This window comes from Vibrio sinus (genome assembly GCF_023634645.1).
GTDB classification, from domain to species: domain Bacteria; phylum Pseudomonadota; class Gammaproteobacteria; order Enterobacterales; family Vibrionaceae; genus Vibrio; species Vibrio sinus.
Genome location: NZ_JAMKMR010000001.1, coordinates 1 through 57,671 on the forward strand (window position 1 = coordinate 1; position 57,671 = coordinate 57,671).

The 57,671-nt window shown below is 42.0% G+C and carries 53 protein-coding genes (1 of these 53 running past the window's edge); 28 read left to right on the forward strand and 25 right to left on the reverse strand.

Annotated features, from left to right (window positions below; all coding sequences use genetic code 11):
- Positions 1-127: 127 nt before the first annotated feature.
- Complete coding sequence (gene lepB, locus M9194_RS00005) at positions 128-1,030, reverse strand: signal peptidase I (protein ID WP_250610764.1); 903 nt, start codon at positions 1,028-1,030, stop codon at positions 128-130.
- 244 nt (positions 1,031-1,274) lie between these two features.
- On the opposite strand from lepB, the gene M9194_RS00010 reads away from it, so the two are divergent.
- Entirely contained in the window at positions 1,275-1,481 is a 207-nt protein-coding gene (locus M9194_RS00010) for a hypothetical protein (RefSeq protein ID WP_250610085.1), read from the forward strand.
- On the opposite strand, the gene M9194_RS00015 is transcribed toward M9194_RS00010, so the two are convergent.
- Positions 1,473-2,591 carry a tyrosine-type recombinase/integrase gene (locus M9194_RS00015; RefSeq protein WP_250610087.1) on the reverse strand — a complete coding sequence of 373 codons (1,119 nt, stop codon included), beginning with the start codon at positions 2,589-2,591 and terminating at the stop codon, positions 1,473-1,475. The two genes, M9194_RS00010 and M9194_RS00015, sit on opposite strands and share 9 nt — an antisense overlap.
- An 852-nt stretch (positions 2,592-3,443) precedes the next feature.
- Between M9194_RS00015 and M9194_RS00020 the strand changes: the two genes are divergently transcribed.
- Entirely contained in the window at positions 3,444-4,244 is an 801-nt protein-coding gene (locus tag M9194_RS00020) for an acetolactate decarboxylase (protein WP_250610090.1), read from the forward strand.
- A 58-nt stretch (positions 4,245-4,302) separates the two neighbouring features.
- Here M9194_RS00020 and M9194_RS00025 read toward each other — a convergent pair whose 3' ends face one another.
- Positions 4,303-5,580 carry an MFS transporter gene (locus tag M9194_RS00025; RefSeq protein WP_250610092.1) on the reverse strand — a complete coding sequence of 426 codons (1,278 nt, stop codon included), beginning with the start codon at positions 5,578-5,580 and terminating at the stop codon, positions 4,303-4,305.
- A gap of 156 nt (positions 5,581-5,736) precedes the next feature.
- Complete coding sequence (locus M9194_RS00030; protein WP_250610094.1) at positions 5,737-6,438, reverse strand: UTRA domain-containing protein; 702 nt, start codon at positions 6,436-6,438, stop codon at positions 5,737-5,739.
- A gap of 226 nt (positions 6,439-6,664) precedes the next feature.
- Between M9194_RS00030 and M9194_RS00035 the strand changes: the two genes are divergently transcribed.
- On the forward strand, positions 6,665-6,877 hold the full coding sequence (locus M9194_RS00035) for a hypothetical protein (RefSeq protein WP_250610095.1): 213 nt from the start codon (positions 6,665-6,667) through the stop codon (positions 6,875-6,877).
- A 113-nt stretch (positions 6,878-6,990) separates the two neighbouring features.
- On the opposite strand, the gene M9194_RS00040 is transcribed toward M9194_RS00035, so the two are convergent.
- Positions 6,991-8,229, reverse strand: a complete 1,239-nt coding sequence (locus tag M9194_RS00040) for an SGNH/GDSL hydrolase family protein (protein WP_250610096.1) — start codon at positions 8,227-8,229, stop codon at positions 6,991-6,993.
- Between the two features lie 331 nt (positions 8,230-8,560).
- Here M9194_RS00040 and M9194_RS00045 point away from each other — a divergent pair, with 331 nt between their 5' ends.
- The 3 genes from M9194_RS00045 (at position 8,561) to M9194_RS00055 (ending at position 12,517) form a co-directional block, all read left to right on the forward strand.
- Complete coding sequence (locus M9194_RS00045; RefSeq protein ID WP_250610097.1) at positions 8,561-9,373, forward strand: SMP-30/gluconolactonase/LRE family protein; 813 nt, start codon at positions 8,561-8,563, stop codon at positions 9,371-9,373.
- A 314-nt stretch (positions 9,374-9,687) separates the two neighbouring features.
- Positions 9,688-11,562 (forward strand): 2-oxoacid:acceptor oxidoreductase subunit alpha, encoded by a 1,875-nt coding sequence (locus M9194_RS00050; protein ID WP_250610098.1) that lies wholly within the window; start codon positions 9,688-9,690, stop codon positions 11,560-11,562.
- Positions 11,537-12,517, forward strand: coding sequence for a 2-oxoacid:ferredoxin oxidoreductase subunit beta (locus M9194_RS00055; protein WP_250610099.1), 981 nt, complete (start codon positions 11,537-11,539; stop codon positions 12,515-12,517). Before M9194_RS00050 ends, M9194_RS00055 begins: the two co-directional genes overlap by 26 nt.
- A 66-nt stretch (positions 12,518-12,583) precedes the next feature.
- Here the strand turns inward: M9194_RS00055 and M9194_RS00060 are convergent, their stop codons facing one another.
- A complete protein-coding gene (locus M9194_RS00060; RefSeq protein ID WP_250610101.1) occupies positions 12,584-13,102 on the reverse strand; it encodes a cytochrome b in 519 nt (172 codons plus the stop codon).
- A gap of 315 nt (positions 13,103-13,417) precedes the next feature.
- Between M9194_RS00060 and M9194_RS00065 the strand changes: the two genes are divergently transcribed.
- From M9194_RS00065 to M9194_RS00090, 6 genes are all read left to right on the forward strand, one after another.
- Positions 13,418-14,227 (forward strand): substrate-binding periplasmic protein, encoded by an 810-nt coding sequence (locus M9194_RS00065; RefSeq protein WP_250610103.1) that lies wholly within the window; start codon positions 13,418-13,420, stop codon positions 14,225-14,227.
- A 107-nt stretch (positions 14,228-14,334) separates the two neighbouring features.
- Entirely contained in the window at positions 14,335-15,573 is a 1,239-nt protein-coding gene (locus M9194_RS00070) for a paraquat-inducible protein A (protein ID WP_250610105.1), read from the forward strand.
- Between the two features lie 4 nt (positions 15,574-15,577).
- Positions 15,578-17,239 carry an intermembrane transport protein PqiB gene (gene pqiB / locus M9194_RS00075; RefSeq protein ID WP_250610106.1) on the forward strand — a complete coding sequence of 554 codons (1,662 nt, stop codon included), beginning with the start codon at positions 15,578-15,580 and terminating at the stop codon, positions 17,237-17,239.
- A gap of 9 nt (positions 17,240-17,248) precedes the next feature.
- Entirely contained in the window at positions 17,249-17,833 is a 585-nt protein-coding gene (locus M9194_RS00080; RefSeq protein ID WP_250610107.1) for a PqiC family protein, read from the forward strand.
- A 152-nt stretch (positions 17,834-17,985) separates the two neighbouring features.
- Positions 17,986-19,254: an MFS transporter gene (locus M9194_RS00085; RefSeq protein ID WP_250610108.1), complete on the forward strand. Its 1,269-nt coding sequence runs from the start codon at positions 17,986-17,988 to the stop codon at positions 19,252-19,254.
- A gap of 144 nt (positions 19,255-19,398) precedes the next feature.
- Entirely contained in the window at positions 19,399-20,703 is a 1,305-nt protein-coding gene (locus tag M9194_RS00090; protein ID WP_250610109.1) for a methyl-accepting chemotaxis protein, read from the forward strand.
- A 119-nt stretch (positions 20,704-20,822) separates the two neighbouring features.
- Here the strand turns inward: M9194_RS00090 and M9194_RS00095 are convergent, their stop codons facing one another.
- From M9194_RS00095 to M9194_RS00135, 9 genes are all read right to left on the reverse strand, one after another.
- Positions 20,823-20,963: a YoaH family protein gene (locus M9194_RS00095; protein ID WP_250610110.1), complete on the reverse strand. Its 141-nt coding sequence runs from the start codon at positions 20,961-20,963 to the stop codon at positions 20,823-20,825.
- Positions 20,964-21,080: 117 nt separating this feature from the next.
- The gene (locus M9194_RS00100) at positions 21,081-22,280 is read right to left on the reverse strand and encodes a conjugal transfer protein TraF (protein ID WP_250610111.1); all 1,200 of its coding nucleotides are present in this window, start codon (positions 22,278-22,280) and stop codon (positions 21,081-21,083) included.
- 58 nt (positions 22,281-22,338) lie between these two features.
- Positions 22,339-23,220: a DUF2861 family protein gene (locus tag M9194_RS00105; protein WP_250610113.1), complete on the reverse strand. Its 882-nt coding sequence runs from the start codon at positions 23,218-23,220 to the stop codon at positions 22,339-22,341.
- Entirely contained in the window at positions 23,220-23,879 is a 660-nt protein-coding gene (gene vxrB / locus M9194_RS00110) for a response regulator transcription factor VxrB (RefSeq protein WP_250610115.1), read from the reverse strand. Before vxrB ends, M9194_RS00105 begins: the two co-directional genes overlap by 1 nt.
- Positions 23,854-25,305: a sensor histidine kinase VxrA gene (gene vxrA, locus M9194_RS00115; RefSeq protein ID WP_431769381.1), complete on the reverse strand. Its 1,452-nt coding sequence runs from the start codon at positions 25,303-25,305 to the stop codon at positions 23,854-23,856. The genes vxrB and vxrA overlap by 26 nt, the downstream gene beginning before the upstream one ends.
- Positions 25,306-25,549: 244 nt before the next feature.
- Positions 25,550-26,923, reverse strand: a complete 1,374-nt coding sequence (gene pntB, locus M9194_RS00120; protein ID WP_250610117.1) for a Re/Si-specific NAD(P)(+) transhydrogenase subunit beta — start codon at positions 26,921-26,923, stop codon at positions 25,550-25,552.
- Positions 26,924-26,938: 15 nt separating this feature from the next.
- Positions 26,939-28,486, reverse strand: a complete 1,548-nt coding sequence (locus M9194_RS00125; RefSeq protein ID WP_250610118.1) for a Re/Si-specific NAD(P)(+) transhydrogenase subunit alpha — start codon at positions 28,484-28,486, stop codon at positions 26,939-26,941.
- Positions 28,487-28,750: 264 nt separating this feature from the next.
- Positions 28,751-29,032 (reverse strand): HlyU family transcriptional regulator, encoded by a 282-nt coding sequence (locus tag M9194_RS00130; RefSeq protein ID WP_250610119.1) that lies wholly within the window; start codon positions 29,030-29,032, stop codon positions 28,751-28,753.
- Between the two features lie 10 nt (positions 29,033-29,042).
- Entirely contained in the window at positions 29,043-29,411 is a 369-nt protein-coding gene (locus M9194_RS00135; protein WP_250610120.1) for a late competence development ComFB family protein, read from the reverse strand.
- Positions 29,412-29,632: 221 nt separating this feature from the next.
- On the opposite strand from M9194_RS00135, the gene M9194_RS00140 reads away from it, so the two are divergent.
- Entirely contained in the window at positions 29,633-30,862 is a 1,230-nt protein-coding gene (locus M9194_RS00140; protein ID WP_250610121.1) for a GGDEF domain-containing protein, read from the forward strand.
- A 20-nt stretch (positions 30,863-30,882) separates the two neighbouring features.
- Here the strand turns inward: M9194_RS00140 and M9194_RS00145 are convergent, their stop codons facing one another.
- On the reverse strand, positions 30,883-31,878 hold the full coding sequence (locus M9194_RS00145; RefSeq protein WP_250610122.1) for a GGDEF domain-containing response regulator: 996 nt from the start codon (positions 31,876-31,878) through the stop codon (positions 30,883-30,885).
- A 178-nt stretch (positions 31,879-32,056) separates the two neighbouring features.
- Between M9194_RS00145 and M9194_RS00150 the strand changes: the two genes are divergently transcribed.
- Positions 32,057-32,497: a DUF3069 domain-containing protein gene (locus tag M9194_RS00150; RefSeq protein ID WP_250610123.1), complete on the forward strand. Its 441-nt coding sequence runs from the start codon at positions 32,057-32,059 to the stop codon at positions 32,495-32,497.
- A 47-nt stretch (positions 32,498-32,544) separates the two neighbouring features.
- Here the strand turns inward: M9194_RS00150 and modC are convergent, their stop codons facing one another.
- From modC to M9194_RS00170, 4 genes are read right to left on the reverse strand one after another with little or no spacing between them, the layout of a single operon-like run.
- The gene (gene modC / locus M9194_RS00155) at positions 32,545-33,654 is read right to left on the reverse strand and encodes a molybdenum ABC transporter ATP-binding protein ModC (RefSeq protein WP_250610125.1); all 1,110 of its coding nucleotides are present in this window, start codon (positions 33,652-33,654) and stop codon (positions 32,545-32,547) included.
- Positions 33,654-34,346, reverse strand: a complete 693-nt coding sequence (modB, locus tag M9194_RS00160) for a molybdate ABC transporter permease subunit (protein WP_250610127.1) — start codon at positions 34,344-34,346, stop codon at positions 33,654-33,656. The genes modC and modB overlap by 1 nt, the downstream gene beginning before the upstream one ends.
- Positions 34,347-34,348: 2 nt before the next feature.
- Complete coding sequence (gene modA / locus M9194_RS00165; RefSeq protein ID WP_250610129.1) at positions 34,349-35,098, reverse strand: molybdate ABC transporter substrate-binding protein; 750 nt, start codon at positions 35,096-35,098, stop codon at positions 34,349-34,351.
- Positions 35,099-35,115: 17 nt separating this feature from the next.
- On the reverse strand, positions 35,116-36,585 hold the full coding sequence (locus tag M9194_RS00170) for a cobyric acid synthase (protein ID WP_431769385.1): 1,470 nt from the start codon (positions 36,583-36,585) through the stop codon (positions 35,116-35,118).
- 126 nt (positions 36,586-36,711) lie between these two features.
- Here M9194_RS00170 and M9194_RS00175 point away from each other — a divergent pair, with 126 nt between their 5' ends.
- Positions 36,712-37,242 carry a hypothetical protein gene (locus tag M9194_RS00175; protein ID WP_250610131.1) on the forward strand — a complete coding sequence of 177 codons (531 nt, stop codon included), beginning with the start codon at positions 36,712-36,714 and terminating at the stop codon, positions 37,240-37,242.
- A gap of 41 nt (positions 37,243-37,283) precedes the next feature.
- Here the strand turns inward: M9194_RS00175 and cra are convergent, their stop codons facing one another.
- Positions 37,284-38,282, reverse strand: coding sequence for a catabolite repressor/activator (cra, locus tag M9194_RS00180; RefSeq protein WP_250610133.1), 999 nt, complete (start codon positions 38,280-38,282; stop codon positions 37,284-37,286).
- A 275-nt stretch (positions 38,283-38,557) separates the two neighbouring features.
- Here cra and fruB point away from each other — a divergent pair, with 275 nt between their 5' ends.
- The 3 genes from fruB to fruA are packed head-to-tail and all read left to right on the forward strand — an operon-like array spanning position 38,558 to position 42,428.
- Positions 38,558-39,709 carry a fused PTS fructose transporter subunit IIA/HPr protein gene (gene fruB / locus M9194_RS00185; RefSeq protein ID WP_250610135.1) on the forward strand — a complete coding sequence of 384 codons (1,152 nt, stop codon included), beginning with the start codon at positions 38,558-38,560 and terminating at the stop codon, positions 39,707-39,709.
- Between the two features lie 3 nt (positions 39,710-39,712).
- Positions 39,713-40,666, forward strand: a complete 954-nt coding sequence (gene pfkB / locus M9194_RS00190) for a 1-phosphofructokinase (protein WP_250610137.1) — start codon at positions 39,713-39,715, stop codon at positions 40,664-40,666.
- Positions 40,667-40,685: 19 nt separating this feature from the next.
- Positions 40,686-42,428, forward strand: a complete 1,743-nt coding sequence (fruA, locus tag M9194_RS00195) for a PTS fructose transporter subunit IIBC (protein WP_250610139.1) — start codon at positions 40,686-40,688, stop codon at positions 42,426-42,428.
- A gap of 14 nt (positions 42,429-42,442) precedes the next feature.
- On the opposite strand, the gene M9194_RS00200 is transcribed toward fruA, so the two are convergent.
- A complete protein-coding gene (locus M9194_RS00200) occupies positions 42,443-43,351 on the reverse strand; it encodes a LysR family transcriptional regulator (protein ID WP_250610141.1) in 909 nt (302 codons plus the stop codon).
- Positions 43,352-43,467: 116 nt separating this feature from the next.
- Between M9194_RS00200 and M9194_RS00205 the strand changes: the two genes are divergently transcribed.
- Positions 43,468-44,646: a multidrug effflux MFS transporter gene (locus M9194_RS00205; protein WP_250610143.1), complete on the forward strand. Its 1,179-nt coding sequence runs from the start codon at positions 43,468-43,470 to the stop codon at positions 44,644-44,646.
- A 201-nt stretch (positions 44,647-44,847) separates the two neighbouring features.
- Entirely contained in the window at positions 44,848-46,065 is a 1,218-nt protein-coding gene (gene glgC / locus M9194_RS00210; protein ID WP_250610145.1) for a glucose-1-phosphate adenylyltransferase, read from the forward strand.
- Positions 46,066-46,093: 28 nt separating this feature from the next.
- Here glgC and M9194_RS00215 read toward each other — a convergent pair whose 3' ends face one another.
- Entirely contained in the window at positions 46,094-46,975 is an 882-nt protein-coding gene (locus tag M9194_RS00215; RefSeq protein WP_250610146.1) for an AraC family transcriptional regulator, read from the reverse strand.
- 358 nt (positions 46,976-47,333) lie between these two features.
- Between M9194_RS00215 and M9194_RS00220 the strand changes: the two genes are divergently transcribed.
- The 3 genes from M9194_RS00220 (at position 47,334) to M9194_RS00230 (ending at position 49,801) form a co-directional block, all read left to right on the forward strand.
- Complete coding sequence (locus M9194_RS00220) at positions 47,334-48,482, forward strand: iron-containing alcohol dehydrogenase (protein ID WP_250610147.1); 1,149 nt, start codon at positions 47,334-47,336, stop codon at positions 48,480-48,482.
- A 195-nt stretch (positions 48,483-48,677) separates the two neighbouring features.
- Positions 48,678-49,304, forward strand: a complete 627-nt coding sequence (locus tag M9194_RS00225; protein ID WP_250610148.1) for a lysoplasmalogenase family protein — start codon at positions 48,678-48,680, stop codon at positions 49,302-49,304.
- Between the two features lie 41 nt (positions 49,305-49,345).
- Positions 49,346-49,801, forward strand: a complete 456-nt coding sequence (locus tag M9194_RS00230; RefSeq protein WP_250610149.1) for a methylglyoxal synthase — start codon at positions 49,346-49,348, stop codon at positions 49,799-49,801.
- Between the two features lie 60 nt (positions 49,802-49,861).
- On the opposite strand, the gene helD is transcribed toward M9194_RS00230, so the two are convergent.
- A complete protein-coding gene (helD, locus tag M9194_RS00235) occupies positions 49,862-51,922 on the reverse strand; it encodes a DNA helicase IV (protein ID WP_250610150.1) in 2,061 nt (686 codons plus the stop codon).
- Between the two features lie 235 nt (positions 51,923-52,157).
- Between helD and yccS the strand changes: the two genes are divergently transcribed.
- The 5 genes from yccS to M9194_RS00260 all read left to right on the forward strand — a co-directional run bounded on the left by yccS (position 52,158) and on the right by M9194_RS00260 (position 57,578).
- The gene (gene yccS, locus M9194_RS00240) at positions 52,158-54,311 is read left to right on the forward strand and encodes a YccS family putative transporter (protein ID WP_250610151.1); all 2,154 of its coding nucleotides are present in this window, start codon (positions 52,158-52,160) and stop codon (positions 54,309-54,311) included.
- Between the two features lie 198 nt (positions 54,312-54,509).
- Entirely contained in the window at positions 54,510-54,686 is a 177-nt protein-coding gene (locus tag M9194_RS00245) for a hypothetical protein (RefSeq protein ID WP_250610154.1), read from the forward strand.
- Positions 54,687-54,747: 61 nt separating this feature from the next.
- Positions 54,748-55,071 carry a hypothetical protein gene (locus M9194_RS00250; protein WP_250610156.1) on the forward strand — a complete coding sequence of 108 codons (324 nt, stop codon included), beginning with the start codon at positions 54,748-54,750 and terminating at the stop codon, positions 55,069-55,071.
- Between the two features lie 193 nt (positions 55,072-55,264).
- Positions 55,265-56,809, forward strand: a complete 1,545-nt coding sequence (gene glpD / locus M9194_RS00255; protein WP_250610158.1) for a glycerol-3-phosphate dehydrogenase — start codon at positions 55,265-55,267, stop codon at positions 56,807-56,809.
- Positions 56,810-56,918: 109 nt separating this feature from the next.
- Positions 56,919-57,578, forward strand: a complete 660-nt coding sequence (locus M9194_RS00260) for a PilZ domain-containing protein (RefSeq protein ID WP_250610160.1) — start codon at positions 56,919-56,921, stop codon at positions 57,576-57,578.
- A 27-nt stretch (positions 57,579-57,605) separates the two neighbouring features.
- Here M9194_RS00260 and luxQ read toward each other — a convergent pair whose 3' ends face one another.
- Positions 57,606-57,671, reverse strand: partial view of a quorum-sensing autoinducer 2 sensor kinase/phosphatase LuxQ gene (gene luxQ / locus M9194_RS00265; RefSeq protein WP_250610162.1) — the 3' portion only. It continues 2,514 nt past the right edge of the window; the window shows 66 of its 2,580 coding nt (coding positions 2,515-2,580); its start codon lies beyond the right edge, outside the window — the gene reads right to left on this strand; its stop codon occupies positions 57,606-57,608.

Here is a 57,671-nt window from a genome sequence, read left to right on the forward strand (position 1 = left end):
CTAACAGGGCACCTGTATAAAACTGGTAACTGTTAGATCAAGTCTGAACTTCTACATCTAATAAAAAATGAGCAGCCTATGATTGACTGCTCATTCTATCCCTTTACTAAGGCACTAAAAGTTTTACTTAAATCTCACCAAGGCGATTAAACCTGATACCTGTTGGTATCCAATGCGGTAGCCAAGAATCAGCCTTGTGTTTAAATGTGAAACTCATCCAAATAAATGTGGCCTTACCAACTAAGTTTCTTTCCGGTACAAACCCCCAATAACGACTGTCATCACTATTGTCCCTGTTGTCTCCCATCGCAAAGTAATCACCTTTTGGCACAACCCATTCACCAATCTGAGCACCATCTTGCTGGAAATAGCTGAGGTATTGCTCTGGAATTAGCGGGTCTCTTAAGATCATATGATTCACTTTTCCTAGGTGCTCTTTGTACTCATATAAAGGCGTATTCAGCTCGGTAAACTTCGTTGGTCCGACATACTGCTTAGGCACTTGATAGGCTTTCGGGCAAACGTCTTTACCGTGGCAAGCGGGTTTTATGTATAAGGTTTTATTTCGATAAATAATCGTATCGCCAGGCAGGCCGACTATCCTCTTAATTAGGTCAATCTTAGGATTTTGTGGGTCTACGAAAACCGCGATGTCACCACGTTTAGGCTCTCCAGTATGAACCAAAGTTTCATGGAAAATTGGGTCTCGTAATCCATAGGCATACTTTTCTACAATAATAAAGTCCCCGGGAAGAAGTGTTGGCTCCATCGAGCCACTAGGTATCTGAAAAGGTTCAATAATAAATGAGCGTAGTATGAAAACCACGAGTAAAACTGGAAATAGAGACCGTGATTGTGTTATCCATCCAGATGGTTCTTTTTCTGTTCTAACAGCTTCCGTATCCGTCTCCAAAGCCTCCCCTTGCGCTATGTTTTTGCGCTTACGCTCCCATACAAATTTATCTAAGCAAAAAATTATACCTGTAAACGCTGTTGCGATAGTTAGTATAAGTGAGAACAAATCAGCCATATTGGCAAATGAAAACATAGTGGCTACCTAACTAATTGTGTGTTGTATAAGGGTTTAAATAGAGTACACCGAAGAGTTTTGACAGTGTGACCTTGATCAAGTTCAGTATTATTTCTATATTTTTTTAATCTCCAGCAATCAAACACTTCATCGATTATCTGGAATTAAATCACATATTTTATGAGAAAATGCAAATTTATTACTATCCTTACATTAATAACGTCAATAAAAGAAGGCTAGTATAATGAAGACAAATCTAAATGAAGCACGCCTGCATACCTATGAAGCCATGAAGAACATCTTGGAAGACATTGACCTCCTTTCATCCGAATACCAACATGCGCTTGGAGATGACTCAGAAATGTCTTGTGAAGCGACAAGACTACTTAGAGATAGACTTAGAGCGCTTGCATCTAAAGCGCATGAATACTCAAGTAGTCGTCTAAGATAGCTGTAAAGACACCGTTGCAAGATCTTCAGTATCGATATTTCTAAGATACCTCATTGGCATTTGCACTGATGTCCAATCCCCTGATTGCATTAGTTGAGTGATGGAAAGGTTCTTGATCAAATAGCCATCTTGAACACCCCCTACCCGTCCAGAGTGCCCAGACCAAGGACGTTCACATAATGACGCAAATTTGTGACCATCTTGTAAAAGCAAGTTATATAACCTTTGAAAAGCTGAATCGACAGCCCTACCACTACAAGGAACCGTAGGGTTTAACGCTTTGCCCGATCTAGACATATGAGAAAATATGAAGTCATCTTCTGATAATTGTTGCGAAAATGGCTGATAAAATAGAAGAAATACTTCTGCAAATTGTTCTTGAATTAGCTTAGGCTTTACGGTTGATGAGGTTTTTGAACGAACTCGAGAAATGGTAACCTTACGATCTGAATGAACAGTAATATGCTTTTTTCTAATTCTCCCTAACTCACCTTCTCGTAACATTGTCGCATAAGCCACTGATACAAGCGCTAAATCACGACGCTGGCGAAGATTTGTTTTGTCTACAATGCCAACCAACCTGTCAAAGTCGTGTTTTCTAAATGCTGACGCCTGTTTAGGTTGAACCATATAGCCAGAAATATCCGCCTCATCATTGATCAATGATTTCAAAAAACCCCTAACTTCACGGCCATGGAGAGGAGTTGTGTCTTCAAATAAACCAAAGAAATAGCTAAGCTGCGCATAATATTGTTTAATTGTATTGACTGATTTTCCCTCCGACACTTTTTGCATTAAAAACGACATAAAAAACTCGGTGTTTACGGGTATAGAATAGACCCCATTTTCCGCACAGTAAGAATCCCAAGTACGTATACATGTCGCAAGCATCTTGAGTGAATTTGCAGAGATACCATTTCTTTCGCGATCAAACCTCTTCCACTTGTTAATTACTACGTGATACTCATGAAGTGAAGGGTCAATACTTTCTGTTATATCGGGCAACTTCACTTTGAATCGTTCTAGTGTTGCCTTTCGTCCTTTCCAATGCTCATCAAGTTTCCCAGATACAGAATCCTTCATATCAAACTGAGAACGTCTACTAGCCATAGTATTTCTCTTAATTATCATCAAATTATTGTTGTGTTACGGCGTCACACATAGCGCATTATTTGCTTAGATATTTACCGTAATATAATGATAATTATATTACGTCAGTGAGTTAAAGTTAACTATCTTTTTGATATATAAGAAGTAATTTCAAACTTAGAATATCATCATCTCCCGTAAGTCCTGCGCTACTAATCGTTGACTTACATACAACCAAAGCTAAGTTCTGGTTGCGCTATATCCGAGTACCTTCAAGATACAGAATTCAGGGCAAGTAGATCAGGTACTGCCTCACTTGGTATGTTTAACGTCGAATAAAATTCCGCTCATCCCTAACTTGCGTTGACGTCTTATCCATCTAGCAGTCTCAAAAAAGCTCACAACTAGGTGTGAGCGCGACCTTTTAACTGGGAAGACTTCTTTGGGAGTAGGTTTGATTCATAGTTATCTCCTACTCGTTATTTAAGTTTTGTTTATCTAATATTTAGTTATAGTGCGTTAAGTTGATTTTTTAATCTTCTCTACTTGAGTTGATAGAGTAACTTTATTATCAAGCTGAATCCCTGTCGGACAAGACAATATTTTTATCGCTTTAGGTACTGGATGAGTTGGCATCAAATCTAGATTGGAAATGTAGCATACAATAATTTTATAAAATCGCGTCATTGTGCTTATTTATACCTCGCTTTACTCTGCTAACTTTTGTAAAACGTCAAATAATTTGCCTCCCTTACTCAGGACGTAAATAGTTTATTTCAAAATCAATATATTATTTTTCACTTCATGCTATATGAATACAATTATTGTGAATGCTATTTTATAGTTCCTCTTTCCAACTCCTTAATAAATAAAATGAAAAAAACACTTACTGCACTTGCTTTAACAGCTGCTTTCGCAAGCCCTTTAACCTTTGCCCAAGGAACCGAGTATCAATATGGCACTGCCTCAGCGTTAGTTGATGGTCAAATGGGGGCTGTCACGACCGTAAAACAGGTTCAAGAAAACAACAACTTTGGCATTGGCGCTGGTGTTGGCTTAGGGGAAGTCATCATGGTGAATGGCCACGCCTACATCGCAGGACCAAAAGGAAAAGGCCGGGAGATGAGGTCAACAGATGGGCTATCCTATATGACTGCTACGAAATTTAAAAATAGTCAGACCTTTATTGTAAAGAATATTCCTAATATTTCGACTTTGGAAAGAGCAATCACCACGCTAGAAAAGAATACTCACCTTATGTATGCCATTAAAGTAACAGGTAATTTCAATAATGTCGAAGCCCGAAGTGAAAACTATCAAACACCTCCATATACACCAATCGTCACTTGGATGAAGAACAACCAAAACGTTTTCAATTTTAAGAATACACAAGGTACCCTGGTCATGTTCCAGTCACCTGAGTTTTTGAATGGTGTTGGTGTGCCTGGATTTCATACTCACTTCATTAGCAAAAACCACCAACAAGTTGGTCATGTTTTTGATGTGTACATCAAAAATGCAACCGTACAGCTTGAACCACTAAATAACCTGAAACTAAGCTTAAGGACTAAACTTGAGCCAGTGGCCACTACCACTAAGCATGAAAAAGAGAAGAAGTCGTTGGATACGCAATACATGTCTGGCTTTAAAGCGTTAGAGACGCACAACTCTTAATATAAACCTACGCATTCAAGCCAGTCAGGTACTGGCTTGAATGATTTACTACTTATACTTAAGCTCGCTCTGAGTTAAGCTCAACTTTTGTTCCCCTTAACAACATTAATCCTACAATTCCTAACACTGACGCGATGACTTGGTAATACGCCGGTCCCATCAGTGAGTGGCTCATACTAATCAAGCTGAAAGAGATAACTGGCGCAAGCCCGCCAATGGTAGCAAAAGCAATATTGTAAACTAACCCAATGCCCGAATACCTGACTTCTGTCGGGAATAGCACTGATAAAATGGAGGGTATAGACGACCAAACAAGTCCAATCATCACGGCGCTGATCGCCATCGGCACAAATAAATCCGGAGATTTGATTGAGTATAAATGATAAATATATATTGGGCTAATGATAGTCAGAACACAGGCAACGCCAAACCAGACTTTTAGTTTCTCTTGGTATTTATCGATCATATATCCTGATATTAGGATTAGAACACAGCCAGAAAACAATCCGATGGTTGTATTGTCTAAAACCTCACCTATTGGATAGTGCTGTAACTTGCCTAAAAATGTTGGCAACAGTAGGAAGAAGATCATAATAGCGCTCGCGCCTGTGCCAGTAATAAAAAAGCCCGCAATAACCTGTTTTGGATATTTAGCCAACAACGGTTTTAGCGGAATTTTTTTCTCAACTTGCCTCTTTTCGTAAAGCATTAGTTCAAATTGAGGTGACTCAACCAATTGTCTGCGAACCATAAAGCTAACCAGCCCGAAAACACCACCAATTATGAACGGAAACCTCCAAGCAAAATCGGTTATCTGCTGTGAGCTATAATAATGATGTAGCAATAAGCTCGAGCATAGCCCAAGTACAATTCCTCCTATTAAACAAAAAAACAGGAGTGAAGATACCATCCCTTTACTTTTTGGAGCAATTTCAGACAAATAAGTGATACCGCCAGGGATCTCTCCACCAACAGAGAAACCTTGCAATATACGTAGAACAATAAGTAGCAAAGGAGCCCAAATGCCTATCTGATCGTAGGTGGGCAGAAACCCGATAAGCAGAGTCGATAGAGCCATCATCATAACAGTCAGTGTGAAAGGTTTTTTTCTCCCCTTTTTGTCACCCTGGTGCCCAAAAAAGATACCGCCTAATGGACGCACAATATAGCCAATAGCAAACGTTGCCAAGGTTAATATCAATGAAAGCCTGGAATCATGCGATGGGAAAAAATTATGACTAAGATAATGGGCAAGAAGAGCGTATATAATAAAGTCATAAAACTCTAATACCCCACCCAAACTCGAAAAGAAAATAACTTTGTTTATTTTTTTCATTTTTATTCCTACTTAATAGCTAACTAATCATGAATCGCACGTAAGATTAACCTTCTAGATATCTAGAACCGGAAATAATCTTATAGAGAGGAGGAAAAATGTCTAGAAATTAGCGAGCAATTAAATGTAGAAGTTAGTTTTCTATTAATAAGGCATTTAGATTATATATGATTCGATTCTGATCGCATCATGCCGCCAATAGTCTATACTAAATTCAAATGCACAATTACCTTCCGAAAAGTTAGTTTTTTCAATGACAAGAGCTTGAGTTCCTTGCTTAGTGTGTAAAGGGTTAGCCATATCATGATCGATATTGCTCGCATAAATACTGTAATTTTGAGTTACGCCTTCTATATTATATTGCTCTTTATAAAGATCTATGAGTGAATGAGATAAATCACGCTTTAATAACCCAGGAAATAACTCTGAAGTAATATAATTAATGGCGTAAACAACAGGCCTGTTATCTATAGTGTGAACACGATGAATTGCTATTACTTTAGTAAATGCTTTTAAGCCTAGGGCACGACATGCTTTCGTGTTTGCTAACTCCAACTTTGCTTTTATCAGTAAAGTGGATAATGATCTATTTTGACTCTCAATTACTTTTTCATACCCAAGTCGACTATTTGGGTCGTATACCACAGGCAATGGAGAGATAAACCAACCTCTACGAACCTCTCTATACAAGCGGCCTTCAGCTTCTAAAGATGAGAGCGCTTCTCGTAATGTAACCCTAGTTGTTCCAAACGATTCGGCTAAAAGTCTCTCCGATGGGAGTCTTTGATGAGCTGAAAATTGTCCTTGATCAACTTGCTCTATGATCAACTCTTTAATTTCTTGATATTTCGCAGTCATCCGCTATCCCTAAAACATGCCTACTTTTCTAACAATCTGTTTAATATTAACACTATAACTCAAGATAAAGTTAGGGGTATATCTACCTAATGCCCGATTGAAACATAAAAAGTTTGTATAATTTCAATTCTTTTTTGATATGCATGGTATTTATATGAAACTTGTCTATATTGATAATATACAATTAATATCACCTATAGAGTGATGACGTCAGGAGGCGAAACTTATGGATGCTAACCAAACAAAATATGTAGCACTTAAGAAAAAACTAGAGACCCTGGTATCAGAGTTTGATCAGTTTCAGGACTGTAGCCAGTGTACAGAAGAAATGTTAGACGAATTTAGGCTTGATATTTATAAAGTTGAGCATGATATCACCAGCTACTTCTTAACTGAGCAACGCCACCTTCGTGTTTTAGAAGCGGGAACACAGCGCTAAACCTAACTCCACTTTGTCGATCTTTGCCAATATGCCATTTATATAAATAGCATATTGGCGTCATTAGACCATCAATTTGACAGGCATCGACATGCCTCTACCTGAAAAACAAATTACATATTCATTAATACATAATCTGCCAGCTTTTGATTGACGCTAGACACATAGTGCGCGTTGTTCCAACTATAGTAACTACTTGTATGATGTTTTCCGTAGTAACAATTACTATTCTGCGATGCAGCGCTTTCGTACACCCCCGATGATGAATTGATGCAAGTACTTCCTGATAGAACCGACTTAGCGTAGGTTTTTTGCCGGGCTAAGCTATTCAAATAAGCACCACTGTCAATCACTTTAACATTGGTTAAACCAGATAATTTCTGTTTTAGGTTGTCGTTAAACTGGCTAATGGTATAGGCTAGCACATCTGAAACTTTACCACCAATTATAGGTATTGATTGGTAGCTGTGTCCTGCATGCAAATAAGTAAAATTAGGTAATGTTAGAACATAGATATGGGCAGTAGGGTCTTGTACACGTATTCTAGCGACAGTTCTAAGTATATTGTCTGCGAGTAGAACCATTTCTCGATCGATCAGTTTATTAAACACTCCCCTAGGCTCTAATACTAAGCGAATTAGTTTTGACCTTAATAGATTACTTATATCATTGCCACCAATATAAATAAATATATTTGCGTCTCTTCTCTGACTTTGGTTAGTGTCTTCAAAATATAAGTCGACTTGCTTTGCTAAGTTAGGTATCTGTAGATCTGAGTATTTAAATCCGTTTTGTTTATCGTAATTGGAATTACTCTCAGTATTTTGAATATATTTTACACGATTGTCCAATATCGTAGACTCATTGCAATCTCCCGAAAAGATATCACCGTTATCGTGATAACACCCTGACTTTCCAGAAGCAATTGCACTTGCCCATGCGTAGTTGAGGCTTACCTTTCTTTTGCCCCCATTGGTAATGTAGTTGAACCAAGTCACTATACTTGGCTGCCCTTTATCCGATGCTAGATACATGGGCCAATTAATACTATATAGAGGCTTAGGCTCTCCATTTATTAATCCTTGGTGAGGTATTGATTTCTTTAAAAAATCTACACTAGGGTAGCCTGCCGTGCCATAAAGTTTTTCTGGTACCGGGTTAGTGACTGGCACATAGAGATTAAAGTTCTTGAGCTGGGGTAAAGTGACATTTTCAGGTTCTGGATAATTTCCAGTATCTGACAAACTGTCTCCAAAAAAAACCAATGTATTTGAGTAAGACATACTACTAAACAACGATGTGACCAAAGCGACAATAGTGCTACCTTGCTTTATTAATTGCTTTAAATTCATACCTAGCCATTCCAACAGATTAAATTATTATATGTAGAGTAAAACGGTAGTTACAATACCTGAAAACTTTCCTATCGACTACGATCAACAGTTATAAAAACGCTTCTCGATATACTAACCGTTCTATTTTTTATAAGTTATTGCTCAAATACACATCCATTCACTAAGTTAATATTATTAAATTAAATACATCACGTATAAATTAATAACCTTTTAAAATCCAACTTTCAAATATCCACTATAGCTACCATTTATTTACGTTAACTTTTTATTCATTCTAACAGAAAAGAAAATGACTCGTTTATAATGGGAGTTTAATTAGGAGTACAACATGACCATTGAACTTATCGCCGATCAGCTTTGCTACCCTGAATGCCCACGCTGGCATAATAATACGCTTTGGTTTTCTTCAGTGTTTCGCGGAGAGGTTTGTACGCTGGATGCTCCCCATCTCATCTCCGTCCAACAAAAGTTCAATTCACCTATTGCGGGGCTAGGATGGTTACCCGATAACAGCCTATTAGTTGTGGAGCCTTTCAAGCAAACATTAACTCAAGTTCATCAAGATGGTACACATACGACATATCAAGATCTATCAAACCAAGATCAAGTCATTTCCAATGACCTTTTTGTCCATCCTAATGGTTTAGCTTATGTCAGTGGGATGGGAAATAACTACCTCATAGATCATAGCCCTAAACCTTGTTCAATTTTGTCAGTAGATTGCAACAACGCTATCAATGAGGTTGCAAGTGACCTTTTATGTCCGAATGGATTTGCTTACGATCAGGCCAGGCAGCATTTGTACGTAGCCGAGTCTCATGCAAATAGAATCACGCGATTTAACTGCGCATTAAATGGCTCACTATCACATAGAGAAACGTATTATCAGTTTGAAAATGGCGACTCCCCAGATGGTATTGACCTAGATAGCGATGGAAACCTTTGGGTAGCTTGTAATAACCACAAAGTTGTTCTACTTCGTGATTGCCAAATCCAGCAAACCATCCAGTTCGATCAACACCCACTGGCTTGTTTATCACCAAATACCAACGATAAAGAAGTATACGTACTAACGACGGATAGTTTTGATCCTGAACAAGTTTGCAATTACCCAAACGGGAAAATATACCGTATTGCTTAAATGTCGGTAACCCAAGCATTTTTCCACAAAAACAACATGAGTTATCGTATTTCGTCTTATATCCTGATTTTGTTTAATGTCTTTTTAAAACGATCATATTCAGCTACTAAATGCAACCTATAGATTGAACAGTTATTTTACATTTTCTGTACATGACCTGATTCACACTTTGATTGTATAATGTGGTACTCAGGTGCCCGTCTTTACAGGTTAACCTCTGCCGAAACCCTAAGCTCAACGTTTCTGGTTTACAGCTCAAACATTAATTTCTTTTTATAAAGAGCAAGATAGTTTTAACTGAGGTAAGTTCATTCATGAACCATGGCAACAACCCATCCAAGCAATCTCTAGACTCTGAAGTCATACGCTTTGCTGGTGATTCAGGCGATGGAATACAATTTACTGGTGACAGATTTTCAAGTAGCGTTAGTTTATTTGGAAACTCACTCGCAACTTTACCTGATTACCCTGCTGAAATTCGAGCCCCTGCGGGCACCGTTTCGGGAGTGTCCTCATTCCAACTGCAATTCGCTGATCACGACATTTATACACCAGGTGACCGATGTGGTGTATTGATAGCCATGAACGCGGCCGCGCTCAAAAAAAACTTAGCTGATTTAAATTCCGGTGGTTTGCTTATTATTGACAAAGCAGGCTTTAGAGATTCATTAATAAAGCTCGCTGGTTTTAACGATAACCCGTTAAATGATGGTTCACTAAAAGACTACCGTGTCATCGCCGAAGATTTTACACAACTTACCTTAAACTCCCTTGAGGGCCTAGGGTTACCTGGCAAAATTGCTCGCCGATGTAAAAACTGTTTCATGCTAGGCATCGCACTATGGATCTTTAGCCAAACATTGGAAGAAGCTGAGGCTTGGATTGCAAAACGATTCGCTTCTAGCCCTGAAATTGTCAATGCGAATATCACTGCATTAAAGAGTGGTTTTAACTATGCCGATACTACGGAAATTTTCGGTGAAAGCTGGCAAATAGGTAAAGCCGATATTGAACCTGGCCGATATCGTTCGGTGTCAGGCAACGAAGCTTTATCACTCGGTTTTGTCACAGCGTCACTCGCTGCAGATAAATCATTATTCTTAGGCTCCTACCCCATTACCCCAGCGTCGGATATTTTGCATCAGTTAGCGAAATACCAACATTACGGTGTAACAACATTCCAAGCCGAAGATGAAATTGCCGCTGCTGGAGCCGCATTAGGCGCCTCTTATGCAGGTGCGTTAGGTATCACCACAACGTCAGGTCCGGGTTTGTGCTTAAAATCTGAAACCATCAACCTTGCGGTCATGACTGAATTACCCCTTGTCGTTGTCGACGTTCAACGGGGCGGACCTTCAACTGGTTTGCCAACCAAAACAGAACAGTCGGATCTTTTGTTTGCTCTGTATGGTCGAAATGGTGACTCTCCTCTTCCAGTTATTGCTGCATCATCACCTGGCGATTGCTACGCAATGGCTATTGAAGCTTGTCGCATTGCCACAACCTTTATGACGCCTGTTATTTTGTTAACGGATGGCTATATTGCAAACGGAACAGAGTCTTGGAAAGTGCCTTCTGAAGACGAGTTACCGAGCTGGGATAAACAAGAAGTGAGCATCGCAGGCTCGTATTACCCCTACTTACGTGACCATGACACCTTAGCTAGAGAATGGGTAGTACCTGGCACAGAAGGTAAAGAACATCGAATCGGCGGACTAGAAAAACAAAGTATTACTGGTGATGTATGCTATGAACCGAGCAATCACCAAAAGATGACCCACGAAAGAGCGACCAAGATCAGTAACATTTCTCGCTTCATTCCAAAGCAAACGCTACTAGGCTCCGAAACCGATGACATGCTGGTATTATCTTGGGGTGGCACACTTGGCTCTGTAAAAACCGCCATTAACGAGCTACGAGAAAGTGGCCATTCGGTTGCCCATAGCCATCTACAGTACTTGAACCCATTACCAAGTAACTTCACTGAACTACTTGGTAAATTTAACCGTATCCTCGTCGTTGAGTTAAATAATGGACAGCTCAAGCAGTATGTTCAATCACAAGTTTCTGTACCCGTTGAAGGCTTTGCAAAAACTGATGGTACTCCATTCAAAATTGAAGAGTTAACAACGGCAATTAAACAGAATTTGAAAGAGAAAGCAAATGAACCAACCCGTGTTGAATCGTAAAGATTTCGTATCTGATCAAGAAGTAAAATGGTGCCAAGGCTGTGGAGATTTTAATGTTCTAAAAACCATGCAGTCGGTGTTAGCCAAGACGGGAAAAACGAAACACAATACTGTTTTTGTATCAGGCATTGGATGCTCATCTCGTTTTCCTTACTACATGGATACCTATGGCTTCCATACCATACACGGAAGAGCACCGACCATTGCCACTGGCGTAAAAACGGTCAACCCAGAACTAGACGTGTGGGTGGTAACTGGTGATGGAGATGCACTGAGCATTGGTGGAAACCACTTTATCCATGCGATACGCCGCAACCAAGACATCAAAATTTTGTTATTTAACAACGAAATCTATGGGTTAACTAAAGGGCAATATTCGCCTACTAGCGCGCAAGGTTGCGTCAGTAAATCGACGCCCACTGGTAGTGTTGATTATCCGCTACGTCCTTTAACCGTCGCTGCAGCTGCAAACGCAAGCTTTATCGCTCGAACTTCGGATAATGATCCAAAACATATGACGGCGGTTTTTGAGGCAGCGGCTAGCCATAAAGGCTGCGCGGTGATTGAGATTTTACAAAACTGCGTCATTTTTAATGACAAGGTACACGACCCATACAATGGTCCAAAGCAACGCAAAGATAACTTGTTATATCTAGAAGACAAGCAACCTATGCTTTTCGGCAAAGATAAAGCTTTAAAACTGTCTGGCTTAACACCAACAGTTACAGATGGTAATGACGATGCTGTGCTCGTTCATGATACCAACACAAGCGACACGTCCCTTGCCTATATGTTAGCGAATTTGAGCTATCCAGATTACCCCGTTCCTGTGGGCATCTTCCATCAATCGCACCGTACAACTTACGATCAACTGATTCACAATCACCAGCCTAAAGCTAAGGTCACTAAGTCACAAGTGATGGAGCTGCTAGAAAAAAATAGCTACGTTCTATAACCCCACCTAAACAGAGAAGCCGCGATAATCGCGGCTTCTTTTTAATGCACTTCTATGAAATATCCACTAGGGCATCATTCGCTTTAACGTATCATCTTTTACGAAATGGTGATGATAAATTGCCGCCCCTGCGTGTAAAGCAATAAGATAGTAGCCTGCATCAGCTATCGTCTCATGGATGTCCTTGATGGTTTCATACATTGAATGGTTTGGGTTCACTACTACTGGCATTGCTACGCCAAAAAAGCTCCAGTGTTTCCCTCCGATATACAAAGTAATTACCCCCAAAATAGGCAAAGACAAAAAGCAAAGATAGATAATTTTGTGTGTAATCGAAGAAATTTTTTCTTGCCACTCTGGCGGAGCCGGTGTGATAGGTGGCTGGACAGTACGCTTATATAAATATACACGCACAAACATAACGAGAAAAACAAGCACGCCGGCATTGAAATGAATTAACTTAATAGTATCATGCCAAGGACTTGATTTTGGAGCAAAATTCAAATCCATTGCCCCATAAGTAATAACAATTAATAACAGAGTGAGCCAATGAAGCATAATCTGATGTTTAGGATATTTCTGCATAAAATGAATCCGTACCTAATGAAAAATAACAAGTAACACTTGAGCGCATTACGATAAAACATTGCGTGTGAACAAAAAATGAAATTGCCTACAAACGATTATATTTGAAAATCGTAGAAAAACTAACGCATCATATCCGCTCTGCTTGTTCCACACTTTCCTATTCTCTGTTCAAGTATAAGATTTATTCCTATGACGTCACATAATTCATCTATTATATTGAAAAACATTGCCACTTATAAAATTGTATATAGGGAAGTCGAGTGCGTGTAGATCGAGTAATCTTCATGAGCACAAATACATAAGGACATGTCTATGTGGAAAAAAGTTTTTGTCGCCATTTCTCTTGTAACAGCGTATCTAGTGGCATTACCTACATATGCCATTGATTTTACAACCTTTGAATTCCCACCTTTCACACAAAAATCTCCATCAGGGAAAGCAACCGGGCCATTTAAATCCATGGTATCTGACGTTTGCAAAGAAATGAAACAAGAGTGCGAATTTAGCATTTTTCCAACTCGCCGCGCTAAGCTAAAAATTTCCTACGGTCAAGCCAATGCCATATTCCCTTTCGGTTGGTATCGTGAAAGGGCCGAAGAATATTACTTCTCCGTTCCTTTTATGCAAACTCAATATGGTTTTTTCGTCCCAGAGTCAAACAAAAAGAAAATAGATGGATTACGGGATATTCAAGGCTTTAAAGTGGGTGTATTCGGACCTTCAAACACATCTGTGTCATTGACAGAAATACGTAACCTTATGATAGAGCTTGGTTTAAATCCCATTCGTATCGAAGTACGAACCGATGAAAGTGGTAATCTTATTCGAATGTTAGAAAGAAATAGGATCGACGCCTACTACAGCAACAAAGCCGTTGCAGAATACCGAGCTAAAGAGTTCAACGTAAAAGGTGTCCGGTACGCATGGACAGATAAAACGCTATTGTATTTTGTTGCCTTCCCTAAAAAAACAACGGACAAGTCACTTGTCAGAGAATTTAACCAAGTCGCTCTCAAGCTCTTTTCCAAACCTGGTTATTTGGCTGAGAAACTAGAGCCTTGGGGCATTTCACCCCCACCACTATCTGAAGAGGTCTTGGATAAATACGAAATTCTTAGATAGTCATATAAAAAGCTATCTTTACCTTTTAGAATGCGTTTACACTTAACTCGCTATAACTTAGTGATATTTAGTTTGGGAATGAATCGGTTAGAGAATTATTTTTGTCAATGAAACGGTCAACTTTCATAGAAAACGAAACAGCATGCGAGTCTTGCGATTGGGTTAACCCGATACCTCCTATGCAAGAAAATGAAAGATTACGTTGTTCTCGTTGTAAACACGTCATTCTCTCCATCCACGCAAACTCCGCCAAACAGCTTCTTGCCAACAGCTCAGCAGCGTTGATGCTTTTTTTCTTATCCCTGACCTACGAGTTTTTAGGCTTTACTTCCAATGGTATTAGTCAGCAGATCAGCTTACTTGATTGCATTAACGCTTTACTGATCGAGCACTTTACCGTTTTGGGAGCGGTTGTATCCATCACCTTGATAATACTACCTATCATATACTTAGTCAGTGTCTTGCTACTTAGTCTTGCGCTACTGACGAAAACAAAAAACGAAAGAGCGGCCAGGTGGTTATTACTCAGCATTCGCTCGATTGAACCATGGCTTATGGTCGATGTTTTCTTGCTAGGAGGTCTGGTTGCGCTAGTCAAACTGACAAGCTTAGCTCAAGTCAGCTTAGGGATTTCGTTTTGGGCCTTTACCGCCTATACCATTTTGCTTCTTCGTACAGTTTGTTATGTCGATAAAAGGTGGTTGTGGAACCAATTATTTGGTGCAAGTGCCGCTCTAGATCCTGTCTCTGGCTCGGCACGCTCTCAAGATTTAATCGGCTGCCAATTTTGTGGTGCATTGAATCATCAAACCGATCATATGTGTTCTCGTTGTCACCATGTCATTGCCAGCCGAAAAACATCAAGCCTACACCGAACACTCGCACTACTTATAAGCGCCAGTATTCTCTACGTGCCCGCAAATTTTTTCCCAATAATGAACACCACGTTTCTGGGCACCATAGAGCATTCAACCATAATTGGTGGCGTCATGCTGCTTTGGGCCCTCAAGTCTTACCCTGTAGCTTTAGTGATACTCATCGCGAGCGTACTTGTGCCCATTGCTAAGATCCTGTCTCTGTTTTGGCTGTGTTGGCAATACCATTTCAACACCGATTTGCCAGCCATTAAAAAACAGAAAATATATCACTTAACAGAGCTTGTTGGCCGCTGGTCCATGGTGGACATTTTTGTTGTCGCAATACTATCGGCCCTTGTTCAGTTGGGCTCTGTGATGAACATTGTGCCAGGGTTGGCAGCACTATCGTTTTGCGCTGTCGTTATCATCACTATGCTCGCCGCCATGAGTTTCGATTCACGCCTTATTTGGGATAAATCCGAGGAATAAACCATTGTCAGATCAACACCCTAACATCGAGTCAACACGACGTTTTAAATTCAATACTATTTGGATAGTACCCCTTGTTGCCTTTATTGTTTCTGGCTGGATGATATACGACAATTGGTCACAAAAAGGCCCGGAGATCACCATTACCGCACAAGATGCAGAAGGATTGGAAGTCGGGAAAACTAAAGTAAAATCACGCAATGTGGATATCGGTGAAGTGACCAATATTCAACTGAGCAATGACTTCAAATACGCCATAATTACGTTGCAAATGAACAAGGGCACTCAGGCTCTCCTTCGCTCCAACACCAAATTTTGGGTCGTCAAGCCACGAGTAGGCGCAGAAGGGATCAGTGGTTTGGGTACCTTGTTATCTGGTGCATATATCAATATGGAACCGGGCAATGAAGGTGCTAAAGCCACTAAATTTAAAATGCTGGCTAAGCCACCACTTTCTACCGTGAACGACAAAGGTATACGAATCCGCTTGTATTCGACACAAAATACCAAATTGGAAGTGGGGACACCCGTTCACTTTAGAGGATATGAAGTAGGCTATATCGAAGACGTCGGATTCGACATCAAACGTGGGGCAATCACCTACCGTCTATTTATCCATGCGCCCTACGACGCTTTAGTCAATAGCAATGTCCGATTTTGGATGACACCAGGCCTATCGATAAAAGGAACCGCAAAGGGGGTGGAGCTACGTGTTGACTCTCTACAAAGCCTGATCACTGGCGGAATCAGTTTTGGTGCCATTAATGAAGAAAAAGCTGCACATCCAGTCAAAGACTTAACACAATTTAGACTGTTTACTTCGAAACAAGAAGCGGAAGATAACCGATTCAACAAATTTATTTACTACGTTATGTTGTTCAATGGCAGCGTAGCGGGCATCGATAAGGATACACCGGTTGAATACAACGGCATTCAAATCGGCACTGTGATGCAAGTTCCATACAAGGGCGCATCCATTGAAACGCTAGAAAATCAAGCTAACCCAGCCATTCCAATATTAGTTCGCATTGCGCCTCAGCGTATGGAATATAATTTTAGTGATAGTAAGCTTACCCTCGATGACTGGCGGAAAAAATTTAGCGATGCCTTCAAGAAAGGGGCGCGGGCGACATTAAATACCAGTAACCTGCTAACAGGTGCCAAAATCGTCGATGTTCAATACATCAAAAATCCAAAACCACAAAAGGTGACCAAGTTTGGCAAGTACGCGGTATTCCCGACGACTTCCGACAGTTTCGCGACCATGCAAGATAAAGTAGAAACCATTTTATCCAAACTTGCTGCTCTACCGCTAAACCAAACAGTAGCAGAGTTAAACCAGACCCTTAAGGCCGCAACTGCGACACTACAACAACTGGATAAAGTATCAGCGAACACCAACAAATTACTCGCGAATAAAGAAACTCAACAGCTTCCTGAGAAGCTATCCCAATCTCTTAAATCATTGGACTCTACCCTTACCGACTATCAATCTGAAGGTGTGGTAGGACAGAAACTGCAACAAAGTTTAAGCTCGCTACAACGTACGCTTGATGAACTGCAACCACTACTTCAAGAGATTAGGCAAAAGCCCAATTCACTGATCTTTGGCAAATCTCAGAGATCTGACATCGAGCCTAAAGCAGCACAAGAAAATAAGAGGTAGGCACAGACTATGACACGTCAATTATGGATAATGATTATCGCTGTATTTCTCTCCTCCTGTGCGAGCACATCTGCCCCTGTGTCGCAGGAATATTTATTGCCAGACCACACTTCGGTTTCAGCCTACCAAGGCGCCAGTACAGACAAAGACCTAGCGATTCAAGTCAAGCCAATCAAAGTCGCAGATTACCTCAAGCGGCTGAACATCGTCATGGTAAACAATGATGGAAAAGTGTATCAGGCGGCAAACCACCTTTGGGCTGAGCCACTGGCTTCTCAACTTGAGAGTTTAACCATGGATAGACTAGAACAACGTGTTCCGAGTATTAGTTGGCTGCCATCATCTCAACCTCTCCTTAATGCCATGACGCTACAAATAGATGTATCAAATTTTTATGCCAATTTTCAGGGTGAAATCATCGTATCAGGCCGGTGGTATCTAGTGTCTGATAGCAACAAATTGATCAAAAGTGGTCAATTCAATAAAACAACTAAGTTAAAAAAGGACGGGTATACGGCTATGACAGACCAACTCTCTTTAACCTGGTTGTCGGAGGTGATTGACCCTATCGCTGTCAAGGTGTCACAAATGTAAACAGAATACCCAGTTTTACTCACTTGACGCATTATAAATTCCTGTGGAACAGTCTTGATTCATAAATATTACAAATAGCCATTAACGTGGAAGAGATAGATTTATTAAAATTTTTTCTCATTTAAGACTGTACCCCTACACAGGAGCTCAATATGACCGATCAGAGTAAGTACTACCGACTGGGCTGGTTTATCTGGTTCATCGTAGCTTTGTTTTATTTCTATGAATATATACTCCGCTCAGCACCTAGCATCATGCTAAGCCAACTCGAACACTTTCTAAACACCGACAATGCCGCAATGGCCGTCATTCTAGGTTCTTTTTATTACAGTTACGCGCCGTTGCAACTTGTCGCTGGCTCAATGATGGATAAATTTGGTGGCAAGAAGGTACTACCATTTGCTGCTTTACTCTGCGCCGTAGGCTCATTTTTGTTCATTGTCCAAAGTGACACTGTCATGTTAGTTGGCCGAATGCTAACCGGCGCAGGTGCCGCCTTTGCTTTTGTCGGCGTTACTTACGTTGCAACAAACTGGATCGATGAAAAACACCATGGCCTGATTTTTGGTCTAACCCAAGCAATGGGCATGCTAGGTGGTATTGTTGGTGAAGCCGTCCTAGTTCGAACCATTTCAAATACCAACTGGGCTGACTCTTGGGTTATACAAGCCGTCATGGGAATTATTCTCGCTGCGTTGCTGTTCACCATCATTCCATTGAGGCCGAAGAAGCTGTTAGAAAGCGTGCAAAACAACAGCCGTGTGCTAAGTAACTACCTACCCTTCTTAAAAAACTATCGCTGTTGGTTTATTGCTCTATCAGGTGGGTTTATTTTCATTCCTACCACTGTATTTGCCATGCTTTGGGGTGTGCCATTTATACAAACTACCTATCACCTTAGCCACACCAGTGCAGCAACAATCTGCTCTCTCGTGTTACTTGGTTGGGTATTTGGCAGTCCATTATCTGGTTTAATTACAGACAGACTCAAATCATACAAAGGTACCATTTTAACTGGCTATGTTTTGGTGCTCATTTTATTTTCAATCATCGTCTACGCGCCGTGGCTTCTGACTAACATTGTACTTTTGGGTGCAGCTATGTTCCTTTTGGGCTTATTCTCTGGAACACAAATACTGGTTTTCGCCGTCAACAAACTCTATACACCGGAATACACCAAAGGTACGACAATTGGCATGACTAACTTTTTGGTATTCATTACTACCGCTATTTTAATCCCTTTAAGCGGTCAGTTCATGCACCTATTTAAGCATCATCACATTCAAAACGTTACCACCCACGAGTATCAATTGAGCTTTATTTACACCATTGTATGTATCGTTATTGCCATTGCTCTTGCTGCGTTTGGATTAAAATCCGGAAAGATTAAGCAACAATCACTGGCTCTAACTACCAATTAATACTAAAAAACACAGCTAGGTGACTTAAGCTATCTGTTTTATGTCAGGCATTTATAGAGATTACACTGACATAATTATCACCTTTTTAAAGGATGTCTTATACTGAAGATACTTCTTGAACAATCTAAGGAAAGATGACGAGATATGTTTTTTAGCAAAGCCAGCAAAGTGGAAAAAGCAGATAGCTATCCCAATGACGTTTATTCCGCAATAAAAGATAATATTGCTTGGATTGAATTTTATCCGAATGGAGACTTTAAGGATGCCAGCCATTTGTTTTTGAGTGTTGTTGGTTATTCTAAGCAAGAAATGCAAGGCAAGCATCACAGGATATTCTGTGATGGTGCCTATGCAACGAGCAGCGAGTATGGCCAGTTCTGGAAAGAGCTTGGTAGAGGAGAAGTAAAGCAAGGCATGTTCGAACGCTTTACTAAATCTGGTGACAAAATCGTGCTCGAAGCTACCTACTTTCCAATAAAAGACTCGGATGGTAAAGTGATTAGCGTGGCGAAAATCGCTTCCGATATCACTGACCTTCACGAGAAGGATGTGAGCAAGCAGGCCGTACTAGACGCTCTTGATACCTCTCTTGCTGTCATCGAATTTGATCCAGACGGGAATGTACTGACCGCAAACGCAAACTTTCTGTCAGCTCTGGGGTATTCCCTAAAAGATGTTAAGGGCTCTCATCACCGTATGTTTTGTTTTGATGAGTTTTACAAAGAAAACCCTAACTTTTGGGCTGAATTAGCCAGAGGTGAATTTAAATCTGGCCAGTTTTTACGCCGCACTTGCCACGGAGATCGCATCTGGATTGAGGCAACTTATAACCCAATCAGTGATGCGAATGGCAAGGTTTACAAAGTCATTAAGTTTGCCTCCGACATTACGGCTCAAGTTGAGAAAAACATTGCGATATCGAAAGCGTCTGAAGTTGCCTACAGCACATCAGTAGAAACGGCGCAGATCGCGAAAGAAGGAACAAGCGGCCTAACAGAAAGTGTTGAGATAGCCGCTTCCATAACAGAAAAACTGTCTGAAACCAGTCAAGCGATGTTAACACTCAATGAGCGTTCGCAAAGTATTGAAGAGATTGTTGCTACCATCAAAAGTATTGCCGACCAAACCAACCTTCTTGCATTGAATGCTGCGATAGAGGCTGCTCGGGCTGGCGAACAAGGTCGAGGTTTTGCGGTGGTTGCCGATGAAGTTCGACAACTTGCGTCCCGGACCACAGAGGCAACCTCTGAAATTGCCGAGGTCGTCAATGAAACCAGAGCTTCAACACAAGATATGACTCAAATGATGGAAGAAGTATCAGACATAGCCACAAGAGGTCGCGATAAAGTGACCGAAGTGTCAGCAGTTATGGATGAGATATATAAAGGTGCGGAAAACGTATCGGAAACCGTGAGAGATTTGTCTGACAACCAATCTCATATGGATTAAAGCTCAATTTTGATCTTGTGAGTTATTGCTATTGTTTTTGTCCCAATACAATAACTCACAATGCTTCTGCAAGTCCGAGCGATATCGGGACCGAGTTACAGCAAGATAGCAAGACAGCGTTACTCTGTTCGCTCTTCTCTAATTTTCTGTGCAATGATTTTAATGGCCTCTGCAGTACTGATGCCCTGAGCCATTAATTCTTGAATTTTTTCTACCGCTTTTTGCTGTTCTTCGTGAGTTAAACTTAAATCTTCAAACATATTCACCTCAATAACCTAGAGGCGAACTATAGCCCAAATCGTTAATCTCGAAAAGGTCTATTACCAAGTTAGCTAAAGATGCTGGAATCAGACTAAGCCGATAATTTGGGTATAGCCCTAATAGGTGGCAAGGAAATTAACGAATGCTCCCATCGCGTTTTCGTTGGTATACGTCACGCCTAGGTCAAATTCAACAATGTTAAGAAAATCGATACCAAGACCCGCTGTATAAGTATCATCTGCATTACTATAAGCTAAGTTTTTGTTGTAACCAGCACGAAGCTTCAATTGGCGCATTATGTCTAACTCGCCACCGACACGTAACATTTGAGTATTGTCAGAAAAGTTTGTAAATCGCTCTTGCTCGTTTAAGTCATAATCAACACTAATGGACGCAAAATCACCTACAAGCCCCAAACCAACCGTATAAAGTGGCCTCATTTCATAGCTATAACTGAGATTTAATGTGCGGCTTTGTGTACCGTCTATGCTACTCGTCAACGTTTGGGTGATTGTTTCAGTAGCAATATCTCTCGACACTAAATTCATTGCCGCGACCCCAAAGCGCAGCGGACCACGGAACCACAGCATACCAGCATCCATATTGAACATGGTATCGCCATTGCTGTTTTTGGCGACGTCTTTGATGTCATAACTTTCAATATTCGCTGAGTAAACGTAGGTATAGATGCGTTGAATTTTCGGTGTCACACCAAATGATAAATGTTGCCCCAAGAAAGTTTGATATTTTGCCAGCGATATCCCAACCTCTGTAACTGCAACGGACACCGCATTCACAGCACTGAGTTCCGCATTCACAGCCGTATTTGTATCTGAATTCCCCGTATTAGCACCGTTATAGATATCTGCTTCAGCAAATGTTTCTGCGTAGGCGTTGCCAAACACATTGAGCGCGATATATTGGTTAGGAATGGCAAAAGCGACCACTCCACCTAACTCTGCTTTCGCGTTGTCACCAGTGAGAGCATTAAGAGTAGTCTGAAGCTGGCTAATGTTGGAGTAATCCCCACCTTTCGCTTCTTTAATTAAGTCAGCAGCTGTTTTGAGCTCATCGACCATATTGAATTCGTCGTTATAGATAAGCCCTGCACTAGGCAGTATCATTCCGGCGTCGTCGTTTCGACGGTAGATGGCGGTTATTGCGGGGTTATAGAATGGAGCCGTGAGAAAGTTAGCAGAAACAACACCAACGCCCCCCATTGAATCGCCGCGAGCTTCAATCGCATCGCCAGCAGAATATGCCGAACAGGCATATACACCTGCGGACAACGTACATATTTTGATGAATTTTTTCATAGCGATATAAACTTTATTCCCTTAATGTTTATATCGTTCTATTTAATATTAACTTTAATTATTCATCTAGAGAAACATCATATGTTTTGCTAATTGTTTGCGTTTGTTCAACAATTATTGATCCCTGCCACCTCTGATGAGTCATTGAAACAGCTAGTACGTATCGGCCTGGAGGCAAGCTTTTATCCGGTAACGACTTAGGGTAATCCGAGTCATAGCTCTCATTCCAGAGCTGCTCATATTTGCCGTCTTTGTAACTAAAGACAGAAACATCTAGCTTAGGTAACGGGCAAAATCGATTCAACAAAGCATTTTTTTCGATCACCCAATGATCTTTGGAGACCCAACGAACCGTTTGCTTCGCCTTAGGTTTACCAAAAATAAGCCAAGAGCTCCAAGAATCTTGGTTTTCTGCTGTGATATCAATCCGATATAGACCTTCTGGAACCCAGTTATTTAGGTTGTATCGCATCGTATACACATAATCGACACTATCACCGTCCTTTACTTGGCTACTGGTCATTGCATCATCAGCCGATATGGTTTTACTCACCCACTTTTTAAGGGACACTTTGTCTAAACGCTTAGTTGAGGTCACTTCCACAACCGCGCGGTAAGCGTCCCTTCCAGGACTTTGCACATCAGCGCGTTCAACCACCACAGACTTAATCCACTGGGGAAATGAACTTGTCATCAGGCCTTTACCACAATCCAGCTCTAAAGATTGCATGAACAAGGCGTTTAGATGTGTGCCCAGTGTTTTACTTTCATCCATTTGCCACAGCTCAACCAAAGACGTAAACATCGCTGGCAAATTGTTATTGAGCAAATGCTGATGCGCTTGGGTGAGTGGTGTATTTTGTTCAAACCACTCGACACTATTTGCGTAGCTTGGCGCACTAAGTAGTGCACCAAGTAAGAGAATGAGCGTTGGTCGCATTATGCTTTCATCTTGTACCCGACGCCACGCAAGGTTTCGATCTCTAAACCAGGTAGTTTTTGGCGCAGTTGAAGCACGTGGGTATCAACCGTACGTGTTGTTGGGAAATGGTTGTAGCCCCAAACATGATCCAATAACTCGTCACGCGTGAATACACGTCCAAGGTTGCTGGCTAAAAACAGTAACAAATCAAATTCTGTACGAGTCAAAGTAATAGATTCGTCGTTATAAAATACTTCACGCGTCGCTTTATCAATGAGCAAGTTATCGGTTTTTACTTTAGTGTCGTCTTGAATATCACTTTCTGGTAAACGTAGCTGCGCTCTTACGCGGGCAAACAATTCTGCTTCTGCAAAGGGTTTGGTTAGGTAGTCATTCGCTCCAGCATCTAACCCGGTCACTTTGTCTTTTACTGTTACTAACGCTGTTAGCAAAATGACAGGTACATTTTTAATCTTTTTCCAATCTGGTAGATGCTGAACTGAATCACCATCTGGTAGCTGGCGATCAAGTATCACAAGATCGGCTTTGTCCCAATATTGTTGAACATCGGCGATTGTCTCTGAGTGGAAACATTCATATCCCGCTTGTTCTAAGCTTACTAAAAGCCCATCTGCCAAGTTTTTATCATCTTCAACAAGTAGCAACGTCTGTTTCACAGGGTATCTCCAATATAAATGTTGTTGGTGGTCCAGCGAGAGTCATTTTTCCTCCCATTCGGCCGACCATCGATTCTACTATTGTCAAGCCTAAACCAAGTCCACTCTTACTGACAAATGGCTTACGTAATTCGTGCCAGTCTTTTTGAGTCAGTTGTCCTTGGTCTATGACTTTTATTACTATCATGTTTTGGCTAGTGGCAACTTGTAAGCACACAGGCGATACACCATATTTTAAAGCATTGTTAATTAAATTATCGATACAAGTGCCCAACCAATAAACATTTAATTTCGCGGCGATATCCTTATCTATCTTAAACTGAACCTCCTGATTCAATTCTTCTACTTTAAATTGTAACCACTCTTTTACAGAGGGTACCCATTCTGTCGACAGGGGTTTGTTATCGGACTGTAAATAATCTTTACTTGCCTCTGCCAATTGGCGTAATCGCCTCGAATCTTCACACAATCTACGGAATTCATCGTATACGGTTTCAGGCAAGCGTTCAAATTCCCGCCGAAACCCTTCTACGGTTAACGATAAACTCGCAATGGGTGTACGCAGTTCATGGGTTAATATTTGCAAAACCAACATTCGACTTTGCATTTCCTGTCGCTTGGTATTCCAACGATATAATGCCCAACCCAGCACAAGTAAAATATTTGCAACCGCTAATACGACCATACTTGTGCGTAAAAGTGCCGAATGATCTTTCACATTCCAACAAATATTTCCTCTTTGCACGAAACAAGCGTTCGATTGACTATATAATTTATAACTCAGCCCAGACTTATCAACGTTGGTTTTCCAGATGTTTTCTGGATAGAGGTGATAGCTATCATTTTGCCTTAACCAAAGATAGTTATTTCCGATAAACATGCTCGCCCCAGAAATCAAGGCATCAATCGCATCTGGCGGCATACGCTGTAGCCTACCTAGCAATGTATTCGCTGGCGCTCTTGGTCGCTCTTTAATGTGCATATATTGTTCAAGTTCCTTCTCTTCTGAAGGATGCACCAAGGAATAACGATAGGCGTATGTGCCGCCTCCAGGATGGATGAGCCCACTTCTCGCAAACCAACCTAAACGCAGTGGTCTACCATTGCACATGGCTTTAGTAAAGACTAACGGCTCGGTGATGAGAGGGCTTAACGGCAACTTACCGGTGCAGCTTTTGGCTAACTGATAAAGCTTTTGTATGTCACGAATAGGATAGGATGACGTTTGAGGCAGCATGGAGCTCGGTTCCAGAAGCTTAGTGGGGTAATCGGTTTGAATTGCCCTGATATCATAAGACACCGTTGCTTTAGCCGGATTAAAGAGATCAACAAAGTTGTCGATCCGCTCCGGAAGTGATTCCGCCCTGACCTGCAAAGAAGAAACTGCCAAAGTGACAAACAAAAAGTGAAATATGGTCTTAATCACTGAAAAATCTACAAGTCAAAGTCATAGTGTATGGTTCGAGTCCCTATCATTTTCTTCGAGCCTTAAAATCCGACGTATTATTCAATAAACACTGACAACAAATGTGATGTTACGGTAAATATTAGCGTAGGTAATAATGGCTCAACAACCTTACTACATAGAATTGTATACCCTTCTGTTATACAAACATAGGGCGATGGATGTCGCCCTATGTTTGTAAAAAAAGTTTGAACTTAACGTACAACTAAAGCGCTTTCGCTATTGCGTCAACACTATCTTTCGCATCTCCAAACAACATATGTGTATTGTCTTTAAAGAACAATGGATTTTGTACGCCAGCATAACCGGTGTTCATCGAACGCTTAAACACAATGACATTATGTGCATTCCATACCTCTAAAACAGGCATGCCAGCAATAGGACTGGTTGGGTCTTCTTGTGCCGCAGGATTAACGGTATCATTGGCTCCAATGACAAGTACCGTATCTGTTTCAGTGAAGTCATCATTAATCTCATCCATTTCTAAGACGACATCATAAGGTACTTTAGCTTCTGCAAGTAACACGTTCATGTGACCTGGCAGTCGACCCGCAACTGGATGGATACCAAACCTAACATCAATACCTTGATTGCGTAGTTTCTCAGTGATTTCATGAACTGGGTACTGTGCTTGAGCAACCGCCATTCCATACCCTGGAGTGATAACCACTGATTTAGATGTCTTCAGCATATCCGCGACATCTTCAGCGTTGGTTTCGCGGTATTCCCCCACTTCCTCATCAGAGTCAAGTGACACCTCTTGACCAAATCCACCAGCAATCACACTGACAAATGAACGGTTCATCGCCTTACACATGATGTAAGATAGAATCGCACCGGAAGAACCGACTAAAGCACCAGTCACGATCAACAAGTCATTCGCTAACATAAAGCCAGCTGCCGCAGCCGCCCAACCAGAGTATGAGTTAAGCATAGAAACCACAACTGGCATATCAGCACCGCCAATTGAAGCCACCAAATGATAACCAAACACCAATGCGATAATGGTCATGACCAACAGCGCAGAAACACTCCCGCCAACATCAACAAATCGAATCAAAAGCAGGACTGAAACCACAACCGCAGCAAGATTCCACTTGTGCTTATGAGGAATATTCATCGGCTTCGATGGCACGAGCCCACGCAGCTTGGCAAACGCGACCACAGATCCGGTTAGCGTAACGGCACCAATAAATATACCTAAAAAGATTTCGACAAGATGAATGGTATGTTCGACAGGTGTCATCACTGGTGCATGTAAGTAGCTGTTGTAACCCACCAATACCGCCGCGGCGCCGACAAAGCTGTGTAACATTGCAACCAGCTCAGGCATTTCAGTCATTTCTACTTTTTTCGCGTAGTAGATGCCGATACAAGCTCCGATGATCATAGCTAAAATGATCCAGGTTACTGCGCTGGTCGATGGGCTAAAGATAGTCGCTATCAAGGCCACAGCCATACCTGTGATGCCATAGTAGTTTCCTGCTCGCGCCGACTCTTGCTTGGAGAGTCCGGCCAAACTAAGAATAAAAAAGAGCGCTGCTACGACATAAGCAGCTTGTACTAATCCAACTGACATTTCCATTCCCTTCCATTAGTCTTTACGAAACATTTCGAGCATGCGTTTGGTGACAGTAAAACCACCGAATATATTGATACTGGCGATTAGCACCGCGATAAAAGAAAGGAAGCTCACAAATCCGTTTCCTTGCCCAATTTGCAATAAAGCTCCAACGATAATGATGCCAGAAATTGCATTCGTCACCGACATAAGCGGCGTGTGAAGCGCGTGCGTAACGTTCCAGACGACGTAATATCCCACAACGCATGCCAACACAAATACCGTGAAATGAGACAAAAAAGCCGGAGGAGCCACAGAAGCAACCCAACCAAACACAATCACACCCGCGGCAATCAAAGACACTTTCTTTTTCACCGACATGGGTTTAGCGTCTTCGTGATGCACTGGTGCGGGTTTGTTTTCAGTCGGTTGAGCTGATACTTGAATGGGGGGAGCTGGCCATGTTACGTCGCCATCTTTTATCACGGTTACGCCACGTAGCACGACATCATCAAAGTCGATATCAAAATTGCCGTCCTTGTTTTTGCACAGCAGTTTCATTAGATTAACAATATTAGTGGCGTAAAGCTGGGAAGATTGAGTAGGCAGTCTTGATACCATGTCAGTATAACCGACCACTTTAACGCCCCCAGGCGTTGTGACGACTTTATCGGCCTCAGTGTAATCACAGTTCCCACCATTTGACGCTGCCAAGTCGACAATGACGCTTCCAGGTTTCATGCTGTCGATCATCTCTTTTGTGATCAGCTTTGGAGCGGGTTTCCCAGGAATCAATGCAGTGGTAATAATAATATCGACATCTTTAGCTTGCTCTGCATAAAGCTCAGCCGCTTTTTTGTTGAAGTCATCGGACATTTCTTTCGCGTAACCATCACCGGCCCCGGTATCCTCCATGAAGTCAACTTGCAAAAACTCGGCTCCCATAGATTCAACTTGCTCTTTGACTTCAGGTCGAACGTCGAACGAACGAACAATTGCTCCTAGACTGCCAGCCGCTCCAATTGCAGCTAACCCGGCAACACCAGCACCAGCGACTAACACTTTAGCAGGTGGTACTTTTCCAGCTGCCGTAATTTGACCAGTAAAAAATCGTCCAAACTCGTGTGCTGCTTCTACCACAGCACGATAGCCTGCAATATTCGCCATTGAGGAAAGTGCATCTAGCGCTTGAGCTCTTGATATCCGGGGCACCGCATCCATAGCCATTACATTGATTTTTTTGCTGGACAGTTTCTCCATCAAGCTTTCATTCTGCGCTGGCCAAATAAAACTTACCAGGCTTGCACCTTCTTTGAGTAAGCTCACTTCATCGATATCTTTATTGTCACCCATCGTCGGCGCATTAACTTTAAAGATGATATCCGAGTTCCACACTTCCTGAGCTGACGCTATTTTCGCACCAGCACGCTCATAGGCATCATCATCAAAGCTGGCTAAAACACCTGCTTGAGCCTCAATAATTACTTCAAACCCTAATTTAATAAGTTGCTCTACCGATTTCGGCGATGCTGCAACCCTCGTTTCTCCAGAAATTATTTCTTTAGGCACACCAATTTGCATAGCTATCCCTTCACCATTGGTACAATTGAGTCTTTGTTTTATCGAACGTTTTTATTTTGTTCAAGACTTTTTCAACTAAAAGTACAATAAATAAAAAAATGCAACCTATCCCTGTACAATTCAATGCATTTAAAGTACAAAGTTATGTTATCTTTTGAAAAAGGGATCGATGGTATAAATCGGCGTGATAATTAAAAAGAGCCAAGCTGGCTCTGAGAATATTAAATCGTTCGTGATTAGAAAGTATTGTTTATGCTCTACGATCTAAAAGATGTCTTCACCCATTTGATCAATAAACATTTGTGCTTTCTTTAACATAAACTCATTAGCGTCAGACTCACTGGAGAGAACATCAGAACGTATAAATTGATGAGTTTTAAGTTCCCCTTCAATTTCTTTGGTGATTCGTCCTGCAATTCGATATTGGCCCCCCTCTTCCAATGACTCTTGATAAATCAAATAACCTTTATACTCTACAGGCTCTGTAGTCTTTGCCGCAGGCACGTCACGCTTACTCGAACCAAACAGACGAGAAAATAACCCCACAAATAACTCCTTATCTATTTTTCGGCTTCAATAGTGGTTTCTCAAACCATTCTAATTCAGAATCATCATCAACACGAGGGTGGCTAAATATAATGGGTATATCGTCATCACGATGTTGCCTGCGGTCATCCAAGATCATAGGCAATGCGGCTTCAACTGCGTCATTCGCAGCCACTTTCAACACGACTAAGCGATCTTCTGGAAGCGCAGAAAGAAAATCGATATCGTGACGTATATAAATAGGCCTAAGCTGACTCAAGGCCAAGCAAGCCAAATCAGCAATTTGTTCATGGTCGAGTTTTCCTGTGTATTCCTCGTCCGCAAGAACATGCCCGACAAGCGTTTCCATATAATTGTGTACATCGAAGCTAATTTGCATAGACCTTGCTCCCTTTCGCTTAATTCCTACTCTTGCCCTAATTATAGCGTCGACTTTAAGGTTTGCTTCATTTCGCTATCTAGATTGATACTTGGAAAACTGAGAAATACAATTATGCTTAAAGTTGTACAGCAACCATTAATCTAACGTTGAATCACCTCCCAAGAAGAATAGGGTTTGGTCATGAAAATGATTCATTTGAGTTTTGGACGACTTTGATAATGTTTACAACAAGAAAGGTGACAATTTGGTTTCATTTCTTACTGCCTATCATCATTCTTGTGCCTGTCTCATTTGGGCTAACCTATATCCCAGAATTTGTTAATATCCACCACGATTTTTTTACCAAACTTCCATTTGTATTGCTGCTCTGTGCCGTACTTTTGGCCCACACATTAAAAAAAAGTCGTATCGCAATGATTTCTATCACTTTGCTCATCGCATACTGGTGGCTTGAATACCATATTGATTTACCAGGCGAAGAGAATACAGACCACATAGAACTTTCCTTATTGACGTTGTTGCTGCCATTAAGTGTATTTTTTGTCTATGCATACAGAGATACTGACCTATTGAACAAGTTCTTTGCGCTATACGTAGTAACGTTAGTATTCGTTGCCTACTGGGTCGTGCTGTTTTTAGATTATGTTCATACCAATTCCATCCGATTTCTAAATGAAGATACTTTTTTTGTGGTTTCAGAGCTGTCACTTCTGCCGATAATACTTGTCAGCTACATTGGCTTCTGTGTCATTATCTCTATATTTCTCCTATTGAGAAAAAAACGTGCAATAGACATCATCGTCTATACCACACTAATGTTCACATTGACCCCACTCGTTTTTTCTCAATCGCCACATATAACTTGTACATCTTTTTCACTGCTAGGCGCTTATCTTCTCATCAGTTTAGTGTCGACAAGCCATAGGTTGGCCTTTCACGATCCCCTTACCGGTATTCCTGCCAGACATGCAATGGAAAATGACCTGAAGAATCTCGGCAAACGTTATTCCATCGCCATGTTAGACATCGATCACTTTAAAAAGATTAACGATCAATATGGGCATGTCATAGGCGATGACGTTTTAAAGCTAATCGCGAAGAAACTCGAAGAGCTATCTGGAGATGGAAAAGTCTATCGATATGGAGGGGAAGAATTTGCCATTATTTTCAAAGGCCAATATTCTACGGATGCGCGAGACTACTTGGAGCTACTACGAGTTGCCGTCGAACACTACGAAATGGTGTGCCACGAAAGAAAAGAAATAATGTGTAAGCAACGGCGCTCACTGATAAACACTGGCTGCACCGATAGCAACATTAAAGTGACAATAAGTATTGGTCTGTCTGATAGCCAAAATCGCCATACGCCAAACGATGTATTAGAAGCGGCAGATCGCGCCCTATACATAGCCAAAGAGCAGGGTCGAAACCGGATGATTTGTCATTGAATTTATCGTAAAAGCCCACGCTACGAATGCACTTTTTGATCTACGAGTTCTGCCGTCAGTTCAAACCCTGCAAAACAAAAACAGTTGCGACCTGAATGCTTAGCCTGATATAGCCCATTATCCACCGTTCTAAATACATCATCGATTTCTTCTTTACCACTGGGCACTAGACTCAACACACCTTGTGACACCGTCACAAATCCCATCCCATTATTAAAGTCATGCGGATAAGAGAGTTCTGCTAACCCGTTTTGAATTCGTTGTGCTTGCTCTAATGCATTTTCTTTATCGGAATTACTTAACAATACAACAAACTCTTCACCGCCATAGCGACCAACGTAGTCGCCATTCCGGTTGAAGAGCTCTTTTGTCATCTTAGCAAGATCGATAAGGCATTTGTCACCTTCTATATGGCCATAATTATCATTGAACGGTTTGAAATTATCGACATCCAGCAAAATCACTGCTAATGGCGCTTGATGCCTTGAGTGCCATGCAATCATCTCTCTAAGTGTTGTGTCGATAAAGCGGCGATTAAACACCTTAGTTAAACCATCTTCGTTGACTTGTTGTTGAAGGGCAATGTTGAGCTCGGACAGCTTGGCTGACGTACGCTTCAGCTCTCGGCGCATAAAAGCGATTCGTTGCATTGCGATAAGCTTGGAGTTCAGGACCAACTTATCTACCGGTTTGATCAGATAATCATCCCCACCCGCCTCGATCGCTTTGGCTATCATTGCGGGTTCTTCATGCCCACTAAGGAAAATAATAGGTATCCACTCGGGAAATTGATTACGAATTTCCTGGGACACTTCGAAACCATCCATTTCTGGCATAGAAACATCAAGCAGCACTAACTCTGGCTCAAATTTTGGATAAATAGCTAATGCTTCCACCCCACTTGCTGCGGTTTCAACACTATGCCCCAATTGTTTTAAACGAATGGCAAGTTGCATTCTGTCAAGCTGAACATCATCAACCAACAGTATTCGCATTGACGAACCTGTGTTATTCATATTTTTTACCTAGCAACGACTCTATTAAACATATAGCATATAGAAAAGCAGTACGCATTGAATAATATTCACCCAAACGCTCTCCTATCGAAGAGAACGGTACATGGTTATTTGTTTTATCGTATTGACATTCTACTGTAAGTTCCTAGCATAACACTTTTGTGTACGGAACATGATAATGACTGATTCAAATAAAGAAGAACAACATGAGGTTGATCTAGAAAGCGTTTCTCCCGAGCTACGTTACTTAATCGAGTTTGAAGATGTGCCAGAGCAAATGCATCTTATGGTTGTTTCTATTCATAGTGCTTCAGAAGAAGTCGTTAGAGCAGAATGGGATGCGTTACCAAAGAGCGCTCAAAATATATTGGACAACTTCGAGCAATTCCATGCGCTGATCACCATTAGCCAAGCATTCGCCAGTATTAATACATTGGAAGAGTTGATGTCGATGGATGCGCCAAGTGAGTTATCTGCAGAAGAATACGAGAACTATAAGGCCGACACACTCGATAAAGTACTAAAAAGCTGTATCAAAGATATGATAAAACAGCTAAAAAAGGCACGGCGTGATGCCATTTTAAAACGCGATTTTCGCGAAACGTTTGCTAAACAGTAGCATATAGTTTTGGGGTGGCCATGCCACCTCAATCAACTCAATAAGCCTTAGTGGTTCAGAGCAATATCGTTTTGTGTCACACTTACACCCTTAATTTGTGCAAATACTTGCTGACCCTCTTCCAACTTTAACTCATCAAATGCCCAGCGGGTAACCGCAGCCCATAAAAAGCAATCTTGCCCCAATTGCAGCTTCACCAATACGTTAAAACGATAGGTTGAGTGGTCAGAACCACTAACAACAGAGCAAATTTTTGCTTGAAGTATATTACGAATAGAGGTTTGCTTTGGTTTGGATAAGACGATGGACACATCATTTGCTCGAATTTGTATACGCACTGAAGAGTTGTTCGCGCTTCCGATTTTTTGTACCCATAGATATTGTTCTGCCGTCAACATGACTTTACTAAGTTGATAGGTTTCACATTGCTCTACAAGTTGGCCAACAAATAACGAACTTTGCTCTTGGTCTTCTAGCCAAGGGCGCATCTCTTTTGATGCCCAAACTTTTTGAATGGGTCCAGACGTCGCAACATGACCTTGATCGATAATGACCAGGTAATGAGCTAGTCTCAATACCTCCTGCACACTATGCGAGACATATAGGATAGGTATTTCCACCTGCGCTGCCAATCTTTCTAGAAATGGCATTACTTCCCTTTTTCTTGGTATGTCTAACGATGCCAAAGGTTCATCCATTAAAAGCAAGTCCGGTTCAGATAGCAACGCCCTACCAATTGCTACCCGTTGTTTTTCACCACCAGATAACTCCGAAGGATATCGAGTCAACAAATGCTGTAACGAGAGCATATCCACCATTTTGCCAAAGTAGTCTTGGTTAAAATCTCGGACGCCATATAAAAGATTGCCCTTTACTTTATAGTGAGGAAATAAGCGAGCATCTTGGAACACATAGCCAATATTTCGTTGATGGGTAGGTAAATAAAACCCGTTGGAAGAATCAAACAAAAGGTGGCTTCCAATCGAGATACGACCACTTTTCGGCTTAGTTAGCCCTGCAACCGCATTGATCAGTGACGTCTTACCCGCGCCAGATCGCCCAAAAATGGCCGTTATTCCTGATGAAGGCAGCGTTATACTGATGTCGAAGTCCGTGTTTCCCAGTGTCTGTTTATATTGGATATACAGTGAAGTCATTAGCGCACCCCAAGTCTACGTTGCGTCCGCTTTGCAAACCAATCTGACAACATCAAAGACACCAGCGCTATCACAATTGATATCACGCACAACCTCGCGGCTTGCGCTTCATCGCCTGGAGTCTGAATGAAGGAATACATGGCTAACGGAATGGTTTGTGTTTCACCAGGAATATTCGAAACAAACGTCATTGTTGCGCCAAATTCTCCAAGACTGCGAGCAAAGGCCAACATGGTCCCAGTAATAATGCCAGGCACAATTAAGGGTAAAGTTATAGTAAAAAAGACCTTTACAGAGGAAGCGCCTAACGTTGCTGCCGCCTGCTCTAACCTTCTATCAACACTATCAATACTCAAACGTATTGATCTCACCATAAGAGGCAGTGCAACCACAGCGGAGGCCAACACAGCCCCCTTCCAATTAAAACTGAATACGATATTAAAATGGGTTAAAAGCCATTCGCCAATCACGCCTTTCCGCCCCATGACAACCAGTAAGAGGTAGCCAACCACCACGGGGGGAAGAACCAAAGGAAGGTGTATAGCACTATCTAGAAAACCCTTGCCAATGAACTTTTTACGCGACAAAAGCCAACCGAGTGCAACGCCAATTGGAATTAACCATATGACAGCGTAGCTTGCAACTTTTAAACTTAAAACAACAGCTTGGTATTCGTATTCAGTTAGGTACATATTTATACTGGCTTGCTAAATCCATAATGTTTGAGTATCGCAGTGGCTTCTTTGCTTTTTAAGAAATGCACAAAGTCGGTTACTGTTTTATCTTGATTCATTTGTACCAGTGGATACAAGATCGGAGTATGCAATTTTGCGGGGAACTCCTTGACTATTTTCACTTTTTTAGACACTAGTGCGTCTGTCTTGTAGACAATCCCCAGTGGCACTTCACCTAACTCGACTAACGCCAGCGCCGCGCGCACATTGGCGGATGGCGCTAATCTAGGTTCCACTATACTCCACACCCCTAATGACTCAAGAGTTTGTTTCGCATAGATCCCAGCAGGCACCGAGTTCGTTTCACCAACCGCGAGTCGTTGACCGCTTAGCTCTTTAGCCCAACTGGATTTATCTCTGGTATTAAAGTGTATACTTGCCCCTTTAGGTTCAACCAGCACCAAGCTATTGGCGGCAAATAGCGACACGTTCTGCTTTTTGACTATTTTGGTTTTGACCAAGTAGTTCACCCACTTTCTATCCGCTGAAATATAGATGTCTGCGGGTGCCCCATTTTCTATTTGCCGTGCCAATGATGATGACGCAGCATACACAGGGACGATTTGAATTTTATGCTCATTGTTATAGGCGGTAATTAGCGAGTTCACCGCATCTGTCATTGACGCGGCAGCATACACATGTATCTTTTGCGCAGCATGAGCGAGAAACGGAATAAAAAGTGAAAATACGATAACAAGGACTTTTTTCATAGTTAACTCTAATTAACTCAGTTAGTGGGAAAGACCGTCGGCCAAATTTTATTTAAATCAATGTGTTTCTCGATGGCATCAGCAATTCTGTCGATACTATGTTGTTGAGTTTGTTCATGATCGAATACCTCGATGTCTTTAGCACCTGCCCATTCACATATCAACTTTAAAGCATCAGGCGAGTCCAGAATACCGTGTAAATAAGTCCCGAGGACCTGATTGCACTCACTTAGTGCCCCATCTAGAGTGCCATCGCAAAATCTTATCGGTTGGCGTTGATTTACATTACTGACACCCAGATGAATCTCGTAACCAGACACATCCACTTTTTGACCATTAAGATTGAGTGTGCCCTTCTGGTTGGTGAGTTTTTTATCTGCGGTAAACTCAGTTTCGATATCCAACAGCCCTAAACCTTTACATTGTCCGGGTTCGCCTTCGACTCCTAACTCATCGAATAAAGTATTACCGAGCATTTGAAACCCGCCGCAGATACCAATAACTTTCCCTCCAAACCTAAGATGACGATAAATATCTGTATCCCAGCTTTGCTGCCGTAAGTAACGCAAATCATCCAGTACGGATTTACTTCCCGGAAGAATAATCAAATCAGCATTGGACAGTCGCTCGCCCTCACCAATAAAGCGCAGTTCTATGTCGGGGTTTGTCCGAAGTACATCAAAATCAGTGTGATTGCTTATTCTAGGCAATACGGGAACAATAACTTTTAGCTTTACCTCTGACGACGCAAGCTGCTCAGCGTCTATGGCGTCTTCAGCTTCAAGGTAGAAGTTCGCTAGATAAGGCAAAACGCCAAGCACCGGTTTACCCGTTTTATTCTCTAACCATTCAAGTCCGGGCTTTAATAACCCAACGTCACCACGAAATTTGTTGATAATAAACCCAACAACTCTGGCTTGCTCAGACTCGCTAAGTAAAGCAAGTGTGCCATACAAATGAGCAAACACGCCCCCTTTGTCAATATCCGCCACTATCACAACGGGTACGTCTGCTTCTTCGGCAAACCCCATATTTGCAATATCATTCTCACGCAGATTGATTTCCGCTGGGCTCCCAGCGCCTTCAATCAGAACCGTATCGTATTGAGCGATAAGCTTTTGAAATGAATCTAGTACCACGGGCAACGCCAGAGATTTATAACTTTGATAGCCAATGGCATCGATGTTTCCGTATACCTTTCCTTGAAAAATAACTTGCGCACTGGTGTCGGTTGAAGGTTTAAGCAGAACAGGATTCATGTCTACTTTTGGTTCAATTCGACATGCCTTTGCTTGAACAGCTTGGGCCCTGCCAATTTCACCACCGTCTGCAGTCACAGCGCTATTCAATGCCATATTTTGTGGTTTAAAAGGACAGACCTTGACACTTCTACGTGCCAGAACACGGCATAGTCCTGCTACAACGACGCTTTTCCCTGCATCCGAGGTTGTCCCTTGCACCATAAGTGCGTCTATTGTGTTTTTCAATGCGATTACCGAGCCATTCAGGTTTACGAAGTTCACTTTATGTGAAGTCATCTATTTTACTCGGCCTATTTTTTGCAGGTTTCTGTTTTTAAGTCAATATTTTGTCTCATATGACACGGAGTCACGATGTTTAATAAAGCGAAAGTCATAGCTAGGGTTGTAGTTAGCTCCGCCTGCTTTATTCCTCTTGCAGCCAATGCAAATAACTTCAGCTATAACTTCTTTGAACTCTCAACCGCAGTCAGCCCAGATTCTTCAGGCATTGAGTTCAGCAATCAAATTACAGACAATGCCCACTTCATTGCAAGAGCATCAACACAGTTTGACAAAGATCATGATTTAGCAGGTGGTATTGGCTTTAATGGCCCTCTCAACCAATTTGCTGATATCTACGGACAACTTCTGATTCACCAAATTAAATATACTCAAGAAGCTGGAGGAGAGAGCGAAGTCGAGGGTGAAATGAATGTCGGCCTCAGGGTTTGGATCAGCGACCAGTTTGAGGCAACTGGCCGCATTGGCCGCTTGGATGATAGATCCGTGTTCTACGGAGGCGTGCGCTTTCACTCCACTGATCAATTATCCATTTCTGCTGAAAACCGTAACAATGGTATTTACGGACCGCAACTAACAATGACGGTCCGCTTTCAATTCTAAGATATGCTCTAATTTGACCGAACCAACGCCGCCACAATTAATTATCGCTTAGAAACCTGTCTAAGTTTTAATTTCCGAGTGACTAACTCCACTTGTGGCGTCAAATTTTTCGCTTTGTTTGTCGCTGCAATTGCCAGCTCCAGTGCCTTAGTTGAAATAACATCGAACTGCTGAGGTAGTGAGTTAACCTTAAAAGGAAGGAAATCAAGCAATCGGTTATCGCCAAATGTCGCTAATTTTAACTTTTCGGTAAGTTCCGGCCTATCGACCAGGACATCAAGTACACCTTCCAATAAGGTATAGGAAGTGGTCATGATGGCATCAGGAAGCGCACCGGAGTCTATCCAACCTTGTAAAACCTTTTTGCCGTCTTCACTATAAAAGTTTTGACCGTATCCAAGTACAGGTTTCACCCCGACATCGTTGGCTGCAGCTTTAAAGCCATTTTCTCGCTCACGTGATATATTTAATTTTGGTAATGCTCCGATGAGTCCAATACTAGTGACAGCGTCACCACATAGCGAGGTTGTAAGTTCATAGGCTCCCCCAAAATCTTCACTTATCACACACGAAAAGTGCTCATCATCTAATGGTCGGTCAATTGCAATGACTGGCGTACCATCGTCTTGGATCCTTCTATAGAAATCGGTCGCATCCTCGATAGAACTAGCGACAAATAACACGTCAATGCTGCGACTCAATAGTGTATCTACTAATTTTTTTTCTATTTCAGCATCATCATCCGTGCAACCAATTAGAATTTGGTATCCTTTCGCACGTGATTTTTGCTCAAGGTGCTTTGATAAACGAGCATAACTCATGTTTTCTAAATCAGGCACGATCAAGCCAAAAGAGTGGCTTGCACCACCTCTTAAAGACGTCGCTACATAGTTTGGGCGATAGTTATTCGAATGCACAACAGCCATCACGTTCTGTTGCGTTTTTTCGCTAATTCTATACTGCTTGGCTTTACCATTAATGACATAACTTGCCGTTGTTTTTGATACGCCAGCCAACTTTGCAATTTCATCAAGTGTCATATGCTATCTCTCAAATTGTGGCTCAGATCAAAAAAAGATAAGATTAATTCAACGATCTATTGCATAGTATACTGAAACGATTCAGCATCAAAGCTGAAAGGATTCAGCAAAACATATAAATGTTAACTTGGTTATAGATTTTCTATACTCTGACATACGGAAATGGGTTTTGCTGAATTTTTTTATATTTGTGCTGAACCGTTTCAGCGTTGAATAGTTCCATGACTTTTCTTCCGGCGCGGTTAAAAAGAACATTAGCATTAATGAGGCTCGTTATGCTCCAATTATCTAAGAACGTTATCTCTTTAAATAACGTACACAATGACGCCAGTTCTGCCATTCAGTCGCTTGCCGCTGATCTATCAAAGAAAGGCTATGTCGATGAGAAGTACGTCGAAGGCATGCTTGCCCGCGAAAGCCAAAATACCACATTTTTAGGTAACGGAATTGCAATTCCACACGGTACTACCGATACACGTTCGCTTGTGAAGCAAACTGGGCTCGTGGTCCACCACTACCCGAAAGGTGTAAATTGGGGAAATGGTAATGTTACCTATCTAGCTATTGGTATTGCTGCGAAATCAGATGAGCATCTCGATATTTTACGACAACTTACTAAAGTATTATCCCAAGATGGTGTCGAATCGGCCTTAAAGTCTGCAAATACCGCAGAGCAGATTATCGACATCATAAATGGAAATACACAACTTGCTTGTGAGTTTGACGCCTCATTAATACAAACGGATTTCCCAGCAAAAGACTTGCTCCAGTTATCTGCTGTAGGTTCAGCACTTATAAAAAATGCCACATTTGCAGGCAATCAGTTTGTTGCCGATATTGTGTCCAAAACGCCCACCCACCTCGGAAAAGGCCTATGGATGATTACATCAGATGTCGGAGTGACGAAAACCGCCATGTCCATAGTGACAACGTCACACGCATTTTCCTATAAAGACCAACCCGTTGCTGGGCTCATTACTTTTGCTGTAAACAGTTTTTCTCATAAATCACAGCTCGATACCATTCAGCAAATCATTGTGAATCAGCAACAGCAAAAGGTATTAGCCTCATCGCAAAGTGGGGTTTTGGCCTTGTTCGCTAAAGACGAAGATGGCTCAAGCAGTGACAACATCAGTAACGAAAATGAAGATGAATGCGTTGCAACCTACACCATCAAAAACGCACATGGGTTACACGCAAGGCCAGGAGCAATGCTGGTCGCTGAAGCTAAGAAGTTTACATCGAATATTAAAGTAGAAAATTTGGATCTTCAAAGTGCCGCAGTCAACGCGAAAAGTTTGATGAAGGTGATAGCGCTAGGGGTGAAACGAGGGCATCGCCTCAAGTTCACCGCCCAAGGTGAAGATGCGAGCCAAGCTCTCGAATCTATTGGTGCTGCCATTGATTCAGGACTAGGAGAACAATAATCCATGGCAGAATGCAACAAAGTTGTCACTATTACACTAAACCCAGCGCTCGATCTCACAGGCAGCTTAGATAGCTTAAACGTGGGTAGCGTAAGTTTAGTGAATAAATCCAATCTCCATGCGGCAGGCAAAGGTGTTAATGTTGCTCAAGTATTGAATGACCTTGGCGCTGAAGTGACGGTTACTGGTTTTTTGGGGCGAGACAATCAAGAAATGTTTTGCCAATTGTTTGACTCTCTGAACATCAATGACCAGTTTATTCGAGTCAATGGTGCAACACGCATCAACGTTAAGCTGGTCGAACAATCCGACACAGTCAGTGACATTAATTTTCCCGGTGTAGCGGTTAGCGCTGAAGACATCTCTCAGTTTGAATCTGTCTTGTTTGAATTAGCGCAAAGCCACGAATACTTTGTGCTAGCAGGCAGTCTACCTCAGGGCATTTCTCCAGAATTATGCGCCACATGGATAGACAAGCTCAACGCTCTGGGAAAAAAGGTCTTCTTTGACAGTAGCCGAGAAGCACTTAAAGAAGGACTTAAGGCGAAGCCGTGGCTAATTAAACCAAATGATGAAGAGCTTTCCTATCTCGTTGAGAAACCGATTACCTCATTAAAGTTAACACAGCACGCAGCCGAAGAAATAGCAAAAGACATTCCAAATACTGTGGTTTCATTAGGCGCAGACGGTGTTTTATGGCATGACGAAAGCGGTTGGCTCAAAGCAACACCTCCTAGCATGCAGGTCGTCAGTACTGTCGGTGCGGGAGACACGCTCGTTGCTGGACTTTGCTGGGGCCATATGAATAACCAAGATAAACATCAAATTCTATCTTTTGCGACCGCGTTGTCTGCGCTTGCAGTTGAACAAATTGGCGTAGGTGTGAAAAGCATTAATAACGTCAAACAATTACAAAAACAAATCCAAGTAACGTCTCTTTCCGTTGAATCGAGTTAGAAGGACAAAGGTTGATATCATGAACATCACAATCATTACCGCCTGCCCTAGTGGAACCGCTACCAGCATATTGGCCGCTGGCGTTCTAGGCAAGGCAGCCGAAAAACTGGGGTGGAATGCATCAATAGAATGCCAATCTACAGTTACCGATATACAAACACTGACGCCCACTCAAATAGAAAATGCTGATCTGGTAGTTATCGCTTCCAACAAACTTGTTGATGAATCACGTTTTGTTGGCAAAAAAGTGTATAAAGCGTCAATTTCTGAGTGTTTGTCCAACCCCGAGCAGTTTCTGCAAACCGCTTCCGAACAAGCTCAAACTTTAACTCAACCGATATCCATTAGTGACTCCAACGGCAATGCGGCTGGTAAAAAACGCATCGTCGGTATTACGGCTTGCCCAACAGGTGTCGCCCATACTTTTATGGCTGCTGAAGCACTAGAAGAAGAAGCGACTCGCCAAGGCTACCAAATCAAAATTGAAACTCGTGGCTCTGTAGGTGCGAAAAATCAACTGACCGCCGAAGAAATTGAGCAAGCGGATCTAGTGATCATAGCCGCTGATATCGAAGTCCCATTAGACCGTTTCGATGGCAAACTCGTGTACCGCACAAAAACGAGTCCAGCGTTAAAACAAACGAAGCAAGAAATTGATCGCGCGTTTGAACAAGCCACAGAATACCACCACTCTGGCTCCACATCTGCCACGGTTTCAGAAGAGAAAAAAGGTGTTTATTCCCACTTAATGACAGGTGTATCTCACATGCTGCCTGTTGTCGTTGCTGGTGGTTTGCTTATCGCCCTTTCTTTTGTGTTCGGAATAAAAGCATTTGAACAAAAAGGTACGCTCGCAGCTGCACTGATGACTATCGGAGGCGGCTCTGCCTTTAAACTGATGATCCCAGTGCTTGCTGGTTATATTGCCTACTCTATTGCCGACCGCCCAGGCTTAGCTCCTGGTTTAATCGGCGGTTTGATTGCTAGTGATATCGGCGCTGGGTTCTTGGGCGGTATCGTTGCTGGTTTCATTGCAGGTTATGCGGCCAAATATATCGCTGAAAAAGTGAAGCTCCCACAATCGATGGAAGCCTTAAAGCCGATTTTGATTATTCCATTTGTCGCAACCCTATTTACTGGGTTACTCATGATCTATGTGGTCGGCGGCCCTGTCGCTCACATTATGGAGTCTATGACTTCGTTCCTAAACACCATGGGGTCAGCCAACGCTGTTCTGCTAGGTATCATCTTGGGCGCTATGATGTGCTTTGACTTGGGTGGCCCAATTAATAAAGCCGCCTATACATTCGGTGTCGGACTGCTTGCATCACACACTTACGAGCCTATGGCCGCGATTATGGCCGCAGGTATGGTGCCACCACTCGCCATGTGGTTAGCAACCTTTATTGCTAGACATAAATTTGACCCAAGTGAGCGTGAAGCAGGTAAAGCAGCATTTGTGCTTGGCTTGTGCTTTATCACTGAAGGCTCTATCCCTTTTGCTGCGAAAGATCCAGCCCGTGTTATCCCATGTAACATGATTGGTGGTGCAGTAACTGGTGCACTATCTATGCTGTTCGGTGCCAAGTTAATGGCACCACATGGTGGGCTGTTTGTGTTACTCATTCCAAATGCAGTGACGCCTGTCTTCTTATACCTCGTCGCGATAGTCGTGGGCACCGTAGTCACTGGTGTGAGCTATGCGTTCTTGAAAAGAAAGCCAGAACAAACACTAGATACCTCTAAAGCTATCGCTAGCTAGGCACAACAACCTTCTTAAAAGCACCAGCCGTCAACTGGTGCTTTTTTGTGCTCTATCGATTGAAACGATTTAACTATTTCATTGACCACTACTTTCACCCTCGCGGTATGCGAGAGGTCCTGATGAAGCACTAACCAAGCCTCAAATGGATAGGCCCGTTTTTTATTTGGCCATACTCTCACTAACTCGGGACATGAAATGGTGTGATAACTTGGCAACTCTGCAATAGCAAGTCCAGAGCGCACATAACGAGTTAACATTGCACTCGAATTAAATTCGGCAACGACGCGACCATTTTCCCTCGACTCTCCGACCAAATAACCATCTTGTCGTTGCGTCACTCCTTTTTGATATAGTGCAATATTATGCCCTTTGAATCCGTCACCTTGACTAGGTTCACCATATTTTTCAAGGTAAGCTTTCGTTGCATATAACCCTACTTCCCAACAACCCAATTGGCGTACAATCAAGTCTTGTTGCGTCGGCCTCAATGTGCGAATAGCAATATCCGCTTCTCTACGCACTATGTCCAGCTGTTGAGTCGTGGTGCTTAGTATCACCTTAATATCTGGATATCGGTTTGAAAGCGTCTGCAGAGCCGGAAGGACAAAATCTTCTGTTAAGGTATCTGTTGTGGTTAACCTCACCTCTCCCTCTAAGCAGTCATCTTCTCCAGATACTTGTTTTTCAAAAGACAAAGCCAATTGCTCCATTTCTTTTGCAATATCAATCACCTTTTGTCCGGTTGCAGTCAGTACTAACCCTGCGTTTGTACGTAGAAAAAGTGTGCTACCAAGTTTTGTTTCTAAGCTAGTGAGTCTACGACCAACCGTAGTTTGATCAACGTGAAGGCGCTTAGCCGCACCACTTAATGTGCCTGATTGGCTAACGATAAGAAAAAGTCGTACATCATCCCAATTCATAGTCATTCATCCTGCATAAGTGCATAGGTGGCAAGTGTTCATCTGCATTTTAGCAGCAACTCGTTTCTCGTAGTATTCCAGCCCAACCGAAAACCTTCGTTAATTAGAGGACATCTATGCCTAAACTATCTTTTATCTTAACCGTCACCATGCTTAGTACTTTCGGATTACTAGCATCGGACATTTATATTCCTGCCCTGCCGACAATGGGAACCAGTCTTAATGTACCCAGCTCACAAATGACCTTGACGATCTCAATATATCTGTTTGCATTAGGTATTGCTCAACTCGCCTACGCGCCAATCGCTGACTCATATGGTCGAAAGCCAACATTACTGGTTGGAATTGGTATATACATCTTAGGGGCGATTGGTTGTGCTTTATCAAAAGGGTTTGATAACTTTCTAATTTGGCGAATTGTTGAGGCCATAGGCGCCGCTGCTGGTTTATCCATTGGCCGTACACTCATTGCTGATACGTGTGGGTCAACTAAGTCCGCCAAAGTCTATGCCATCATTTATCCCGTTGTTTCACTTTCTCCAGCTCTTGCTCCTGCGATAGGAGGTTATCTATCTGTGCACTTTTTCTGGCAAGCTGATTTTGTATTTGTTGCCTTATTTGGCGCAATTACATTCTTGATGGTTGCCACAAAGCTCAAAGAAACGTTACCACAACCAAAAAAGCACAACCACACCATGTTTTCTGGATTCAAATGTGTTGTGACGGATACAAAGTTTCTCAGATATACGGTCATCGTATGCATGATATACAGCGCTTGGTTCGTCTATCTCAGCCAATCTCCATATCTGTTCTTGCAACTTGGTCTTTCACAAGACACCATCGGCTGTTTGTATTTTCCACTCAGTTTGAGCATCATCGCTACGAACCTAGTAACGAAAAAGCTTCTTAACTGTTGGCACTACGATAGAATCATCGTTATTGGGGTAGCTTGCTTTCTTCTAGGCGGAGTCAGTTATCTACTGGCTATAGGTTTACATTATCAATCGCTTCTTGTCGTGTTGATTCCTATGGTATTAGTCAGTCTTGCTAATGGTTCATCTTTATCCCTTTCCATTTCTGGGGCAATTGGAAGTTGCCATAAACAGCCAGCCACTGCGTCAGGTTTAATAGGTTGTTTGCAAATCACTAGTGCCGGGGTGATCACCTCACAAGTCAGTCACTTATTTGGAACACGCTTAGAGACGCTAGGCACGACAGTATTTATTTTAAGCTCGATAGCACTTATCGCGACCGTCGGCCTTTTTAAAACGAATATCGACAATAAAGAAGCCTAATTTCAATCTATTGGAGTTGTACCTTATACAGGCGAACGCCTCATTTTAGTGCACTTGTTATTGCTTATGCACCAAGGTGTGCATAGCATGATCGCTATGTTACTGATTTATAGTGGTTCCACTTGTCTAAATTTGTGGCTCAATTCTTGATGAACATTGATCTAATGATCCATTAATTGCACTGTTTCAGGGAGTATTAGAATGCTTGACACACTGACTATCGTGTTAGCGGGCGGCGCTGGCTCTCGGCTTAGCCCACTAACTGACGATAGAGCAAAGCCCGCGGTTCCATTCGGCGGAAAGTATCGTATTATCGACTTCACACTCACGAACTGCCTTCACTCTGGTTTACGCCGTATATTGGTGCTCACCCAATATAAATCCCATTCCTTACACAAACATATTAGAGATGGTTGGTCCGTTTTAAACCCTGAATTAGGCGAATATATTACTGTTGTTCCTCCACAAATGAGAAAGGGGGGAAACTGGTATCAAGGTACTGCCGATGCGATTTATCAAAACCTTTGGCTACTATCGAGAAGTGATGCAAAGCATGTCATCGTCTTGTCTGGTGATCATATTTATAGGATGGATTATGACGCTATGCTTGAGCAACACAAGCAGACCAACGCAGATCTAACCGTTGCATGCATGGACGTACCGAAAGAAGAAGCGTGCCAGTTTGGTGTGATGGGCGTCGACGACACTGGCTTAGTAAGTTCGTTTGTCGAAAAGCCTATTGAGCCTCCTACTCTACCGAATTCATCGTCACACTGTTTAGTTTCAATGGGCATTTATATCTTTAGCACCGAGACCTTAAAACAAGCGCTCGCAGAAGATGCAAATTGCGCAGCATCTGATCACGATTTCGGCAAAGATATTATTCCCAAACTCATTGATAAGCGAGGTGTTTACGCTTATAAATTCGGCAGCAGTAAAGGACGAGTCGCGAAAGATAAATACTGGCGAGATGTGGGAACGATTGACTCCTACTATGAAGCGAATATGGACTTATTAGAGCCAATATCACCAATGAACTTGTATCAGCCTAATTGGCCAATTCGAACGTATGAAGCTCAATATCCTCCCGCGAGAACCGTCTCTTCACCAACGGGAAATGAAGGTATTTTCATTAATTCAATCGTGGCCAATGGCGTGGTAAATTCAGGCGGATCCGTGCAAAGCTCTGTCATATCGCCAAACGTTAGAATCCATGATAGATCCACCGTTGCCAATAGTATTTTGTTTGATGATGTTGACGTGGGTGAAGGCTGCCAATTGTACAACTGCATTGTTGATAAACATGTTTCTATCCCTCCCAATACGCAGATTGGCTTTAATCCTGTTGAAGATGCAAAACAGTTTCACATTTCACCAAAAGGGATTGTTGTCGTACCGGAAGGATATCAATTCGAGTAAATTAAGTAAGGGAGCATCGCTCCCTTACTCATCTCGCTGACGCAGGTGTTTGTTCAAAATGACGTTTGTATTCGCGGCTAAACTGAGACGAACTGTTATAGCCGACCAAACGAGCAGCGTCTCCAACTCTTTTCCCTTCCAAATGAATGAGCTCTTTCGCCTTATTGAGCCTTACTTTCTTAATGTATTGTAAAGGAGACTCTAATGTAACGGCACGAAACGCTTGATGGAACGCGGAGACACTCATATTAGCTTCACTGGCGAGATCTTGGACTGTAAGCACTTCTTGATAACTGCTATGGACCTTGTTAAGTGCTCTGGCAATACGCGCATATTGGCCTTCAATTTTTGCCAAATCGAACAGAACATGACCCTTTTGGCTAGTCAACACACGATAGACCAGCTCTTCATAAATGAGTGGACTAAGCACTTTCGATTCGGTCTCGTCGCACAGAGATTGCATAAGCCGGATACAAGTATCCAGCATGCTGCAGTCCATAGGGACCGAGTCCAAACAAAGCGCATCAATTGACGATTGAGTATTGGGGACATACCCAGTATCACTCAAAGTCTGAACAATACGATGTAAAGTGGCTTGTTCAATGTTTATTGACAACCCCATTAGCGGCTGATTCACTTCGGCAAACGCTTCGCATTCTAGCGGCAACGGCATTCCGACAACCAAGTAATCATTAGGTCCATACGAAACGCAACTGTCACCGATATGGATGTCTTTCTTACCCTGCCCAAGTATTAGAATCCCAGACTGATAGGTAAAAGGCTGGCGATCATTACCAGTGCTACTGCGATAAAAGCTGATCTGGGGAACCGCTGTTTCAGTCACGCCTTCCAAAGTATGTAAGTCATGTTTATCAACATATTGTTGCATCAACTCACTCAAATTAGACATATGATACGGACGCCTCTTAGTTACATTACAAGTATGGAGTATCGGCCCATTCTACAAAGTGTGTTATTTATCATCAAGCTCGAAGCGATAAGCAGTCACAGGGACTCAGCAACTAACACCGGTGAATTTGCCTACATTTCGTGATATCGCCCTAAATCTTTCATTACTCTTTTAGCCCTTTTAATAAATCGTCTTTTTCGACTAACCTATTGCATCATTTATCCATCAACCGATTAACTTTGTAGAAATAGGCAAGAGAAATGGACTAATTCGCCTTTTTTAATCTTAGTGCTAAGACTAATATGCATGTTACAGACTGTTGTCCACATATCAAAACAACAAATTGGAAGGTAATACGATGCAATTCTCATATTCAAACCCTACTAACATCCACTTTGGCCAAGGCCAAATCTCTAAAATCGCCGACGCCATTCCCCAAGATAAGAAGGTACTGTTTTTATATGGTGGCGGATCGATTAAGAAAAACGGCGTCTACGACCAAGTTGTTGCCGCACTTTCTAACCATGTATGGTTTGAGTTCGCGGGCGTCGAACCAAACCCAACCAAAGAAACATTGGACAAGGCCATCAACCTAGCTAAAGAAAAACAACTCGATTTCATACTGGCTGTAGGTGGAGGCTCTGTCATTGACGGATCTAAATACGTTGCTGCTGGTAGCCTCTATGACGGCGACGGTTGGGACATACTCACAGGTGAATATACACCATCAGCTGCGCTACCAATTGGTGCAATACTCACTTTGCCAGCAACCGGATCTGAGTCAAATAAAGGCGCAGTAATCACTAAAGCAGAAACTCAATCTAAGCTCGCGTTTATGTCTCCTTACGTTCAACCTGAATTTGCAGTATTGGACCCCGATACAATGAAAACCTTGCCAGAGAGACAGCTTATCAATGGTATTGTTGATGCATGGGTCCACGTATGTGAGCAGTACATTACAAACCCAGCGGGTGCAGCTGTACAAGACGGATACGCGGAAGCCTTGTTAAAAAGTTTAAAAGCTCTCGCAGAAAACTACGCAGATCGTGATGATGATCAATGGCGTGCAAACCTAATGTGGACAGCAAACCAAGCGCTAAACGGCTTGATTGGCTCAGGAGTTCAACAAGATTGGGCAACGCACATGATTGGCCACGAGCTGACTGCACTTTATGGCGTAGATCACGCAAGATCTCTGGCCATTATTCAGCCATCTTTACTAAGAAATCAAATTGAACAAAAACGCGCTAAGCTTGAGCAGTTAGGCAAAAACGTCTTTAGTCTCGAAGGTGGTGACGATCTCGCAGAGCGTACTATTGATGCCATCGAAGCGTTATACCATTCCTTAAATGTGGAGACACAGCTAACCAATTATGGTTCAGATAAGCCTAAAGCTATCGATCAGGTTGTCGAACAACTTGAAGAGCACCAAATGATAGCACTAGGTGAAAACCAGGCCATTACCTTGGTGGAAAGTCGCAAAATTCTTGAACATGCGATCGCATAATCATTATTGAATATCCAACTAAAGGTTTATGTCGTAAAGGCATCTCTTCAGGGTACAATCCAAATAGCAGCGCTGCTATTTTTTCATCAAAACATGTACCACACAGGTAAAAGCTCGATTTAACAGTAGGATATCAGTATGTCCAACGTGGAGTTAGTTACCGTGTAACGATAATGGAGAGCCTAGGAATATGTTATGTGGTTAGTCTTTATGGCACTATTCTGCATTCACCTTGTCTATGGAAACAGTTTGCCTAAATGGTTGTTCTTAACCAGTAGATATTTACCAACGATAGTCATCTTTACCTACGTTTTTGTAACTGAGCCCAACCACCCGCATTTCACCGCATTGTTGTCTATTGGGATTTTGTTGGCAGTACTGGCAGACGTCAGCTTTAATCACTTTAACGATAGGTATTTTTTCACCTATTCAACATCTTTATTAGCCCACCTTGCATTTTACTTTGCAACATTAATGATGTTACACAATCCACCTACTCTTTGGTTGTCTATTCTCATCGCTAGTGTCGGCGTAATCATTTACTTACTGCTATTGCCTAAGTTAGCAAGCTATAAATTCATCACTGCGATTTATTTTATCGTTTCCATATTCTTGCTTTGGTCTTCTGGGGAATATTGGCTGGAAATCAATGCGATGCCAGCGCTACTTACCTTCATCGGCATTTTATTCTTTGTTTCATTTAATACCTTGCAAAGTATCGTTCGAGTTACTGGTACTAGAACCGCGCTGTTAGATAAAATGCTGACCGTGTGTTTTTTTACTTTTCAGGGTTTACTAGTATTATCAATTCACACACTATAGGGTGCGTTTTATAGACCTAAATATTTAAGTAAGAGGCTTTGATGCAACAAACAACTCGTAAACTATCCGTGAGTAAACAAATCGCGCTAGTGGCCCACGATAACTGCAAACCCGATTTGCTACGCTGGGTTATCGAGCACAAGAATAAGTTACAATGTCACACATTGTACGCTACAGGAACAACCGGCCACCTCTTATCTGATGAAACAGGTCTAGAAATTACTAGTTTAATCAGTGGCCCTATGGGAGGAGACCAACAACTTGGCGCGTTAATTTCTGAAGGGAAAATAGATATCTTAATTTTTTTCTGGGACCCACTAAACGCCGTCCCCCACGACCCTGATGTAAAAGCTCTGCTGCGTATTGCCAGTGTCTGGAACATCCCAGTTGCAACAAACCGTGCAAGCGCCAACTTCCTGATAGAATCTACGCTACTAGATCAGGAGGTCGATATTGAAATTCCTGACTACGATGCATACCTAAACGCAAGAACCTAGCCAACCGCCAGTCCTACACATCAATAGCCTGCCACTGCTAGGCAGGCTATTGAAACAAAGTTATTTCTGCTTAACGATGGGATATCCATCATCTAGTATTTCTTTAACAAAACTGGAGCCACCACCTGAATAAGTGACCCATACTTTTTCTTTTGCCCGAGTCAAAGCAACATAGAACAAACGTCGCTCTTCAGCATAAGCAAAGCTTTCCCCAGATTGTGACAGCGCACCATCTAAATGAAGTGCTTTCACTTTTGCAGGAAATTGTCCCTCGTCGACGGACAGGATTATAGCAAAATCTGCTTCTTGTCCCTTACTTGCGTGGCAAGTCATAAACAAAAGTTCGAGGTTCAAAAATTGCTTTTGCCAATCTTTCAGCAATTCCGGTTTGTGGTAGTGGTTTCTCCCAAGCAGCAGAACCTTCTTACGCTGCTTTGCTTGTCGATCGAGTTGATCCAAAATCTTCTCTACATTTGCTGAAGGGGCCAAGTAAACAGACTTTTGCTTTTGCTGTTTATGGCTTTCCAACGTTTTGCGGATTTGTTGCGGATTCATCTGAATAAATCGATTCGCCACTTCACCGATTTTATTGTTAAATCGGTAAGTCGTATCTAGGGAGTGTATCGTAGAGTGAGGGAATCGATTTGCAAATTCCGTGGTCAATTCAATATTTGCTCCTGCAAACTGATAAATAGACTGCCAATCGTCTCCCACGGCGAACAACGAACATTCCTCACTCTGTTTGCACAACGCCTCAATTAGGTCTAGTCGCTGAGGAGAAATATCCTGATATTCATCAATCATGATGTACTTCCAAGACGCTTTGAATTTTTTCTTTCTGACCCATTCTGTTGCTTGTGTAATCATCATATTGAAATCAATATGACCACTTTCTTTAAGCATTTGTTTCCACGACTGATAACATGGCCACACTAACGATAGCTCACTGTTCAATCGCGTATAGTCAGGATGCGAAACGATCTGTTCTTGAAGCTTCTTCTTAGTGCTGGCAACCGCTGCAAGCTGATTTAATTGGGTATCCAACCACGCAATCAGCTTTTCATTTTCAACATGACTACCTAGTTCTTCATCTCCGGCTATATAAGCAATGGGCCACTTTGCGAGATGCTTTTGCCAGCGTTTAAAATTGGTGGGCGTCATCCAGTGTTTTTTAAGCCAATCGATGCACCATGCCTGCCTTAGCTTGTCGTCTGTTGCCAATGGTGAGATCTCGGCCTGTACCCCTGCCACTTCGTTAAGAATCGATAAGCCTAATTTATGAAAGGTGCTGACCTTAACGCCTTCTGCGCCTATTCCCACTTTTACGTCTAGCCTCTCTCGCATCTCATGGGCTGCATCACGACCGTATGCAACGACCAAAACGTCCTCTGATTTTGCTAGATGACTTTGAAGCAAATAAGCAACTCTTGCACTTAGGACACTGGTTTTACCAGAGCCTGCACCTGCAAGAATCAAATTGTTATCATCATTGAGTAAAACGGCTTGTTGTTGTGAGATATTTAACACGGAGGATTCTAATTGAGAAAACAATACCTCCCAATTTTTCCTTTCCTCTTCTATCCAACCTTGGTTACGTTGCTGAAGGTAAGCGCTCGTCTCATTTACCCACGGGAGTATTGCACCAATACGTTCTGGCATTCGTTGCTTAGCATCGACCAATGTAAAGCCCATGCTTTCAACATCTTGTTGGATTTGCTCGACCCAAGCTGACATTTTGGCATGATTGAGAAACGAGGGTAAGCGAATCAGTCTATCGAGTTCTGCTTCCCACTTAGGCAAGAAAACGTTCAATTGCTCGACCTGATGGTTGTGCCAGTTTTGATAACTCTCGACAGCTTGAACTGCAAAGTCACGACAATCGTTTTTATCTAAGCCTCTCACTACCCAAACTGATTGTACGTTTTCTTCAATATGAGAAAAGATTTGTAATTCAGACCAAATGATCCCTTTCTTTACCATTACTTTCCCATTCCACATATTGAACGGGATGGTTTCATCGGAGAAGTTTGACGTGAGAATTAGCGAGTTTTCTTCTAATCTCACATGATGAAACTCATTTTGAACAAGAAACCGTGCTGATTTTCTTGCACATACTTCCATAACTTATCGACCTTTCGGCTGTTGACCTAACTCTATGATATACCCAAACAACCTAAAGATGCGAGAATCAACAAAGTGCACAAGTCAGGTAAGATCTACCGTTCAATTTTTATTATTGTTTTTGAAATAAATAAAAGCGTAAAATCAACGCCATCTTACAGGACAGAATTCCCATCACTTATGCCCGAGCCACTTTAGCACGTGAGTTGGGTGTGTAACCTTTGAGTAATAAGCATTGTATTCGATCAAACAATTTAGAAGTCACTGGGCCAACAAAACCATTAACTACAGCGTATTGGTATTCGTCACACTCGTTAGCCTGGTACTCATTACTCAATATCTGCAAGTCGAACACTATGACACACCACTAATATTAGGAGTCATTGCTGCTGCGCTTGCCATCGAGGATGATACCTTTTGTGGGAGGATAAAGTCTTATTCTCTTGCTTTAGTTTGCTTTGCTATCGCGGCTTTCTCTGTTCACTTGCTTTATCCCTACCCGGCACTCTTTGCATTAGGGCTTGTTTTGTCTACATTTGCTTTCGTGATGCTTGGTGCAATCGGGGATAGCTACCGAACCTTATCATTCGGGTCATTATTATTAGCCATATACGCCATGTTGGGTGCAGGCAACTATACCTCCATGTGGCTTCAGCCGGCCCTACTCCTATCTGGTGCGTTTTGGTTTTTTTTCGTTTCTTTACTTTGGCACCTAATCACGCCTATGCATCCCGTTCGGCAAAATTTAGCGGATGTTTTTGCCACTCTCTCCAAATACTTCACGGTTAAATCTCAGCGTTTTCATCCGCATTCCGGTCAACCTGACCGTCAGCTTGGCATTGACGAAGCTAAACTCAACTCCACTGTGGTCACGGCGCTCAATCAATGTAAGTCAATACTGCTAAGCCACTCAAAAAAGGTGGATAAAAAAAACGGATGGAAAAACTATTTAAATATTTACTTTTTAGCGCAGGATATTCACGAAAGAATTCGCTCAAGCCATATTAAATACGAAGAGCTTGTGCCTCAGTTCATGCATTCCGACATCATGTTTCGTTTCAAGTACCTACTTGAGCAGCAAGCCCTTTCTTGCCAGAAGATCAGCAATGCAATTTCTGTTGGTAAAGTATATCGACACGATACTGCCTATCAGGAGAAATTAAGTGAGCTGGAAGCGTCTTTAGATTACGCCAAACACCTTAACCATTACTCTGAAGATGTCATGGATCAACTGGCCTTTCTATACAAAAACTTAGCGACCGTAGAGGAGCTTATCAGTAATATTGATGCTGCAGAGCCACATTTTATCGACGAAAATTCACTGTATGATCCAAATGCGAAGTCGATTCGTAGCATTTTTACGCGCATAAAATCTAGTATGACGATCGACAACCCTTTATTTCGTCACGCTATTCGCTTATCTAGCGCCTTGCTCATTGGTTACGCCGCGTTAACCCTACTCCCTATCGAGCATGGGTATTGGATCATACTCACAACATTGTTTGTGTGTCAGCCAAGTTACAGCGCCACTAAACAGAAACTAGTTACACGTTCGCTTGGTACTGTAACAGGTTTGCTCATCGGCACTCCCTTACTTGCACTATTCCCTTCACCGGCTAGCCAAATCACCTTCATCGTGATTTCAGCGGTGCTGTTTTTTTCGTTTAGAGTCAAAAATTATGGCTATGCCACCGCCTTTATTACCTTGTTGGTTCTATTTTGCTTTGCTCAAGTTGGCGATGGGTACCAAGTCGTTTTTCCAAGACTACTCAATACATTACTAGGCTGTTTCATTTCTGTACTCGCAGTGATGTATCTATTACCAGATTGGCAGTCAAAAAAGTTGAGTAAACTGATGTCTGAAGCACTCGATGCAAACCTTGACTACCTAGATAACATTTTGGCTCAATATCGAACAGGCAAAAAAGACAGCCTAGGGTATCGTATTACACGACGAAATGCCCATGACAAAGATGCAGACCTAAACGTCGCCGTTCGCAATATGGCGATTGAGCCAAGCAAATACAGAGTCGATATCAATGAAAGCTTGCGATTCCTAATGCTTAACCACTCACTTCTAGGTTACATCTCGGCACTAGGTGCACATAGGAAACGTATTAACGACGCAGAAATACATAAACTCATCCTCAATGCTCACCACCACCTACGCCATCGTTTGAAAAACTGTAGCAAAAGCTTATCCATTGCTGATTCTCCCACACTTACGAAACCAAATGACAATCTAAGCCGTGGAACAAATATGCTATACGGCTGGCCAATTAATGATGACGTCACCGTTCAGCTTGTTTCGCGACAATTACAACTCATTGACCGCGCTATAGCAGACATGGAAACTGTCAGTACAGATTTGTTACAAATATACGAATAATGCAAATTCATTAAGGCTATGTATTTGTTAAATTTTTATTTCTATATTTAACTTGTTGCATACAGTTTATTGACAATATTCGGACAATTGCCGCTCGCGCATTTTTTAAGCTTTTAACTTATGAGGGTGAGTGGATGAACGGAAACGTCTCTTACTTTCAAGATATAGCAAAATGCATGTATTTTGAGGAAAGACATCATGACCCCAAAGCAATTCGAGCTATTCAAAGCTCAACTTAGCCGACTGACCCCACAACAGCTACAGACGTTACAAGGCGAAATTCGACAAAAAAACGAAACTCGTACTAAAGAACGCGATGGTGCTGCCCTTCTTACAGAAGAAGAAATGACAGTAATCTCAAGTTTATTCGCTTAGGTAGCACAACTTGCTAGATTTGCAAATACGTCTTAAGCTTTAATTAGCGAGGAGACGAGTTATGTCGGTATCTGTTAGTAACTCTGGATATCAGATTATTGATCAGTCATCAAAAATGGCTGAAGAAGCCGCTCGCGAAATTAACCAGCGCTCCCTACCTCAACCCATTGAATCTAAAAATAATGTTGAAGGCGACAATTCACTAGAGTTCAACAAAGTTGACTTTGACAAAGCACCCCCTGAGCGCTCGAATGAAGATTACGCATCATCTCACACTGACTCCCTCATAAAGCTAAACCAAGCCTCAAAATATCACCGAATTGGTACCAACGTTTTACAACGAGACCAAGAGATGCTTGGTACCTTATTGGATATACACGTCTAATTTAACTTCATCTATCTATACGCCGCCACTCTATCATCTGTTTCATCAAACCGACCACTTTCGCTCAATTTCGAATATTAACCACCAAGAGTTTGAAATACATCAAATAATAAATATTTAACATTATCATCGTTGACTATTTTGTGATTATATACGAACATTAAAAGCGCGAACGAACATTAAGGATTTAAAAATGACCATGAGTGTTGTCAGAAACGAAAGCTATAATGAAGATGAAACCCTAGACATCATAGTGGTTGGTGGTGGCATTAACGGTGCTGGTATCGCGGCTGACGCAGCGGGGCGCGGCTTAAAAGTAGGCCTGTATGAAGCGAAAGATTTTGCAAGTGCCACATCTTCAGCCAGTTCTAAACTCATCCATGGTGGGTTGCGCTATTTGGAACACTACGAATTTCGCCTTGTAGGTGAGGCCCTTGCCGAGCGCGAAGTACTATTAAGAAAGGCTCCTCACATTGCTTTCCCAATGCGATTCCGATTACCTCATCGACCATTCTTGCGTCCAGCCTGGATGATAAGAGCGGGATTATTCTTATATGATCACTTGGGTAAAAGAACCTCTCTGCCTAGCAGCAAAAAGATTGCCCTAGATGCTGGAAACGTGACCAAGCATGAGATGAAAACAGGTTTCGAGTACTCAGACTGCTGGGTAGATGATGCTCGTTTGGTCATATTAAACGCACTGCAAGCGAAAGAGTATGGTGCAGAAGTAAAAAATTATTGCTCTGTCGTTAACGCTGTCCGTGATGGAAAAGAATGGACAGTGACATTGAAAGACCATATTACCAACAACACCTTAACTCGTAAGTGCCGGGCATTGGTGAACGCTACCGGTCCTTGGGTCAAAGACTTCATCGATGAAAACATTGACATCAAGTCACCTTATGGCATCCGGTTAATTAAAGGTTCGCACATCATCGTTCCAAAGATCCACGACGAAAAACAATCATACATTTTGCAAAATGAAGATAAGCGAATCGTGTTTGTTATTCCTTATCTAGGTAAGTTTTCATTGATCGGAACGACAGATGTTGAATACAAGGGTGACCCTCGCGAAGTATGTATTTCTGATGAAGAGAAAGAATATTTAATTGATGTAGTCAATAAACATTTTGTCAAACAAATCTCCGTTGCCGATATTGTGAGCACCTACAGTGGCGTTCGTCCACTGTGTGACGATGAGTCCGATTCACCTCAAGCGATTACGCGTGACTACACATTGTCGTTAGATGAGAGCAACAAAAAAGCACCACTACTTTCTATTTTTGGCGGAAAGCTCACTACGTATAGAAAGCTGGGTGAGTCTGCGATGAAACATTTACAACCCTACTTCCCAGAGATGGGGCAATCTTGGACTGCAGATTCATTATTGCCAGGTGGTGAATCTTTTGATGAAAACGCACTAGTTAAAGACTTGAGCGAGAAATACCCATTCTTGAACCAAGACATGTTGATGCGTTGGATACATACTTACGGCAGTCGTGTGAACAGAATGTTAGTCGGAGTGAAGAGTGCTAGTGACTTGGGCTTGAAGTTTGCCGATACGCTATATCAAATCGAACTGGATTACCTTGTCAAAAACGAATTTGCCTTTGATATAGAAGACATTCTAAAAAGACGTACCAAGTTACATCTGCTGATTTCGTCACAAGAATGTCAAGCAGTCGAAGCTTATATAAAGTCTATTCAAATGAAGGAAAAGGCTAAAATTATCGCTTAACTCCCTGTTTAAATGTAGAAATTCTAGACTTTTGATCCCGTGATGCAGCAATTTATCATTGAGCGAGCTATATTATTGATAGGTTAGTTGTCCGGGGGATGTGAGTTTAGTGAGTAGTCCTGCATCAGAGCTTTTTCCGTTACTGAAACCAGGTATGAAGCTGTCTGTCGTTCTAGAGTTTGGACCGAAAGACAGTTTCAGCTTTTCCTCCCAGTATATTGGAGGTAAAGCTAACTTGTATCTGATCATCGATTTCCCTGCCAAAGTAAAAGAACGTTTAATTATGCGCAAAGTGAACAACACTCGCATTGTTATACGGGGTGTCAGCGACACGAAAGACGGCGATATTATCGCGTTTCAATCCAGTACTCTTGCTCTTATCAACAATCCAACCGGCTTGCTTTTTATCCGCTCCCCACAACATTTTGCTCGCAAGCCAATTCGAGAACACGAACGATACAAAATTGATGTTGACGCCACTATCGATTTCGCCGGACAAAAGTTCAGCGCTCATTTTGTCGACTTTTCCGTCTCAGGGTGTGCCTTGCTAATAAAGGACCCAAATGAGTTAGAAGAGAAGCACAAAGTGACCGTCATTTCTGAGCTCGATGAGCTTTGCCAATCGGAGTTTTCTGGACAAGTGACATCTGTAGCAAAGTCTAAAGTAGGGACGAAAATCGGCATCAGATTCAACGAAGAAATAGAACTCAATGACAAGCTCCGCTCTAAGCTGCTTGAAGAAGCGTTTAACGCCAATTCAAGCAGCTAACCCCTTATATCCCCAAATACCTTATACTCAGGCGTATTTGTCTTGGTAGTGGTGATTTTTGAAGTACACAAACGCGTCATTCAGGGCCTGTTC

What these genes read in the sequence shown, in the direction of transcription:
- M9194_RS00245 (WP_250610154.1), top strand. Translation starts at nt 54,510, where the DNA reads ATGACCCCAAAGCAATTCGAGCTATTCAAAGCTCAACTTAGCCGACTG.
- M9194_RS00055 (WP_250610099.1), top strand. Translation starts at nt 11,537, where the DNA reads ATGAACCAACCCGTGTTGAATCGTAAAGATTTCGTATCTGATCAAGAA.
- M9194_RS00015 (WP_250610087.1), bottom strand. Translation starts at nt 2,591, where the DNA reads ATGGCTAGTAGACGTTCTCAGTTTGATATGAAGGATTCTGTATCTGGG.
- glpD (WP_250610158.1), top strand. Translation starts at nt 55,265, where the DNA reads ATGACCATGAGTGTTGTCAGAAACGAAAGCTATAATGAAGATGAAACC.
- M9194_RS00030 (WP_250610094.1), bottom strand. Translation starts at nt 6,438, where the DNA reads ATGACTGCGAAATATCAAGAAATTAAAGAGTTGATCATAGAGCAAGTT.
- glgC (WP_250610145.1), top strand. Translation starts at nt 44,848, where the DNA reads ATGCTTGACACACTGACTATCGTGTTAGCGGGCGGCGCTGGCTCTCGG.
- modA (WP_250610129.1), bottom strand. Translation starts at nt 35,098, where the DNA reads ATGAAAAAAGTCCTTGTTATCGTATTTTCACTTTTTATTCCGTTTCTC.
- modC (WP_250610125.1), bottom strand. Translation starts at nt 33,654, where the DNA reads ATGACTTCACTGTATATCCAATATAAACAGACACTGGGAAACACGGAC.
- M9194_RS00140 (WP_250610121.1), top strand. Translation starts at nt 29,633, where the DNA reads ATGTTTACAACAAGAAAGGTGACAATTTGGTTTCATTTCTTACTGCCT.
- M9194_RS00045 (WP_250610097.1), top strand. Translation starts at nt 8,561, where the DNA reads ATGACCATTGAACTTATCGCCGATCAGCTTTGCTACCCTGAATGCCCA.
- M9194_RS00020 (WP_250610090.1), top strand. Translation starts at nt 3,444, where the DNA reads ATGAAAAAAACACTTACTGCACTTGCTTTAACAGCTGCTTTCGCAAGC.
- M9194_RS00105 (WP_250610113.1), bottom strand. Translation starts at nt 23,220, where the DNA reads ATGCGACCAACGCTCATTCTCTTACTTGGTGCACTACTTAGTGCGCCA.
- M9194_RS00085 (WP_250610108.1), top strand. Translation starts at nt 17,986, where the DNA reads ATGACCGATCAGAGTAAGTACTACCGACTGGGCTGGTTTATCTGGTTC.
- fruA (WP_250610139.1), top strand. Translation starts at nt 40,686, where the DNA reads ATGAACATCACAATCATTACCGCCTGCCCTAGTGGAACCGCTACCAGC.
- helD (WP_250610150.1), bottom strand. Translation starts at nt 51,922, where the DNA reads ATGGAAGTATGTGCAAGAAAATCAGCACGGTTTCTTGTTCAAAATGAG.
- M9194_RS00250 (WP_250610156.1), top strand. Translation starts at nt 54,748, where the DNA reads ATGTCGGTATCTGTTAGTAACTCTGGATATCAGATTATTGATCAGTCA.
- M9194_RS00205 (WP_250610143.1), top strand. Translation starts at nt 43,468, where the DNA reads ATGCCTAAACTATCTTTTATCTTAACCGTCACCATGCTTAGTACTTTC.
- M9194_RS00065 (WP_250610103.1), top strand. Translation starts at nt 13,418, where the DNA reads ATGTGGAAAAAAGTTTTTGTCGCCATTTCTCTTGTAACAGCGTATCTA.
- M9194_RS00035 (WP_250610095.1), top strand. Translation starts at nt 6,665, where the DNA reads ATGGATGCTAACCAAACAAAATATGTAGCACTTAAGAAAAAACTAGAG.
- M9194_RS00040 (WP_250610096.1), bottom strand. Translation starts at nt 8,229, where the DNA reads ATGAATTTAAAGCAATTAATAAAGCAAGGTAGCACTATTGTCGCTTTG.
- M9194_RS00230 (WP_250610149.1), top strand. Translation starts at nt 49,346, where the DNA reads ATGCAACAAACAACTCGTAAACTATCCGTGAGTAAACAAATCGCGCTA.
- M9194_RS00025 (WP_250610092.1), bottom strand. Translation starts at nt 5,580, where the DNA reads ATGAAAAAAATAAACAAAGTTATTTTCTTTTCGAGTTTGGGTGGGGTA.
- M9194_RS00125 (WP_250610118.1), bottom strand. Translation starts at nt 28,486, where the DNA reads ATGCAAATTGGTGTGCCTAAAGAAATAATTTCTGGAGAAACGAGGGTT.
- M9194_RS00145 (WP_250610122.1), bottom strand. Translation starts at nt 31,878, where the DNA reads ATGAATAACACAGGTTCGTCAATGCGAATACTGTTGGTTGATGATGTT.
- M9194_RS00060 (WP_250610101.1), bottom strand. Translation starts at nt 13,102, where the DNA reads ATGCAGAAATATCCTAAACATCAGATTATGCTTCATTGGCTCACTCTG.
- M9194_RS00135 (WP_250610120.1), bottom strand. Translation starts at nt 29,411, where the DNA reads ATGCAAATTAGCTTCGATGTACACAATTATATGGAAACGCTTGTCGGG.
- M9194_RS00175 (WP_250610131.1), top strand. Translation starts at nt 36,712, where the DNA reads ATGTTTAATAAAGCGAAAGTCATAGCTAGGGTTGTAGTTAGCTCCGCC.
- fruB (WP_250610135.1), top strand. Translation starts at nt 38,558, where the DNA reads ATGCTCCAATTATCTAAGAACGTTATCTCTTTAAATAACGTACACAAT.
- M9194_RS00010 (WP_250610085.1), top strand. Translation starts at nt 1,275, where the DNA reads ATGAAGACAAATCTAAATGAAGCACGCCTGCATACCTATGAAGCCATG.
- M9194_RS00220 (WP_250610147.1), top strand. Translation starts at nt 47,334, where the DNA reads ATGCAATTCTCATATTCAAACCCTACTAACATCCACTTTGGCCAAGGC.
- cra (WP_250610133.1), bottom strand. Translation starts at nt 38,282, where the DNA reads ATGACACTTGATGAAATTGCAAAGTTGGCTGGCGTATCAAAAACAACG.
- M9194_RS00090 (WP_250610109.1), top strand. Translation starts at nt 19,399, where the DNA reads ATGTTTTTTAGCAAAGCCAGCAAAGTGGAAAAAGCAGATAGCTATCCC.
- M9194_RS00200 (WP_250610141.1), bottom strand. Translation starts at nt 43,351, where the DNA reads ATGAATTGGGATGATGTACGACTTTTTCTTATCGTTAGCCAATCAGGC.
- pfkB (WP_250610137.1), top strand. Translation starts at nt 39,713, where the DNA reads ATGGCAGAATGCAACAAAGTTGTCACTATTACACTAAACCCAGCGCTC.
- M9194_RS00070 (WP_250610105.1), top strand. Translation starts at nt 14,335, where the DNA reads ATGAAACGGTCAACTTTCATAGAAAACGAAACAGCATGCGAGTCTTGC.
- M9194_RS00225 (WP_250610148.1), top strand. Translation starts at nt 48,678, where the DNA reads ATGTGGTTAGTCTTTATGGCACTATTCTGCATTCACCTTGTCTATGGA.
- M9194_RS00100 (WP_250610111.1), bottom strand. Translation starts at nt 22,280, where the DNA reads ATGAAAAAATTCATCAAAATATGTACGTTGTCCGCAGGTGTATATGCC.
- M9194_RS00080 (WP_250610107.1), top strand. Translation starts at nt 17,249, where the DNA reads ATGACACGTCAATTATGGATAATGATTATCGCTGTATTTCTCTCCTCC.
- M9194_RS00095 (WP_250610110.1), bottom strand. Translation starts at nt 20,963, where the DNA reads ATGTTTGAAGATTTAAGTTTAACTCACGAAGAACAGCAAAAAGCGGTA.
- M9194_RS00150 (WP_250610123.1), top strand. Translation starts at nt 32,057, where the DNA reads ATGACTGATTCAAATAAAGAAGAACAACATGAGGTTGATCTAGAAAGC.
- M9194_RS00215 (WP_250610146.1), bottom strand. Translation starts at nt 46,975, where the DNA reads ATGTCTAATTTGAGTGAGTTGATGCAACAATATGTTGATAAACATGAC.
- pntB (WP_250610117.1), bottom strand. Translation starts at nt 26,923, where the DNA reads ATGTCAGTTGGATTAGTACAAGCTGCTTATGTCGTAGCAGCGCTCTTT.
- modB (WP_250610127.1), bottom strand. Translation starts at nt 34,346, where the DNA reads ATGTACCTAACTGAATACGAATACCAAGCTGTTGTTTTAAGTTTAAAA.
- lepB (WP_250610764.1), bottom strand. Translation starts at nt 1,030, where the DNA reads ATGGCTGATTTGTTCTCACTTATACTAACTATCGCAACAGCGTTTACA.
- M9194_RS00050 (WP_250610098.1), top strand. Translation starts at nt 9,688, where the DNA reads ATGAACCATGGCAACAACCCATCCAAGCAATCTCTAGACTCTGAAGTC.